This is a genomic window from Streptomyces sp. NPDC001492 (genome assembly GCF_053597275.1).
The window spans coordinates 57672-115342 of record NZ_JBSFHW010000003.1 but is presented as its reverse complement, the minus strand read 5'-3'; the positions used below and the strand labels follow the sequence as shown (position 1 = coordinate 115342).

Annotated in this window: 44 protein-coding genes and 1 pseudogene (2 of these 45 cut by a window edge); 23 read left to right on the top strand and 22 right to left on the bottom strand. The window is 70.8% G+C overall.

What is annotated here, in order from left to right:
* Window positions 1-9637 carry the 3' portion of a hypothetical protein gene (locus ACWC1K_RS04685; RefSeq protein ID WP_450828800.1) on the top strand. The gene continues 3518 nt to the left of window position 1, outside the view, so the window shows 9637 of its 13155 coding nt (coding positions 3519-13155); the start codon falls outside the window, past its left edge; it ends in the stop codon at window positions 9635-9637.
* A 19-nt stretch (window positions 9638-9656) separates the two neighbouring features.
* The gene (locus tag ACWC1K_RS04680) at window positions 9657-10793 is read left to right on the top strand and encodes a hypothetical protein (protein WP_450828799.1); all 1137 of its coding nucleotides are present in this window, start codon (window positions 9657-9659) and stop codon (window positions 10791-10793) included.
* On the opposite strand, the gene ACWC1K_RS04675 is transcribed toward ACWC1K_RS04680, so the two are convergent.
* On the bottom strand, window positions 10787-12190 hold the full coding sequence (locus ACWC1K_RS04675) for an amidohydrolase family protein (RefSeq protein WP_450828798.1): 1404 nt from the start codon (window positions 12188-12190) through the stop codon (window positions 10787-10789). The genes ACWC1K_RS04680 and ACWC1K_RS04675 overlap by 7 nt on opposite strands.
* 168 nt (window positions 12191-12358) lie before the next feature.
* Between ACWC1K_RS04675 and ACWC1K_RS04670 the strand changes: the two genes are divergently transcribed.
* Complete coding sequence (locus ACWC1K_RS04670) at window positions 12359-12658, top strand: Atu4866 domain-containing protein (protein ID WP_450828797.1); 300 nt, start codon at window positions 12359-12361, stop codon at window positions 12656-12658.
* 4 nt (window positions 12659-12662) lie between these two features.
* Here ACWC1K_RS04670 and ACWC1K_RS04665 read toward each other — a convergent pair whose 3' ends face one another.
* Both ACWC1K_RS04665 and ACWC1K_RS04660 read right to left on the bottom strand, forming a co-directional pair.
* Window positions 12663-13538, bottom strand: a complete 876-nt coding sequence (locus ACWC1K_RS04665; RefSeq protein WP_450828796.1) for a helix-turn-helix transcriptional regulator — start codon at window positions 13536-13538, stop codon at window positions 12663-12665.
* A gap of 328 nt (window positions 13539-13866) precedes the next feature.
* Complete coding sequence (locus tag ACWC1K_RS04660; protein ID WP_450828795.1) at window positions 13867-14145, bottom strand: hypothetical protein; 279 nt, start codon at window positions 14143-14145, stop codon at window positions 13867-13869.
* Between ACWC1K_RS04660 and ACWC1K_RS04655 the strand changes: the two genes are divergently transcribed.
* Window positions 14132-14383: a substrate-binding domain-containing protein gene (locus ACWC1K_RS04655; RefSeq protein WP_450828794.1), complete on the top strand. Its 252-nt coding sequence runs from the start codon at window positions 14132-14134 to the stop codon at window positions 14381-14383. The genes ACWC1K_RS04660 and ACWC1K_RS04655 overlap by 14 nt on opposite strands.
* Before the next feature lie 121 nt (window positions 14384-14504).
* Window positions 14505-14861, top strand: coding sequence for an amphi-Trp domain-containing protein (locus tag ACWC1K_RS04650; protein ID WP_450693361.1), 357 nt, complete (start codon window positions 14505-14507; stop codon window positions 14859-14861).
* A 44-nt stretch (window positions 14862-14905) separates the two neighbouring features.
* Here the strand turns inward: ACWC1K_RS04650 and ACWC1K_RS04645 are convergent, their stop codons facing one another.
* Window positions 14906-15742, bottom strand: coding sequence for a class II glutamine amidotransferase (locus ACWC1K_RS04645; RefSeq protein ID WP_450828793.1), 837 nt, complete (start codon window positions 15740-15742; stop codon window positions 14906-14908).
* 442 nt (window positions 15743-16184) lie between these two features.
* Window positions 16185-19844 carry a LamG-like jellyroll fold domain-containing protein gene (locus ACWC1K_RS04640; protein WP_450828792.1) on the bottom strand — a complete coding sequence of 1220 codons (3660 nt, stop codon included), beginning with the start codon at window positions 19842-19844 and terminating at the stop codon, window positions 16185-16187.
* Window positions 19845-20206: 362 nt separating this feature from the next.
* On the opposite strand from ACWC1K_RS04640, the gene ACWC1K_RS04635 reads away from it, so the two are divergent.
* The 7 genes from ACWC1K_RS04635 to ACWC1K_RS04605 all read left to right on the top strand — a co-directional run bounded on the left by ACWC1K_RS04635 (window position 20207) and on the right by ACWC1K_RS04605 (window position 29753).
* Window positions 20207-21229, top strand: coding sequence for a LacI family DNA-binding transcriptional regulator (locus ACWC1K_RS04635; protein ID WP_351469064.1), 1023 nt, complete (start codon window positions 20207-20209; stop codon window positions 21227-21229).
* Between the two features lie 179 nt (window positions 21230-21408).
* Window positions 21409-22656 carry a sugar ABC transporter substrate-binding protein gene (locus ACWC1K_RS04630; protein ID WP_450828791.1) on the top strand — a complete coding sequence of 416 codons (1248 nt, stop codon included), beginning with the start codon at window positions 21409-21411 and terminating at the stop codon, window positions 22654-22656.
* A gap of 10 nt (window positions 22657-22666) precedes the next feature.
* Entirely contained in the window at window positions 22667-23659 is a 993-nt protein-coding gene (locus tag ACWC1K_RS04625) for a carbohydrate ABC transporter permease (RefSeq protein WP_450828790.1), read from the top strand.
* Window positions 23656-24480 carry a carbohydrate ABC transporter permease gene (locus ACWC1K_RS04620; protein ID WP_450828789.1) on the top strand — a complete coding sequence of 275 codons (825 nt, stop codon included), beginning with the start codon at window positions 23656-23658 and terminating at the stop codon, window positions 24478-24480. Before ACWC1K_RS04625 ends, ACWC1K_RS04620 begins: the two co-directional genes overlap by 4 nt.
* Window positions 24481-24556: 76 nt before the next feature.
* On the top strand, window positions 24557-26293 hold the full coding sequence (locus ACWC1K_RS04615) for an amylo-alpha-1,6-glucosidase (protein WP_450828788.1): 1737 nt from the start codon (window positions 24557-24559) through the stop codon (window positions 26291-26293).
* Window positions 26294-26367: 74 nt separating this feature from the next.
* On the top strand, window positions 26368-28221 hold the full coding sequence (locus ACWC1K_RS04610) for an RICIN domain-containing protein (protein WP_450828787.1): 1854 nt from the start codon (window positions 26368-26370) through the stop codon (window positions 28219-28221).
* A 233-nt stretch (window positions 28222-28454) separates the two neighbouring features.
* Entirely contained in the window at window positions 28455-29753 is a 1299-nt protein-coding gene (locus ACWC1K_RS04605; protein WP_450828786.1) for a phospholipase D-like domain-containing protein, read from the top strand.
* Window positions 29754-29782: 29 nt separating this feature from the next.
* On the opposite strand, the pseudogene ACWC1K_RS04600 reads toward ACWC1K_RS04605, so the two are convergent.
* A pseudogene (locus ACWC1K_RS04600) lies at window positions 29783-30216 on the bottom strand (hypothetical protein); the annotation flags it as partial.
* A 9-nt stretch (window positions 30217-30225) separates the two neighbouring features.
* Window positions 30226-30945, bottom strand: coding sequence for a TetR/AcrR family transcriptional regulator (locus tag ACWC1K_RS04595; protein WP_450828785.1), 720 nt, complete (start codon window positions 30943-30945; stop codon window positions 30226-30228).
* A 277-nt stretch (window positions 30946-31222) separates the two neighbouring features.
* Between ACWC1K_RS04595 and ACWC1K_RS04590 the strand changes: the two genes are divergently transcribed.
* Complete coding sequence (locus tag ACWC1K_RS04590) at window positions 31223-33046, top strand: glycoside hydrolase family 15 protein (RefSeq protein ID WP_450828784.1); 1824 nt, start codon at window positions 31223-31225, stop codon at window positions 33044-33046.
* Here the strand turns inward: ACWC1K_RS04590 and galE are convergent.
* From galE to iolC, 7 genes are all read right to left on the bottom strand, one after another.
* Window positions 32994-34094: a UDP-glucose 4-epimerase GalE gene (gene galE / locus ACWC1K_RS04585; protein ID WP_450828783.1), complete on the bottom strand. Its 1101-nt coding sequence runs from the start codon at window positions 34092-34094 to the stop codon at window positions 32994-32996. The two genes, ACWC1K_RS04590 and galE, sit on opposite strands and share 53 nt — an antisense overlap.
* Window positions 34095-34216: 122 nt before the next feature.
* Window positions 34217-34999, bottom strand: a complete 783-nt coding sequence (locus ACWC1K_RS04580; protein WP_450828782.1) for a GntR family transcriptional regulator — start codon at window positions 34997-34999, stop codon at window positions 34217-34219.
* Window positions 35000-35030: 31 nt separating this feature from the next.
* Entirely contained in the window at window positions 35031-36533 is a 1503-nt protein-coding gene (locus ACWC1K_RS04575) for a CoA-acylating methylmalonate-semialdehyde dehydrogenase (protein ID WP_450828781.1), read from the bottom strand.
* Window positions 36534-36573: 40 nt separating this feature from the next.
* Entirely contained in the window at window positions 36574-38451 is a 1878-nt protein-coding gene (iolD, locus tag ACWC1K_RS04570) for a 3D-(3,5/4)-trihydroxycyclohexane-1,2-dione acylhydrolase (decyclizing) (protein WP_450828780.1), read from the bottom strand.
* Window positions 38451-39365: a 5-deoxy-glucuronate isomerase gene (gene iolB / locus ACWC1K_RS04565; RefSeq protein ID WP_450828779.1), complete on the bottom strand. Its 915-nt coding sequence runs from the start codon at window positions 39363-39365 to the stop codon at window positions 38451-38453. The genes iolD and iolB overlap by 1 nt, the downstream gene beginning before the upstream one ends.
* 28 nt (window positions 39366-39393) lie before the next feature.
* The gene (locus ACWC1K_RS04560; protein ID WP_450828778.1) at window positions 39394-40272 is read right to left on the bottom strand and encodes a Cgl0159 family (beta/alpha)8-fold protein; all 879 of its coding nucleotides are present in this window, start codon (window positions 40270-40272) and stop codon (window positions 39394-39396) included.
* Window positions 40273-40286: 14 nt separating this feature from the next.
* The gene (gene iolC, locus ACWC1K_RS04555) at window positions 40287-41249 is read right to left on the bottom strand and encodes a 5-dehydro-2-deoxygluconokinase (RefSeq protein ID WP_450828777.1); all 963 of its coding nucleotides are present in this window, start codon (window positions 41247-41249) and stop codon (window positions 40287-40289) included.
* Between the two features lie 292 nt (window positions 41250-41541).
* On the opposite strand from iolC, the gene ACWC1K_RS04550 reads away from it, so the two are divergent.
* From ACWC1K_RS04550 to ACWC1K_RS04530, 5 genes are read left to right on the top strand one after another with little or no spacing between them, the layout of a single operon-like run.
* On the top strand, window positions 41542-42561 hold the full coding sequence (locus tag ACWC1K_RS04550; protein ID WP_450828776.1) for a sugar ABC transporter substrate-binding protein: 1020 nt from the start codon (window positions 41542-41544) through the stop codon (window positions 42559-42561).
* Window positions 42561-43637: an ABC transporter permease gene (locus tag ACWC1K_RS04545; protein ID WP_450828775.1), complete on the top strand. Its 1077-nt coding sequence runs from the start codon at window positions 42561-42563 to the stop codon at window positions 43635-43637. Before ACWC1K_RS04550 ends, ACWC1K_RS04545 begins: the two co-directional genes overlap by 1 nt.
* Before the next feature lie 7 nt (window positions 43638-43644).
* Complete coding sequence (locus ACWC1K_RS04540) at window positions 43645-44559, top strand: ATP-binding cassette domain-containing protein (RefSeq protein WP_450828774.1); 915 nt, start codon at window positions 43645-43647, stop codon at window positions 44557-44559.
* 1 nt (window position 44560) lies between these two features.
* Window positions 44561-45463 carry a sugar phosphate isomerase/epimerase family protein gene (locus ACWC1K_RS04535; RefSeq protein ID WP_450828773.1) on the top strand — a complete coding sequence of 301 codons (903 nt, stop codon included), beginning with the start codon at window positions 44561-44563 and terminating at the stop codon, window positions 45461-45463.
* Window positions 45464-45487: 24 nt separating this feature from the next.
* Entirely contained in the window at window positions 45488-46525 is a 1038-nt protein-coding gene (locus tag ACWC1K_RS04530) for a Gfo/Idh/MocA family protein (protein WP_450828772.1), read from the top strand.
* On the opposite strand, the gene ACWC1K_RS04525 is transcribed toward ACWC1K_RS04530, so the two are convergent.
* From ACWC1K_RS04525 to ACWC1K_RS04500, 6 genes are all read right to left on the bottom strand, one after another.
* Window positions 46506-46949 (bottom strand): N-acetyltransferase family protein, encoded by a 444-nt coding sequence (locus ACWC1K_RS04525; RefSeq protein WP_450828771.1) that lies wholly within the window; start codon window positions 46947-46949, stop codon window positions 46506-46508. The genes ACWC1K_RS04530 and ACWC1K_RS04525 overlap by 20 nt on opposite strands.
* Before the next feature lie 43 nt (window positions 46950-46992).
* Window positions 46993-48009 (bottom strand): Gfo/Idh/MocA family protein, encoded by a 1017-nt coding sequence (locus ACWC1K_RS04520; protein WP_450828770.1) that lies wholly within the window; start codon window positions 48007-48009, stop codon window positions 46993-46995.
* A complete protein-coding gene (locus ACWC1K_RS04515) occupies window positions 48006-49367 on the bottom strand; it encodes a protoporphyrinogen/coproporphyrinogen oxidase (protein WP_450828769.1) in 1362 nt (453 codons plus the stop codon). The genes ACWC1K_RS04520 and ACWC1K_RS04515 overlap by 4 nt, the downstream gene beginning before the upstream one ends.
* A gap of 160 nt (window positions 49368-49527) precedes the next feature.
* Window positions 49528-50532 carry a Gfo/Idh/MocA family protein gene (locus tag ACWC1K_RS04510; RefSeq protein WP_450828768.1) on the bottom strand — a complete coding sequence of 335 codons (1005 nt, stop codon included), beginning with the start codon at window positions 50530-50532 and terminating at the stop codon, window positions 49528-49530.
* Window positions 50533-50646: 114 nt separating this feature from the next.
* Window positions 50647-51423: an SDR family oxidoreductase gene (locus ACWC1K_RS04505; protein WP_450828767.1), complete on the bottom strand. Its 777-nt coding sequence runs from the start codon at window positions 51421-51423 to the stop codon at window positions 50647-50649.
* Window positions 51424-51440: 17 nt separating this feature from the next.
* On the bottom strand, window positions 51441-52607 hold the full coding sequence (locus ACWC1K_RS04500; protein ID WP_450828766.1) for a phytanoyl-CoA dioxygenase family protein: 1167 nt from the start codon (window positions 52605-52607) through the stop codon (window positions 51441-51443).
* Window positions 52608-52723: 116 nt separating this feature from the next.
* On the opposite strand from ACWC1K_RS04500, the gene ACWC1K_RS04495 reads away from it, so the two are divergent.
* Together ACWC1K_RS04495 and ACWC1K_RS04490 are read left to right on the top strand one after the other, a co-directional pair.
* On the top strand, window positions 52724-53767 hold the full coding sequence (locus ACWC1K_RS04495; RefSeq protein ID WP_450828765.1) for a LacI family DNA-binding transcriptional regulator: 1044 nt from the start codon (window positions 52724-52726) through the stop codon (window positions 53765-53767).
* Window positions 53764-54378, top strand: coding sequence for a poly-gamma-glutamate hydrolase family protein (locus ACWC1K_RS04490; protein ID WP_450828764.1), 615 nt, complete (start codon window positions 53764-53766; stop codon window positions 54376-54378). The genes ACWC1K_RS04495 and ACWC1K_RS04490 overlap by 4 nt, the downstream gene beginning before the upstream one ends.
* Here ACWC1K_RS04490 and ACWC1K_RS04485 read toward each other — a convergent pair.
* A complete protein-coding gene (locus ACWC1K_RS04485; protein ID WP_450828763.1) occupies window positions 54362-55519 on the bottom strand; it encodes a Gfo/Idh/MocA family protein in 1158 nt (385 codons plus the stop codon). The two genes, ACWC1K_RS04490 and ACWC1K_RS04485, sit on opposite strands and share 17 nt — an antisense overlap.
* 122 nt (window positions 55520-55641) lie before the next feature.
* Between ACWC1K_RS04485 and ACWC1K_RS04480 the strand changes: the two genes are divergently transcribed.
* A complete protein-coding gene (locus ACWC1K_RS04480) occupies window positions 55642-56646 on the top strand; it encodes a LacI family DNA-binding transcriptional regulator (protein WP_450828762.1) in 1005 nt (334 codons plus the stop codon).
* On the opposite strand, the gene ACWC1K_RS04475 is transcribed toward ACWC1K_RS04480, so the two are convergent.
* On the bottom strand, window positions 56636-56980 hold the full coding sequence (locus tag ACWC1K_RS04475; protein WP_450828761.1) for a cupin domain-containing protein: 345 nt from the start codon (window positions 56978-56980) through the stop codon (window positions 56636-56638). The two genes, ACWC1K_RS04480 and ACWC1K_RS04475, sit on opposite strands and share 11 nt — an antisense overlap.
* Window positions 56981-57107: 127 nt before the next feature.
* Here ACWC1K_RS04475 and ACWC1K_RS04470 point away from each other — a divergent pair, with 127 nt between their 5' ends.
* On the top strand, window positions 57108-57620 hold the full coding sequence (locus ACWC1K_RS04470; RefSeq protein WP_450828760.1) for a hypothetical protein: 513 nt from the start codon (window positions 57108-57110) through the stop codon (window positions 57618-57620).
* A gap of 49 nt (window positions 57621-57669) precedes the next feature.
* Window positions 57670-57671, top strand: partial view of a hypothetical protein gene (locus ACWC1K_RS04465; protein WP_450828759.1) — a 2-nt sliver only. It continues 592 nt past the right edge of the window; just 2 of its 594 coding nucleotides fall inside the window; the start codon is cut by the window's right edge — 2 of its three bases fall inside, at window positions 57670-57671; the stop codon falls past the right edge of the window.

Below are 57671 nucleotides of genomic sequence, written 5' to 3'. Positions count from 1 at the left end.
CGGCGTCACGACCCCGCTCACCGACCTCCGCACCTCCGTCGGCGCCGAGCTCGGCGGCTCACTGACCTACGCCGAGACACAGGGCACGTCCACCGCACATGCCGCAGAGGCCATGTCCGCCGACGAGTGGGTCGAACGCGGTTACCTGGTCACCTTCGATGTGACGTACGAGGTGCGCACGCGCAAGGACACGGCCTGGCAGGACCTTGCGACCATGGTCCACCGGACCCCGGCCGACGAGCGGTCGACCTGGGCACTGGTACCGGACGCGGCCACCCTGTGGGTACCCGCCCGGGAGATCCACCGCATCGGCGAGCTGACCGAGCAGGACATCGCCAGGCTGTTCGCCGACGATGCCGAGCGGTACCGCGCGGCAGCGGCCGAGACCGACGCGGACACCGAACCGCAGCCCGCCGACAGCACACCCGCGGCCCAACCGGCCGCGGACACGACGCCGGAGGAACCGTCCACGGCGGCCGTGGACGGGCCGGCGGACATACCGGCGGTCCGGGCGCCCGCGAACACGGGCCGGGGCAGCGGACGCGTCGAGCTGTACCGGCTGGAGGCCGGCGGAGAACTGGTCCAGCAGATCGCACGCCGGCTCGACCAGTGGTCGGTGGAGAACAGCCGGACGGCGTCGGCACGGGTGGCGAAGTTCGACCGCATCAACGACAGGCTGATCCACGACGTGCTGGGCCCGTCGCTGACCGCGTCCGGCTTCGGCACGGTGATCGAGGAGATGCTGAACGGCGGGCGGCCGGTGTTCCTGGCGGGTGACACGCCCTTCGGCAAAGTGGAGCAGCTGGTGGTGCTGCGGGCCCGGCTCGGCGAGGGGCACTACCACGCCACCCTCTCCCGCCACACCTCGAAGGACGGCCTGGAGACGACCGAGCGCACGACCGCCACGACCCAGCGGGGCCTGTCCGCTTCGTGGGGCGTGTACGCCATCGCCAATCCGGGCGTGGCGCACCGTCCGGCCTCCCTGCTCATGGCCGGATTCGGCCACTCCCACTCATGGACCGCGAAGAATGAGGTGACGGAGGAGCACATGGCGTCGGCCGTCAGCTCCGAGTCCGGGGCCGCGTCCGTGGAAGGCTCCGCGTCCCAGTCGGGCTCCAGGTCCGGGTCCGGGTCCGGGTCCGGGGAGAGTGTGCAGTTCCTCCACGACCTGCTGGTGACGATGGACGTGTACCCGTACGCGGGTCCGGGGTACTACAGCAGGCATCTGCCGGACTGGATGCCCAAGTTGGGCGGCCGTTCGTTCGGCGGCTCGTGGACCGCGCAGTTCACACTCCCCGGTGCGGCGCGCTCCACCGTGCCCACCGATGAGGTCCTGCCGCCGAGGGAGGAGGCGGGCCCGTCGGCGCCGGTCCACGGCTCGCCGGCCGAGCGGCAGCACGGTGCCGGGCCCGAACTGGGCCTGCCCGAGAGGGCGCTGGTACGCCCGTTCGACGCGCCCGGACTGCGCACGGCGCTGGACGAGCTGGCCTTCGGGGGCCGGGACGGGCGGCCGGTGCTGCGCCCTCGCGCGGGCTTCGAGTTGCAGGCACGCACGGGTGCCGTGCCGCTGCGGTCGAAGCTGGCGGACGCGATGTCGCCGCGGGGTCACGTCATCGAGATCACGGGGGACGCACTGGCGCAGGTGACCGTCAGGGCCGACGTGGTGGCGCGGGAGGTGGTCCGGACGCTCCGCGAAGGCTCCCTGACCACCACCGCCTCCGACACCTCCAAGGCCGAGCCGAGCTGGACGAGCGCCGGAGAAGCGGGCCCCGCGTGGTACGCCGACCTCCGCGAACCGACGATCCACCTCGGGGACCACACCGCGGCGAACCGGCCCTTCGTGCTGGGTGACGACGCGTACAGCACCTGGCTGACGTACGGGGGACCGAAGTCGGTCACGGGCGAGACGACCCGCAAGGAGCCGGAGCCCGAGGGGGACGGCGATGCCGGGCCCCGCTACCTGGTACGGCTGACCCCCCGGTGGACGGTCACTCCCGCCTACCGCGCCAAGAAGCTCCCCGCGCGGTGGCGGGAACCGATCACCACCGGGCCGGACGAGCCCATCCTGGTCGTGGTGGACCGGGAGGGACTGCACCGACTGGGGCTGGCGGAGCCGGGTGACGACGTCGCCCCGGGCGCCGGGGAGGTACGGGAGCCTCAGCGCAGCCGGCGGACTTGGCAGCCGGGGCTGCCGACCGTGCCCGAGGAGTTCGAGGAACGTGACGAGCAGCCGCACACGCTCACCGTCGACGCCGCCCCCGAAGCGGCGGTGCGGGTGGCGGACGAGCCGCTGCACGGTGTCGCGCCGCTGACCGGGTACCGGCTGCGGCGGACGGACACCGCGGCGACCGGCACCGTTGGCGCGTCCTCGCGGCTGGAGTTGGTGGATGCCGCGGGTGAGGTGGTGCCGGACCGGACGGTGCTGCCGCGCGAGGGCGGCGGATTCGTCGTCCGGGGAGACGCGGGCAACCTGTTCCTCGATTCCCGGGTCCGGTTCGAGCACCGCGAACTGGAACTGCCGGGCGTCGACCATGTGGTGCGGTTGCAGGAGCCGGCCGGTATCCAGGGCCCGCTGGAGCTGCTGGACCGTGACGGTGTTCCGGTCGAGAACGGGCGGCTGGCCCGGTTCCCGGACGGCCTGACCGTCACGCTGCCCCTGGCGGGCCGGTACGAGGGCGCGGTGGCGGAGTGGCGCTTCGACACCCAGGGTGTGCTGGTCCGGCAGAGGCTGCCGCAGGCCGGTGAGTCGTCCGGCAGCGGGATCTCGGGCCGCGGGAAGGCCCCGATGGGCGAGGCCGAGGCACCGTCGGCAGAGGCATCGTCGTCCGGGGCACGGCAGGAGCAGCCCGCTGAGCCGCAGGCGTCCGACGACGCCACGGAAGAGGTGCGGGAGGAGTCCGGGCAGACGGAGTCCCGCGGCGGACAGCGGGCGCGGTGGCGGCCGGGACTGCCGCCCGTTCCCGAGGGACTGCCCGTGGTTCCCGGGTTCCGGCTGCTGGTGCCGTCCGCGGAGGCCGTCGCCCGGTACGAGCTGCTGGGTCTGCCGACGCTCCCGGAGGTGGTGGACGCGAGCGGCAGGCCGATGCCCGGCTGGACGGTGGCGTCGCGCGCGGACGGCGGGTACACCGCGTCCGACGCGGCGGAAGAAGTGCGCTGGCAGTTCGGCGCGGACCGGCTGCCGCAGGCGCTGGACGTGCGGCTGGCGGGGACGGAGGACTTCCTGCGGTTCGGCGTCGGCGAGGACGGTCCCGAACTGTCGGTGACGGGGGCGGACCACTACGAACTGGGAGAGGTGCGCGACGCGTCGGGGGAGCTGACCGAGGTCTGGGTCAGCGCTCCCGGGGACGCCCTGGGGTGGCGTTTCGACGGGAACGGCGTCCCCCGGGATGTCGAGGTGCCGCTTCGCGGCGAGGGCCTGCCCGAGCACCTGACGGGGGCGCTGATCCGCAGGCTCAGGGTGCCCGTCTCACCGAGCGCGCCCCACGGCTGGATCGCGGAGCTGACCGCCGACGACCCGTTGGTCGTGGCGTCCCACGGGGTGCGCACGACCTCCGACGGCTACCTCCTCACCGACCGGGTGACGGACGAGGTCTTCCGCTTCGGCACGGACGGAACCCTGGTGCCGGCACGCCCTGACCGTGAGGCACCGTGGCGGACCTGGCTGCGCCGACTGGACGAGGGGCTGCTCGCGAGGCGTGCGCCCCGGGTGCGGCCGCAGAACCACGTGGGCACGGTCGGCGTGGAGTACGACGAGAACCTGGCCCGGATCTTCGACGAGACGCTCCCCAAGGCACGGTGGTCCGGCCCGCGGAGTGAGCCGGCTCAGGTGATGGTGCCGGTGATCTCGCACGACGCCACGGCCTTCCTGCGGCGCTCGGGACTGGATCCGTCGGCGGACCCGGACGGGCTCGCCGAGCTGCGGGCCGCGGCGCACGAGGCGCTGTGGTCGGCCGCGCGCCAGGCGCTGGAGGAGGCCGGAAGGGACGAGGACGCGGCCGGGTTCCTTGCGCAGGGGTTCACGGTGCTGCCCCCTCGCCCGGACGGGCTGCGGCCGGTCAGGCACGGGGCCACGGGCCTGGAGACCCTGTTCGGGCCCGGGGGCGAACTGGTCTCCCACCAGATCTACCTGCACGAGGCCCCCCGGGAGCTGTCGGGACAGCCGGTCCAGGTCACCCACACCCCGGACGGGGAGTACGGATTCGCCTGGGCGGACAGCGCCCGGGTCGGCGGCCATCTCACCATCGACTGGGCGGGCGACGAGAACGGGGCGAGCACGGATCCCCGCCGTCAGTTCGTCGTCGCGAACCAGCACACCGGAGACACGTTCCTCTTCGGCGCCGAAGGCACGCCGACCGAGCCCATCCCCGCAGCGCAGGACGCGTCGTCCACGGCACCGGAGCCCGAGCAGCCGGAAGGGGCCGTCGGCGACGCCGTACAGCTGCATGAGCGGTCCGAGGTGCCCGCCGCCCACGCCGTACAGGAGCCCGAGCAGCCGGCCGCCCCGCCGTCGCACGCCGAAGTCCCTTGGTACATGGGCCAGTTCGGTATGGACGCGCACGGTGAGCTGAACGTGAGTGCCGTCGACCGCTGGGACGAGGCGCTGGTGCGGCAGTGGGCCAACAACATCGCTTACGCGGTGCGCCGCGACGGCGACAGCGCCGAGTTGGAGACCGGCATCCGCGAGGCCCTGCGCACGATCCTGCGCAGCGGGGCCGTGCCCGAGACGCTGGCGGCCGGCGAGCACTCCGCCGCCTCGGAAGGAGAGCGGGCGCTGGACTTCTGGGAGGCGGCCCTCCAGCGCGGCCGACTGGCCACCGCGGGCGGTCATGTGGTGTGGGTACGGCCGGTCCTGCGCAACGTCGAGCCGCTGCCGCAGGAGGCGTCCCCGATCGACGGGTACGCCCTCAACTGGGGCTCCCTGGCCACCACCCACAAGTCCGCCCGGGAGGGCGGCTGGTCCGGCGCGAGCTCCCTGCTGACGGCGATCTCCACCGGTTCGAGGGTCGCCTCGTCGGTGACACCGGCGCCGGTGCTGAGCGTCGAGGCGCACCGCACCGGCCAGACGCAGACGAACCGCACGGTGGTCTTCGACCGGAAGATCTGGATGCAGCAGAGCACCCCGTTCCGCGCGGGCCTGCAGCTGCGGCTCTTCGTCGACGGCGAGGAACGCCGGCACGACCTGATCGTCCCCGACCGTCTCACCGTGCGGCTGCCCAAGTCCCTGACGGTCCCGGGCGCCCTGCAGCACGTGCCCCACACCGCTCCCGCGCTCGACGCCGTACAGCAGGACGCCGGGCGCCACCGGGCCCGTACGATCCTCAACGCCATCGATCTGACACCGACGGCCGCCGAGTTCGAGCGCCGGCTGCACGCGGCGGGGCTGCCCACCGACGCCGTACGAGCACTGATGGAACGCACCCTCGTCCAGCTCAACGAACGCTCCGCCATCAACCGCAGCCGGTTCCTGCTGGGCAACGAGCTGGTGACGGACCTGGTGTCCCACTCCACCGGCCTCGGCCGCTCGTTCCAGGGCCATGTGGCGATCCGGGCGAGGATCGAGGGCCTGGAGTACCTGGGCGACACCGTCAAGGTCCCCGTGCGCGAGGACTCCGCCGGCACGCTGGTCGTGCACCGCAAGGAGGGCGCGAAGAGCAGCGCCGCGCTGGGCGGCCGGGTCGTCGCGGGGCCGGCGGAGTTCTTCTCGTTCACCGGTGAGGTCCAGCGTGGCACCAGTCAGGGCCTGGCCGTGTCGACGGCCCTCCACACCATCGTCCAGACCTCGGACGACCACGCGCGCTACCGCGCCTGGCTGAGCGTCTCCCTCGACGTGCGTTCCCCCACGCACCGGATCGAGCCGCTCACCCGCATCGTGCCGGCCGAACTCGGCGTCCCCAGCCATGAGGCCGCCGACTTCGAGCGCCGTGTGCTCGGTGCGGACGCCCCGCTGCTGCGGCAGCCCCAGCCCGGGCCTGCCGGTCCGGTGCAGACACGGCCGTATGTGCGGGCGCTGCTCGCCGAGGCGGCCGAACTGGGTGTCGGCCTGCCGGAGTCGGCGTACCGGCGCCCGGAACGCCTGGACGCGCCCCTGCCGCAGCCGCACCCACGCGAACCCCTGGCCCTGGCGACACGACGCGGCCTGGGCTTCGGAACCCTCCTCGGCCTGCCCGGCGCCGAACTGGTCCACGACCAGATCCGCACCGTCATCGGCCAGACACACCAGCAACTGACCCGCCGCCGACCGAAGTTGACCGGCCACCCGCCCTTCCTCGAGCTGGGCCGCCCCCGGGTGGACTGGGCGGGCGCGGACCGGGAACTGCTCACCGCGTTCGGACGCCCGTCCCTGGAGACCGACCTGGCGCAGCTGACGGCGGGCGTCGAGCACTCCGTGCGGCTGGGCGGCCGGACGTATCACGTGTCGGTGACCGCCCGGCTGCGGGAGCGCGTCGGCGGCGCCACCGGCGACGAGACCCGGCCGATGTCGCTCAACATCCGCTCCGGGCAGGGCGCCACGGTCAGCGGAGAGCGCAAGAACGGCTGGAAGCTGCGGGCCTTCCTGGGCGCCCGCGGCGATACCGAACTGACCAGGCTCCTGCGGCTGCGACTCGGACAGGCGGGGCTGACCGGCAGCATCGGGCGCGGCACCGAGCACCAGTTCTCCGGCGCGGCGAAGTCCACGCAGCGCGCCGACATGGGCGGCAAGGCCGACGAGCACGTCTACGACGCCGTGTACGAGCTGTCCGTACGCACCGACGGGCACCCCGAGCAGAAGTGGTGGATCGACAGGCCGGGTGAGGTGGTGGCCCGGGTGGCCGTGCCGCATCTGCACGTGCCGTCGGAGAGGATCCCGGCGCACCTGCTGGACGAGGCGGGCCGGGTGCGCCCCCTCGCATCCCTCCCGCCCGCCGAGCAGTTGGTGGACTTCACCAGCCACGGCTCCGCCGTCGTGTACCGGTCGCTCCTCGCCGCGCCCGAAGTGGCGCATACGGCGGCGACGCTGTACCAGCAGGCCAACGGACTCCCGGACGAGTGGCAGGCGAACCCGGCGAACTGGCCGGCGGAGCTCAAGAAGCCGTTCGCGCCGAACGAGCTGGTGGCCCACTTCCCGTCCCTGACGACCGGCCAGGGGCGGCTGATGGAGCTGCCCGACGGGCTCGACGGCTGGCACCAGGCCCTGCGAGTGCAGCTCGTCGGCGCCGAACCGCGTCATGTGCAGGCACACACCGGGGCCGCCTTCCAGCTGTGGCAGAACACCAGCGGAACCGCCCACTACGAACGCACCGTCGAGCGCACCCACACCCTCGGCCTCGCGGGCCGACTGGGCCCGTCCCTCCACTTCGGCCAGGGCGAGGAGGACGGCGAGGCGTCGGCCGCGCCCGGCGTGGAGCGGCTCACGACCGGCGAGGAGCGGCCCTCGGCCCAGCACCACCCGCTGACCGGCGAGCTGCGCGCCACGTTCGGCGGCGGGTTCCAGTGGGGCTGGGAGAGCGGCCACGGCACGGCCGTCGGCCCGGTCGGCATCACCCGCGGCACCTACGGCGGCCCCAAGCACACCTACCGCGCTCACGCGGTGTTCCGCATCACCCTCCACCGCTGGCGCGGCTCCCACCTGACGGGCGCGCTGACCCGCAGCGCATCCGGCACGACCAGCGTCGAGCGGGTGCTGGAGGTCGGACACGGCCTGGAGTTCGTGGTCCCCGAGCGGCGGATCTTCGACCTGGGCCTGCCGGTCCCGGACGGCGTGACGCCCGTCGAACCCCAGCCGCCGACCGGTCACTTCGACCTGGCGCTGCTGCCCGGAGGCACCCATCCGGAGGTGCTGCAGGCGGACGGCGTGCTGGAGACGATGAAGCAGTGGCTGACGGAGCAGGGCCTGCTGCGGCCCGACGCCGACGGCTTCGGCCACCGGCCGAGTCTGTTGCTGAGCTCCGTCGAGGCCTCCTACTCACCCGCCGCCCTGCTCGACCAGTTCACTCTGCTCAACACCACGGGAGTGACACGGTGGCTGCCGATCCCGTCGGCCTTCGGCGCCACCCGCTATCTGTGGACCAAGGTCACCGCCGAGACCCTGGAGCCGGTGTCGCAGCACGACCGCCCCGAGCTGACCATGATGCTGCGGGGCAAGGCGATCACCGAGGAGACGACCAGCACCTCCCGCTCGACCGAGGTCGAGGTACACGGCGAGCTGCACGGCGGGATCGGCCGGGGGACGGAGGGTGGCCTCCAGGTCGCGGGCGGCTGGTCCGGTGAGGCGAGCACGGCCCACGAGCGGCACGAAGAGAACGTGGAGGTCTACTGGGGCCAGACCCGCAACCCGTCGGTCGAGTTCCGGCTGCGGCAGCGGTTCAGGATCGAGATGGCCCTCACCCGGCAGCTGCCCGAGGTGCTCTCCGCCCCCGTCCGGCTCCTCCACGGGATCTCCCTCGCCGTCTCCAGCCTGATGGGACGCAGGCGGTGGGCGGCGGCCGCCGCCCGGCCCCAGTCGTACCTCGCCCGGTTCCCGCAACGGCCCGAGGACGGCACCGTCGACGGCTGGGTACGCGTCGTCATCCCCGAGCACCTCGTCCGGCCGGGCCAGGCACCACAACCGGCGCCCGACCACCCCCGGCACACCACCCCGCCGGTGTGGCAGACCGAGGAACAGCCCCTGAACGACGCCCTGGTGGACCTGATGTCCGAGCACGGGCACCCCTGGGCCCTGCCCGCCGCGACCGAGATCAACCGCTGGGCCGTGCTGCCCGCGGCACCCACCACCACACGCCCGCGACCGGAGGCACCGCAGACCGGGCGGCCGGACCGCACCACGCTCCCCGGCATGCTGTACGACCACCTCACCAACGAGGTGCAGATGCGGCTCAGCCTGGAACGGCTGCTGCGGCACCGGTACCAGGTGAAGGTGGGCGCCGAGCAGGTGACCGCAGGCATGCGCCTCACCCGTGTCACCGTCCTGCCGCAGTCCGACGTGGAGATCCTCTCGCGCCACTTCCACCAGGGCCGCGAGACGCAGGAGCACCTCCATGGCCGTACCGGCGCCTGGTTCGCCGGGGCCGGCCCCGACCTCGGCGGAGACGTCGACGGCCACTCGCTACGGGACTCTGCGCCCCTGCGCTACGAGGGGGAGACGTCCGGGGAGCGGGCGGCGGAGGCCGAGGAGATCCTGGAGCGGAACGTCGCCAGTGTGCGGCCCTTCCGCTACTACAAGGCCGACGTGGAGCTGGTCCTCTCCGGCCGGCACGGAAAACTGCTCGTCGACGTCCCCGGCGGCCTGTACTTCATGCTCCCCACCGACCTCGCGGACTCACCCGCCCTGACGGAAGTCCTCGTCACCGAGCCGGAGTCGAACACCGCACACGTGGACGACGACGCCGGGCAGACGTCCGGCGCGGAGCGCACGACCGACCGCCTCGTCGAGACGTTCCTGACCCGGGTGAACGGCGACGCCGCGCCGGACGCCTCTCCACCGGAAGCCCCCACTCCTGCGGAGCCGCCCCTGGAACCGGCCTCCGCGAGCGGATCCGGCACGCCGACGCACCAGTCGGACGGAGCGGAGACCCCCGAGGCCAGCGCGGAAAGGTTCCTGGCACGCATCGACCGTGATCAACCCGCTGCCGACACCGGCCGCCGCACCGACATGCAATGAGGAAGGGAACAGAGCTGAGATGACACACGGAGACCAGACCGCCAAGGAACCCGGCGGGACGGACGGTCCTGCCACGCAGCCCCAGGCACAGGTCGCGCTCGCCCCGGCGCCCACCGCACCGGACGGCGAGAGCGGCGGGCGGGCCGCTGCGCCGACGGGCGCCGTGTGGGATCAGCCCCTGCCGTGGGCCGGTACGCAGGACGAGGGTCAGGACCAGAGCACCGCTCAGCCCACGCCGGCGCAGGCCGATCCGCCTGCGGCCTCGGCAACCCCGCCCGCACAGGCGGCCGTTGATGACACCAAGGTCGCTGCGGAGGCTGCCGGCGAGGGATCGTCGGTAGCCCTGTGGCAGGCGTCCGTCGCCGAGCAGCAGCGCGGTGCGCACACGGCACCGGTTCCCACGGGGGCTGTCGCCGTCGCCGGCCACGCCGTTTCGAAGTGGCTTCTGGGTGTCGCCGTCGCGGCCGGGGCCCTGCTCGCGGCCGTAGGGGTGTCCGAAGGACTGTCGCATTCGACCACCGCGACGGCGAAGGAGAAGCCGGAGCCTCTGGTGGGCCCCGGCAAGGGCCTCGACCAGCCGGGCTCCCCGACCCGCACTCCGTCGACGCCTGCGAAGGGCCGCGTGGCGGCAGGGGCCGGGAAGGCGGCCGCGGCCGCGCCCCCCGCCGTGGGCGTGGCGGCAGCCGGCGCCCAGAACGCTCACGCTCCCGCGCCGCCGCACGCCGCGGCGGTCTCACCCCAGCGGTCAACGACCAAGTCCTCGACGGCCGGGCAGAGCGGCTATCTCTCCGTACGGACCTCCGTGACGTCCCCGAACAACTACTGGAGCGAGAGCAACGTCAACGTCACGACCACCAAGAAGCTCAGCGCCCTGAAGGTCGTCCTGCATGTGGCCCAGACCGGTGGCGTGGCGAACACCGGCGTCTGGACGTCGCTCGGAGACAAGGTCACGGTGCACACGGGAAGGGCCTCGGACGGCGGAGCGGACTACGTCGTGACGCTCAACCAGGGCATCACCCTCGACCCCGGAACCTACGTCTTCCAGTTCCAGTACAACCACAACCAGGGCACCCGCGACACGGGACATGACATATGGGCCGTGGTGACCACGGCTGTCGGCGACAGCCAAGAGGTGTCCCGGAACGGCCGTTACTGATGCCGGTGCGTTCCCCGGGTGTTCAGCACGTGCTCGCGTGAGGTGTGGACCTCGCTGCGCAGGGCGGACAGGTCGACGTCGAGGACGTGGCCGTCCCATTTGCGGGGCTCGCCGTTGATGAGGACGGCGCTGATGTTGCGGGCGTCGGAGCCCAGTACGACGGTGCCGATCGGGTCGTTGAGCGGCATGTTGTTGAGGTCCTCCGCCTGGATGACCAGCAGGTCGGCCTTCTTGCCCGGGGCGAGTGAGCCGGTGACGGCGGCCAGGCCGTTGGTGCGGGCGCCCTGGAGGGTGGCGAAGTCCAGTACGTCGTGGGTGGTGATGCGGTGGGGCTGCCGGTCGGTGCCGTGGGCGGCGTTGACGGCACGCATCCGCTGGATGGCGTGCAGGGCCCGCATCTGCGTGAACATGTCGCTGGCCAGGGCGACTTCGACGTCGATGCTCAGTCCCGGGCGGATGCCGACGGACAGGGCCTCGTCGACGGCGGGGATCGCGGTCTCCAGGCCGATCTGGGCGTCGGAGGTGGGGGCGAGCGCCACGGTCGTGCCGGTCTCTCCCATCGCCTTCCAGGCCTCGGGGGTCAGTCCGGTGGCGTGGATGAGGGTGACGTCGGGAGTGAGGACGCCGTCCTTGGCCCAGCGCAGCACCGCTTCGGAGGAGGACGTGCCGAAGACGGCGTCCACGCTCACTCCGATGCACAAGTCCGCAGCTACGCGGGCGAGTTCGGGACCGTAGGTGAGCGCCGGTCCGGCGATCTCGTCGGTGGCGAGCGTCGCCAGGCGCAGGGTCAGCAGCTGGTCGTCGCTGCTGAAGTACTGGTCCTTGATGCGGGTCAGGTCGCCGGGCCACTGCCGGTCCCAATCGCCGAAGTGCGGGCCCATGGAGGCGTGCACGCCGCGGATGCCGGTGTCGCGGAGGGCTTCGATGGCGGCGTCGGAGTGCTCGCGGGTGCGGGAGTTGTGGGAGAAGTCGAGCATGGTCGTGATGCCGCTGTCGATCGCGGTGAGGGCGGCCAGTCTCGTACCGATGTACATGTCCTCGGGCCGGTAGACCGTGGCGTACCCGGCCAGTGTGGCCATGACATAGCCGCCGAGGTCGTCGACGTCCGGCATGATCCGGCGCAGCTGGGCCTCCCAGGCGTGCCGGTGGGTGTCGACGAAGCCGGGACTGAGGACGGTGCCGGTGGCCTCGACGACCACGGCGTCGCCCGCGGCGAGGTCACGGCCGACGGCTGTGATGGTGTCGCCCTCGATGAGGAGGTCGCCGTGCTCGATGACACCGAGGCCGAGGTCCATGGTGACGATGGTCGCCCCGGCGAACAGGATGCGCCGTTCAGCTGCGGGGCGGCGCCGGAGCTGTTCGAGGACGGCGGCGCTGGTGGTGTCGTGGACGTTCACGAGAGGTCTTCTTTCCGTACGGCGGCCGGGACTTTTCAGAAACCAGCCTCGATCCCGCCCGCTACGGCAACCAGGCCGCCGTATCCCCAGGTGCGCCGCCCCCAGGAAGCCCGTACCTGGGGATACCGCGGCCTGGCTGCCATCGGCTTTCGGGCCAACCATGGGGCCATGACCAGCACTGACATGCCTCGCGCCCCTCACCCGTACGTCGGGATGTGGGTGACCGCGGACGGGTTCATCCGCCAGGAACTGCTGCCGAACGGCCGCTACGACGAGGCCCGCGGAAACCGTCGGAGCGCCTATACCGGCCGCTACACCGTCACCGGCGACCACATCGACTACGTCGACGACACCGGCTTCACCGCCACCGGCGACATCCGCGACGGGGTTCTCTTCCACGAGCACCTGGTGCTCTACCGCGAGGGCGAACAGCGCGCCGGGGAGGGAGGCACCCGGTCGCGCGACTGACAGGTCACGTGTCGCTGAGAGCCCGGCCGGTTTGCTCCCGCACCACCTGTACGCGTTCCCCTCGAACGGCGCGGGACCGGAGTTCGGCGAAGGCAGCCGCGGTGGCACCGGCCGGATCGGCCTGGTAGACGACCAGTTGCTGGTACGGGGCACCGTTGACGGTGAAGGCCGAGAACTCGATCTCCAGAGCGCCGACCTCGGGGTGCGCGAGGTTCTTCGCCTGCTGCGTCTTGCCCCTCACCTCGTGCCGTGCCCACAGTTCGGCGAAATCGGGGTTCTTCGCGCAGAGTGTGTCGACGACCTCGATGATCCGCGGGGACTCGGGGTCGTATCCGTAGGCCGCGCGCAGTTCGGCCACGCACGAGTTCGCGGCCTTGTCCCAGTCCCGGTAGAAGGTACGCCCGGCCGGGTCCAGGAAGATCATGCGGGCCAGGTTGTCGAACCGCTGGAATCCGCTGTGCAGGGCCGCGGCGAGCGTGTTGTGCGCCAGGATGTCCAGGGCCGGTCCCGTGATGAAGGCGGGGGTGTCGGGCCAGCTGTCGATCAGCCGCAGAAGCTGGGGGCCGGCTCTGTCGTGACCGGCGAGGGCGCTGCGGCGCTCCTGGGGCGCCCGGGTGAGTCTGCGCAGGTGGTCGTGTGCCTCGTCGTCGAGGTGGAGGGCGGCGGCGATCGCGTCGATCACCTGGGGCGACGGGCTGGTCTCCCGGCCCTGTTCCAGGCGCATGTAGTAGTCGGAGCTCACGCCCGCGAGAAAGGCGACCTCCTCGCGGCGCAGCCCCGGCACCCGCCTGCGCCCGTGCTCCGGCAGGCCCACGTCCTGCGGCTTGAGGGCTTCGCGCCGTGCTCTGAGGAAGTCTCCCAAAGGAGTGCTGTCGCTCATGACCCCAACTTAGTGGAGGGGGAGCGCCCGCCGTCGGTCGAGGGGACGTCCAGGCGTCCGGCCGTGCCGCACCTGCGGGGTCGGCCGGTTACAGGTACAGGATTCAGGCCGCGGGGGCCGGGCCGAGGTGTCTGACGTGATGCTTTTGGGGCCACCCCCGCCGCCGCCCTGCTCCGCGCCAAGGCAGGCCACGCGCTGCCCGCGCAGCACGGCACTGCGCGAGCCATGATGGTGGCCGGCGCGCGGCGTCCGTTTCGGCGCTCGCCTCGCCGAGGAGCCGTAAGCCGTAAGCCGTTCCCGGCCGTTCGGCGCGCGGCCCTGGGGCGCGTCACTTCACTCCGGCGGACACGTCCTCGCCGACCAGTTCCCCGACCCCTCCAGCACCGGCATCGACGCCTTCGCCCGGGGCGGCACCGCCCGGGAGGGAGGTGAGCAGGCCGCGCGGCACCTGCTGGAGATCGGGCGCCGTCGTCCGCCGGTGCTGACCGGCCCCGAGACGTTCGGGTGTACTCGGGAACGGCTGGGCGGCTTCGTCGATGTCTGCGCGGAAGCCGGGATCGAGATCGGTCGACGGAGCGTCATCCGCGGTCTCGGTGTTTGCGCACAAGGACCCCTCGGCGGTCGGCGTGCTCGCCGCCCTGCACGAGGCCGGTCTCTGGGTTCCACAGGGTGTGGCCGTGGTGGGCTTCGACGGCATCGAGATGGCCTCGTACACCTGTCCGGCACCGACCACGATCCGCCGGCCCATGCGGGAAATGGGCGAGGCGGCGGCGCGACCGCTGCTGGACCACGTGCGCGGATCGCCGAAGGCCGCCCCTCGCACATCATCCCCACCAGCCTCGTGATCCGTGGCTCTACGTTGCAGCCGTACGAGTGTCGGCTCTTCGTCAGGCTGTGAGGATGTCCGATCCCGCGTAAGGCCGCAGAATTGGCGTTATGCCCTGTTTGTCCTGACTGGAGGCATCCATGAAGGATCTCAAGTTCGAGCAGAAGAGCTCGCTGTCCCGTATCGAGGCGGCTGACCAGCTGACTGCACTTGCGGCTGCGCTGAGAGAAGGCGGGGATGCCGAACTGGAACTCGGCCCCGCGACGCTGAGCCTGCGGATTCCTGAGGACCTTCGCAGCGAGGTGGAAGTCGAGGTCGGCAACGGGGAGGTCGAGCTGGAGATCGAGTTCAAGTGGCCGACCGCATCGACCCGGACAGCGCCGTCGCAGACGGCCGCAGACACAGAGACGGCCACGAGGAGGAGGACCGCGCCCGCCAAGCCCGGTCGGAGCGGCACCAGCAGGAGCGCGAAGCGGTCCGCCACAAGAACGGCATGAGTGGTGCCCCGGGGCCCTGGGGCTGATGAGAAGCGGTCGACGCATCACGCAGGTTCCGGCACGAAGGGATACAACTCGTCGGCCCCGGCCTCCACGACGCCGTAGCTGCTCTCCGGCACCTCGTTCCAGGCGCCAGGCAGGTCGCCGAGAGGTTCGGAAACGATGAGGCGGGTCTCGTCGGACACTTCGTCCAGGAAAGCCGCATCGGGGTGCAGCTTGCGCAGTGCGTCCACGCGAGTGCTGTAGAACAAGGACCGGGACGCGCCCTGGCTCGAGTAGCGGAAGGCCCAGACGCGTTCGCCGTCGGTCACGCCGATCGTCATCTGCACTGGGAACTCCACACCGTGGTCGCGGCCGCTGCGCTCCACCACTCCCACCATCCGCGACACAGCGCCCGGGGGGTCCTGGTCCAGGCCGAAGGTGAGCGCCAGGTAGAACATCACCTCCGAGTCGGTCGTTCCTTCGATGTCGGGGTACAGCTCGGGGTCGACGAGCAACGTCAACTCGCGGCGCATGAGGTGGAAACCCGTGATGACGCCGTTGTGCATCCACATCCAGCGGCCGTGCCGGAACGGGTGGCAGTTCGTCTGCTGGACCGCCGTGCCGGTCGTCGCCCGTATGTGGGCGAAGAACAGCGGGGAGCGCACATGATCCGCGATCTCCCTCAGATTGCGGTTGTTCCAGGCCGGGCCGACGTCCCTGAACAGGGCAGGGGTGTCGATACTCTCCTGCGAATACCATCCGATGCCGAAACCGTCGCCGTTCGTCGTCTCCACACCCAGTTTGGAGTGGAGGCTCTGATCGATCAGCGAATGGGCCGGTCTGTAGAGGATGGTGTCGAGAAGCAGGGGTGTTCCCGTGTAAGCGAGCCATCGGCACATGAGCGATCACCTGTGTTCCTGGCTGCACCTGCGGGAATGCCCTGATGTCCCGCTCACGGCGCCCGGAGTTTTCAACGAGTCCGCCGGTCACCTGGCGGCAGCGCCCCACTGCTCTCTCGGCGCGAGCGCACTGGGGAAGGTCGGCGACCCCCGCACTGGCGGCGACGCCGTCTCCGATGATCGGGTGGCTCTTGTCCCGATCTCATTTTCGCCTCCCTCAGCGCGCGTCGCCATGCGGGCGTGGACCGGTCGGCCACCGCTCTGAGCACGGGGTGATGGACCCAGTCCCTGGCTGTCCACCCGCGGCGACGCCTCCCGCACCCGCTTCGGGCGCCCACAACGTCACCCGCCACGGCACCGGAAGCAGCAGGGGCCTGGTTCCGCCCCCCGTGGCGGAACCAAACCCCTGCCTGCCTGCCTGCCTGCGGCGTCGGCGGCTAACTCATCGCACCTCCCGCGCATACGGCGCCACGACGATCCGGTCGATCAGCGGTGCGTAGCGGGAGCGGAGCAGCACCCCCGGGAAGGTGTCCGAGGCGTACGTCGTGCCGTCGAAGTTCGGCAGTTCCTCGGAGCGGAAGGTGATCGTGTTCTGTCCCTTCTTGAGGCGGACGGGGACGGTCAGTTCCCAGAAGTTGTCCTGGTGGAAGGTGTGCGGGAAGCCGACGCGCTGCATCGTGCCGCCGTTGACGGTGAGGTCGGCATGGCGGGCCAGCGGGTCCGGGTTGTAGTGCGTGGCCTCGGACTGTTCGGGGTTCGCGTAGCGGATGCGCAGGGCGTACAGGCCGGGCTCGTCCGCGGCGACGGTGAACGTCGCCGTGTTGCCGTTGCCCGGGTCGCCGCCGATGCCCGTGATCGCCGTACCGTCCGTCGCCAGGGGCAGCGAGGTCAGCGCGGCCGAGCCCGCCAGCTTGGCGTCCTGCGCCTCGTACGTACGGGCCTTGAGTGTGCCGTCGGTGGGAGTGACGGTCAGCCGGTCGACCAGGGTGGCGGTCGAACCGCCGGTCACCGTCACCTTGTTGATGCCGCCCGAGAGGGAGACGGCGACCTTGTGACTGGGCTTGGTCACGTGCAGGACGTCGTGCCCGTTGACCGACAGGCGTGCGTCCGCGGGGCCGAGGGTGTCGATGCCGAGGGTGGCCTCGCGGTCGGCGGGGGAGTAGACCCAGAACGTGGCCGTCTGGCCCTTCGCGAGCCGGGCCGCGCCCGAGCCCGTGGCGGGGGTTGTGGCCTGCTTCGGCAGGTCGTAGACGGGCCGTGCCCCGCCGCCCAGCCAGGCCAGCTCGCCCTCGTGGACCCCGGTGGCCGCCGACGGGCCCGGCAGGGACAGGGTGAGGCGGTCGACGATGGCGTCGCCCTTGGTGGCACGCCTGCCGTCGAGGCTCTTCGCGGCCAGGGTCAGGGTGTGCCTGCCCTTGGTGAGGTGCACCGTGGTGTCGGTGTGGTCCCACACCACCCACTTGTAGCCGAGCGGCAGGTACAACTCCTGCTCGCTGTCCGCCTGTCCGTCCACCCGCAGGAAGACGTTGGTGGGGCCCTGCTCCTTCACCTTGTCGAAGGTGTTGAGGGAGTTGGCGAAGACGCTCAGGTCGTAGGTGCCGTCCTCGGGGACGTCCACGGCGAAGCCGAGCGTCACGTCCGAACCGGTGCGCAGGCCGCCGACGTCGTAGCCGCCGGAGGTGTAGAACTTCGACACGTCACTCGTCGAACCCTCCGGGCCGTTCCTGGAGTAGCCGGACCCGGTGTGGGCCGCGTCCTCCGCCTCGTACGAACCCTGCCAGCGCACGGATGCCGACTGTGTGCCCTTCGCCTTGCCGGCCGGGCTGAGGACGATCTCGTACGCCGAGGACTCCTTCAGCTTCGGCAGCGTGCCGTCGCCGAAGTCCACGACGGCCGTACCGTCGTCACCGACCTTCAGGTTCGTCTCGGTCAGCAGCTTCGGGCCGGAGTTGTCGCCGACCTGCCCGCTCCAGTCGATCTCCCGCACCCAGGCGTGGACCTGGTCCCCGAAGACCTTCTCGGGGATGCCCGCGAAGGTGATGTGGCCCTTGCCGGTCGAGCCGCCGAAGATCAGCCGGGCCTGCTTCTTCTTCTCGTCGAGCGTGGCCACGCCCTGCATGGTGTAGTTCTGGCCCGGGAACGGCGGGGTCACCTTCACGGTGTGCCCGCTCATCGAGGCGTACGAGTGCAGCAGCCACCACTGGCCGTTGCCGCGGCCCGACTGCACCGCGGAGTCGGAGAGGTTGCCGTCGATGTTCCAGTACGCGATGTCGGCGTCCACCTTGGACTCCTCGATCGCGGACACCCACTGGATCATCTGGCCGGGGACGGAGGTGTGGTAGTTGAAGGCGTACTCGTTGATGTTGACGGGGAGTTGGGTTCCTTCGCGGGAGGTCCCCTTGAACAGGTCCTTCTCCCAGGCCCGGTACTTGGCCACGCTCTCGCGCACCGCCTCCGGGTGGCTCAGCTCGTGCCAGGTGATGACGTCCGGGAGGGTGCCGGCGGCCAGGGTGTGCGTGAGGAAGCCCTTCACCTGGTCGTACAGGATGCTGGTGTTGGGGCCCGCGATCCGGGCGTCCGGCATCTTGCCCTTGATGAGCTTGTAGGCGGAGTCCCAGGCGGCGAAGTAGTCCTTGGGGTCGCTCAGCCAGCTGACCTTGTCGTAGCTCCACTCGCCGGTGCCGAACATGTTGCCCTCGGGCTCGTTGAACGGCACGAAGACGATGTTGTCCTGGTACTGCCTGGGCAGCCGCAGGACCTGGTCGACCTGCTTTGCCATCTTCTGCTCGTAGAGCTTGAGCTTCTCCGCGGGGGTGTCGCCGGGCCACTCGTAAGGGAAACCGCGGTGGATGTCCGTCATGTAGATGTACACGTCGCCGTCGGTGGAGTCGGCCAGCGGCTTGACCACGTCCAGTGCGTCGGCGCCTGGGTGCTGGGGGCCGTCCTGCGCCTTGGTGGAGACCGTGCGCAGGCCCATGCCCTCGAGGAGGTTGTTGGTGGGGACGCCCGGCCCGTACACGCCGTAGAGGGTGCCGGAGGCACCGCCGTGGAACGCGCCGGTGTGCGAGCCGAGGTCGACGGTCAGGGCTCCCTCGCGGACCACGGTGACGGTCGCCTGCACCGCGCGTCCGGCGGCGGTGCCGGCCACCGTGAAGGTGCCCGGCCGCGCGTACTTCTCCGCCGGTACGGCGTCCCAGGTGACCGGGGTGTCGCGGTCGTAGCCGTCGGAGAAGGAGGAGCGGACGGCTGCGGGCAGGGAGGGGGCCGTCCCGGTCGTCGTACGGACCTCGAAGGAGGTCCGCGAGAGCTGATCGAGGGTGGGAAGCGTCCCGACCGTACCGGCCACCTGCTCCGCGGTGAGCGCCGAGTGCCAGACGGTGAAGTCGTCGACCGCGCCCTTGAGCAGGGGGTCCGGGTAGAAGGACTTGCCGATGTAGCCGGCCGCGGTGGCCGAAGCGTCCAGCAGATCCTTGGCCTTGACGTTCGTCGCGGCGGAGGAGACCGCCACCCCGTCGAGGTAGGTGGTGACCCGGTGGGCGGCGGTGTCGAGGGTGACGGTGACGGTCCGCCAGCCGTCGGCGGGCAGCGGCGCGTACCCGGAGACCTGTGCCTCCGCGCCCCCTCCGCCGGTGGTCACGGCGGTACGCAGCACACTGCCGTTGTACGGCGTCGTGAACAGGTACGTGCTGGTGTCGGTGCCCAGATCGAAGATCCGCTGCCAGGCCGACTTGTCGCCGCTCCACTTCACCCGGGCCGAGACCGTCAGGTCGCTTGCGTCACCGAGCACTTCGCGGGGGAGGCGGACGTACGCGCCGTCCGAGGTGGGTGCCCCGCCCGGCAGGGACAGCGCCCTGCCGCCGTCCGAGCCCGCGACGGACTGCGCGGTGGAGCCGTTCACCAGGGTCGCCGTCAGCCCGTTGCCGGAGCTGTCGGTGATCCGGCCGGAGGAGAGGTCGTCCTGGTCGAAGGTGTAGTGGGCGGCGGGCTGGGGCGTATCGGCTGCCTGCGCGGGGACGGCCGGTGCGGCCAGCAGGCCCGCACCGAGAGCCAGCACCGTGGCGGCGGGGGCCCGGCGCCGGGCGGATCTGTCAGCGGATGGCATGGATCGCGTCCTCAATCCTTGTGTAGCGGCGTATCGGCATACGTCGAACCGGTTCGATTGCCAGGCCGCACACGCAGGGGAGCGCGTAACAGCTGGCGGAACGGGCGGCTCCGATCGGGTCATCGAACCGGTTCGGGGAAGCTAGCACCGGAGATCCCGGCCAGCAATCCCTCCCGCCCCAACAAATCCGGACCTTCTGGCGAGTGCGGCAGTGTTGTCAGGGGTGTTGACAGACGTTCGGTCGGGTTCCTACCTTCACTTCACGCGAACCGGTTCGACACCCGGCTTGCGAGTACGCTCTCCACCGAGGAGTCGAACCGGTTCGAGCAGGTTCGAGCAGGATTTCGAGCAAGGAGCCGCCCGTGAACATCGGAGAGATCGCCCGCCGGGCCGGTGTCTCGCGGAGCACCGTCTCCTACGCACTCAGCGGCAAACGCCCGGTCTCGGACGACACCCGCCGGAAGATCCAGCAGGTCATCGACGAGCTCGGCTACCGCCCGAACGCCAGCGCCCGCGCCCTCGCCAACGGCCGCACCAGCACCCTCGGCCTCGTCTTCCCGCCCGCCGGCAACCACTACACCGGCATGCAGCTCGACTTCATCGGCAGCGTGGTGGAGGCAGCCGCGGCCTACGACTACGACGTACTGCTCTCACCCAGCGGCGTCGACAGCGACCGCTCCTTCCAGCGGCTGCTGGGGGAGCGGCGGGTCGACGGCGCGATCCTGATGGAGATCAGGCTCGCGGACGACCGGGTCGACCACTTGGCCGAGCTGGGCTTTCCCTCCGTCGCCATCGGCCGTACCGCCCACCCGGAAGGCGGCTGGTGGGTCGGCCTGGACCACACCGCGCTGGCGGCGGCGTGTGTCCACCACCTGGCGGACCTCGGCCACCGCCGGATCGCCTTCGTCAACCGTCCCGAGCAACTGCTGCGGGCCGGATACGAGTCCGCGCACCGCGGCCTGGACGGCTTCACCAAGGCCGCGGCCGAACGCGGGCTGACCGTGCGGACGTACTGCTGCGGGGACGACGCGGCAGCCGGGCAGGCCTGCCTGGAACAGATCCTGCACGACGACCCGGCCACCACCGGCCTGGTCACCCTGAACGAGGCCGCTCTCGGCGGCCTCTACCGGGGACTCGCCCAGGCCGGCCGCCATGTGCCGCGCGACTTCTCCGTCACCGGGGTCGTCGCCAGCCGCTGGGCGGAGACGGTGACCCCGCAGCTCACCGCGGCCGACGTACCGGCGGAGGAGATGGGCCGGCGCGCCGTCGACCTGCTGGTGGAACGGCTCGACCACCCCGACGCCCCGCCGCGCCACCACCTCCTCGCACCGCCGATCTCCCTGCGGGCCAGCACCGGGCCCGCAGGGACCGTCACCGCGCCCTGACCACGCCCGCGTAGTACTCCTCAACTCCCCTCGTCTCACCGGCCGTTCGCACCGCCCGACAGTGCGGCCGTTCGTCGTGCCCGCTTGTCCTCGCCCTGCCCGGACGGGCCTGCACCACCCATGCCTTCACCCACCCGTGCCCTCGGCACCCGCATGCCCAGAACAAAGGAACCCTTGCCATGAACACCTCCTTCAGACAGCGCCGTCTGACCGCCGCGGCCGTGACCGCGCTCGCCGTGGCCGTCTCCGCCACCGCCTGCTCCTCGGGCTCGGGCAGCACCGACACCAAGGGGGCCGGCGGCGGCACGTACACGATCTGGGACCCGTACCCGCAGTTCGACAAGGGCTCGGACTGGGCGAAGCTGCTGGACCAGTGCGGAACCAAGGCCGGAGTGAAGGTCAAGCGGACCGCCTTCGACACCAGCGACCTGGGCAACAAGACGCTGCTGGCGGCGCAGCAGGGCAACTCCCCGGACGTCCTCATCGTCGACAACCCGGTGGTGTCGACGCTGGCCGAGGCGGGCGTGCTCACCACGACCGACGACAACAAGCTGGACACCTCGAAGGTCGACCCCAACCTGCTCGCGGCCGGCCAGTCCGGCGGCAAGACCTACGGCACGCCGATCGGCGCCAACACCCTGGCCCTCTACTACAACAAGGCGGTGCTCAAGAAGGCCGGCGTGGACGTCGCCACCATCAAGGACTGGAAGTCCCTGACGGCGGCGCTGGAGAAGGTCAAGAAGGCCGGCAAGAAGGGCATCACGTTCTCGGCGATCGGCACGGAGGAGGGCAGCTTCCAGTTCCTGCCCTGGTTCTGGGGCTCGGGCGCCAAGCTGACCGAACTCGACTCCTCCCAGGCCGTGTCCGCCCTCTCCCTCTGGAAGGACTGGCTGAAGCAGGGCTACGCCCCGAACTCCGTGCTCAACAACACCCAGACCACCAGCTGGCAGGAGTTCGCGAGCGGCGACTACGCGTTCAGCGAGAACGGCACCTGGCAGCTCGCCAATGCCAAGAAGGCCGGTTTCGACTACGGCGTCCTGCCCGTCCCCGCGGCCACGGGCGGTAGCGCGGCGGCCCCGACCGGCGGCGAGTTCGTCACCGTCCCGGTCCAGAAGGACAGCGGCCGCTACGCCACCTCCCAGAAGCTGGTGACCTGTCTGACCAGCGGCGACAACCTCTACAACACCGACACCACCCTGTCCTACGTGGCCCCCACCAGCGAGGTCCAGGCCAAGCAGGTCGCCGCGAACGCCGACCTGAAGCCGTGGGTCGACGCCGTCAAGGCCGCCAAGGGCCGCACCAGTGACGACCTGGGCACCAAGTACCCCAAGATCTCCGAGCAGATGTGGAAGGCCGTCCAGTCCGCCCTCAGCGGCTCCAAGTCGCCCAAGGACGCGCTGAGTTCGGCGCAGGCCGCAGCCAAGTGACATGAGCCCGATGAAGCAGCTGAAGCAGACGACCCGTGCGCCGGACCACCGGCCCGCGGACGACCGGAACGGGGCGGCGACCGCCGCCTCGGCCCCGGCCCGCGCCTCGGCCCGGCGCCGCCCGAACTCCCAGCAGTGGGCCGCCTGGGGATTCCTCGCCCCGGTGACCGTCTACCTGGCCCTCTTCTACGCCTATCCGCTCTACCGCAACCTCGACCTGAGCCTGCGCGACTACACCGTCCGCTCCTTCGTCCAGGGCGACGCACCCTTCACCGGCCTCGCCAACTACCGCACGGTCTTCGACAACCCGACCTTCGCCCCGGCCCTGCTGCACACCGCGCTCTTCACCGCGGTCTGCCTCATCTTCCAGTACGCCATCGGGCTCGCCCTCGCGGTCTTCTTCCACCAGCACTTCCGGCTGTCGGCGACCCTGCGCGCCCTGTTCCTCGTACCGTGGCTGCTGCCGCTGATCGTGTCGGCGTCCACCTGGTCATGGATGCTCAACACCGACTCCGGCATCGTCAACGCCGCCCTGCACGCCGTCGGCATCGGGCCGGTCAACTGGCTGACCTCGCCGTCCTGGTCGCTGACCTCGGTGATCATCGCGAACATCTGGATCGGCGTCCCGTTCAACCTGGTCGTGCTCTACAGCGGTCTGCAGTCCATCCCGGCCGGCCTCTACGAGGCCGCCGCGCTGGACGGGGCGGGTGCCTGGCGCCGGTTCTGGAGCATCACCTTCCCACTGCTGCGCCCGGTGTCCGCGATCACCCTGCTGCTCGGACTGGTCTACACGCTCAAGGTCTTCGACATCATCTGGATCATGACCAGGGGCGGCCCGGCGGACTCCTCCACCACCTTCGCCACCTGGTCCTACCAGCTCGGCTTCGGCAACCTCCTGCCGGCCTTCGGCCCCGGTGCGGCCGTCGGCAACCTGCTCGTGGTCGCCGCGCTCGTCTTCGGGCTGGTCTACGTCCGGGTGCAGAGAAAGCAGGCCCTGTCATGAGCCGCATCCGCAGGCGTACGTGGGGGAAGACCACGATCGGCGTCGTGCTGACCGCGATCATGCTCTTCCCGGTGTACTGGATGCTGAATGTGTCCCTGACCCGCGACCAGGACATGCGCAAGAGCCCACCGGACCTGCTGCCGCTGCACGGCACCCTGGCCGGCTACCGCACCGTCCTTGACGAGCAGTTGCCCTACCTCGGCACCAGCCTCGCGATCGGCCTGGGCACCGTCCTGCTGACCGTGCTCCTGTCCGCCCCCGCCGGCTACGCGCTGGCCAAGCTGCGCCCGCGCGGCGGCGGCATCCTCAGCTTCGTCCTGCTGGCCGCGCAGATGATCCCCGGCATCATCATGGCGATGGGCTTCTACGCCATCTACCTCCAGCTCGGGCTGCTCCAGTCCGTTCCCGGCCTGATCGTCGCCGACTCCACCCTGGCCGTCCCGTTCGCGGTGCTGATCTTCACGGCGTTCATGTCCGGCATCCCCGGCGAACTCCTCCAGGCCGCCCAGATGGACGGAGCCAGGGCCCTGCGCACCTTCTGGTCCGTCGTGCTGCCGATGAGCCGCAACGCCGTCGTCACGGTGTCCCTGTTCGCCTTCCTGTGGTCCTGGTCCGACTTCGTCTTCGCCAGCACCCTCGCCAACGGCGGCGCCCACGAGCCGATCACCCTCGGCATCTACCACTACATCGGCAACAACAACCAGCAGTGGAACGCCATCATGGCCACCGCCGTCGTGGCCTCCCTGCCCGCCACGGTGATCCTCGTCCTCGCCCAGCGGTACGTCGCGGCCGGCGTGACCGCAGGCGCCGTCAAGGACTGAGCCCCCAACCAGCCACAGAAACCGGCCAGTTGTCGGTCGACTGCTGCCCCTGCCCCCAGAAACGAGTCACGCCACCATGACCGCCGCCCCGTCCGGCCCGGCCTTCTCCGTCCATGACATTCCGTTCAGTACCTACGGATCCTGGTTCGACATCTCGCCCGTGATCGCCGAGAAGACCTACGCCGAGGATCTCCACCTCGTCTCGCACCAGAACGGTATGCACGGCGTCCTGCGTCTGGTCCCCCTGCACCCGCGGACGGGCGGACGCGCCGAGACCCGCGTCGAGGCGACTCCGGGCCTGCTCAGCTGGACCGGCGAGAGCGGGCGCGTCGACCTCGCCTATGAGACGCCGGACACCGTACGGCTGCGGGGGAGCGGCCTGGGCTTCGGGTTGTTTGCCGCCGCGCAGGCCCTGACTCCGTTCAGCGGGACGTACTTCTTCCACGACCCGGCGGCGGACGCGCACGTCTTCACGTCGTACGAGACCGGACGCCGCTACCGCGTCACCGTGCTGTCCGGCTCCCTTGCCAAGGCGGCCGGAACCCAGGCCCTGGGCAGCGCCGACCGCGGTCTGGCCATCACCGCGGAGGCGGGCGGCGGCTGGGAGATCGCGGTCGAGGAACTCGACACCGCCCGCCCGCCGTACGCGTCCTCGGCGACCTTCGACGAGATCCTGGCGAGGGCGCAGGGTGCGTTCGCGGGCTTCGTGGACGCGGTGGCCCCCTGGCGTTCGTCCGCCACACCCGCCGCCGAACTCGCCGCCTACGTCGTCTGGTCGGCGACCGTACGGCCGACGGGCCTGGTCACCCGGCCCGCCGTGCTGATGTCCAAGCACTGGATGGACAAGGTGTGGAGCTGGGACCACTGCTTCAACGCCCTTGCCCTGGCGCCCGGTCGCCCCGAACTGGCCCTGGACCAGTTCGCCCTGCCCTTCGACCACCAGGACGACAGCGGAGCCCTGCCCGACTCGGTCACCCACTCCGAGGTCCTGTACAACTTCGTCAAGCCCCCCATCCACGGCTGGGCCTTCGGCCATCTGCGCCGCCGCCTGCCGACACCTCCCGACCGGTCCCAACTGGCTGAGGTCTATGCCCGGTTGGAACGCTGGACGGACTTCTGGCTCACCGCGCGGAGAGCCCCCGACGCCGAACTGCCCTACTACCAGCACGGCAACGACAGCGGCTGGGACAACGCCACCACTTTCGACCCCGAGCGGGTGGTCGTCACCGCCGACCTGGCCGCCTTCCTCGTGCTCCAGCTGCGTGAACTCGCCGGTCTGGCCGAGGAGTTGGGCAATGCGGAGGCGGCGCGCCGCTGGGTGGCCGCGGCCGGGGAGACGCAGGCGGCGCTGCTCGACCAGCTCTGGACCGGCGAGCGGTTCGTCGCCAGGGGAGCCGCCAGTGGGGACACCTGGAGCAGCGCCGGCCTCCTCGACCTGATGCCCATCGTGCTGGGCGAGCATCTGCCCGCCGAGGTCAGCAGTGCGCTGGCCGACCACATCAAGGCCCACCTCACCCCGTACGGCCTGGCCACCGAACTGACCACCTCCCCGCACTACCTCGCCGACGGCTACTGGCGCGGCCCGATCTGGGCCCCCGCCACCGTCCTGGTCGAGGACGGCCTGCGCCGGGCCGGCCACCAGCGGCTGGCCGACGACGTCAGCGCCCGCTTCCGCGCCCTGTGCGAAGCCCACGGGTTCGCCGAGAACTTCGACGCCCTCACCGGAACGGGCCTGCGTGACCGCGCCTACACCTGGACCGCCAGCAGCTACCTCCTGCTCGCCGAAGCACACGCACACCGGGGCAGCCGCTGACCGGCCGCCTTCCGCGAGCTCCGGGGGCCGTTCAGTCCCCGGTCCTTCCCCCGCACCCTGTTAGGAGCCGCACAATGAAGTCGCTCTCCGCACGGCCCGGACGCGCACCGCGCACCAGACGTCGAGCCATCTCGTCCGCGGCCGTCCTCCTGGCCACCCTGGCCGCGACCCTGATGCCCGCCGCCTCGTCACAGGCCGCGGACACCACCGTCGCCGTCGACTTCTCGGTCGCCGGGGGCGCCCCCACCTACCGCGCCTCGGGCATGATCTACGGGCTGACTCCCGACGGGTCGCTGCCGCAGGACCACTTCTTCAAGGACATCAAGTGGCACTTCGAGCGGGCCGGCGGCGCCCAGCTCAACGGTGGCGGCTACGCCACCAGCCTCGCCGACTACCAGACCCGCTGGAACGCCACCCTCGCCCAGTACAAGCGGACCAAGGCGCTCGGTGGCACGTTCGTCATCCTGCCGCACGACCTGTGGGGCGCCGACGGCACCACCAGCCAGGGCTTTCCCGGCGACAACGGCAACTGGACGCTGTTCGACAACTTCGTCAACCAGCTCATCTCCGACGTCAAGGCCAACAACATGACGGTGGAGTGGGACCTCTGGAACGAGCCGGAGCTCAGCGGCTTCTGGGGCCGGTCCCAGAGCCAGTATCTTCAGATGTGGTCGCGGTTCCATGCCGCCGTGCGGGCCAACCTCCCCGGTCAGCTCATCGTCGGCCCCAGCACGGCCAACCCGCCGGGTTCCTCCAACACCTGGTGGACCACCTACCTGAACTACGTCAAGGCAAACAACGTCGCCCCCGACATCTACAGCTGGCACGCCATTCCACACGACCCCGTCACGGCCGTCGGCAACGCCAACTCGACCATCGCCGCCGCGGGCCTGACCAACACCCGCCCGTACCAGATCAACGAGTACGCCGGGCGCGAGCAGCAGAACCCCGGTGGCGGCGGCTGGTTCATCAGCCGTCTGGAGCGGGCCGGCGCCGACGGCCTGCGCTCCAACTGGGGAGGGGGTCCCAGCCTGCACGACTACGCGGCCAACCTGCTCACCAAGAACAGCTCCGGCCAGTACCTGCCGCTCGGAGAGTGGTTCCTGTACCGGTACTACGGCTCCCAGACCGGAAACATCGTGAACCTCACGCCCGGTACGAACACCGACGGGCTGGCGACCAAGGACAACTCCGCGCGGAACGCGAAGATCCTGCTCGGGAGCAACGGCAACACGGGCAATGTCACCGTCAGCCTCAACCGTCTCGACACCACCTCGGTCGTGGAGAACAGCCGGGTGCGCGCGATAGTCCAGCGCATACCGAACAACGGCGGCGGCGCGGTGACGGGTCCGGTGACGGTCTCCGACCAGACCCTGACCATGAACGGGAACTCGGCTTCGGTGAGCGTGCCGTGGACGGACGCCGCGGACGGCTACACGGTCACGCTGCTGCCGCCGTCGAACACGACCGTCTCCACTGTCGCGGTGGCCCAGCACAGTGGTCAGTGCCTGGACGACACCAACCTCAGCACCGCCGACGGCACGCAGTACCAGCAGTACTCCTGCGAGGGCGGCTACCAGCAGATGCTGGACTTCAAGCCGGTCGCCGGCCGGGCGAACACCTACACCATCGTGAATGAGCACAGCGGTAAGTGCCTGGATGTGTCGGGCGCTTCCACGGCCGACGGCGCCGCCGTCATCCAGTGGACCTGCAGCGGCAGCACGAACCAGATGTTCACCCTCAACCCGGTCACCGCGCTCGGCAACAGCAAGGACTACCAGCTGGTCGCCGCCCACAGCGGCAAGTGCGTCGACGTCAGCAACGTCTCGACCACACCCGGCGCGCTGATCCACCAGTGGACCTGTGACCCGGCGAGCGCGCTGAACAACAAGAGGAACCAGATCTGGCGGCTCCTCGGCAAGAGCTGACGGCTCCTCTCAGACGTGTGGCCGTCCGGTGTCGCCGCCGGACGGCCACGCGTGCTGTGCGCACGGCGCCGAGGCGGTCGCGCACCACTCGTGGTGCACACCGACTGCTCCGAACGGCTGATCTCCCGCCGCCGGCCGGGCTCATACGACGCAAGGTGATTGTCCTGCCGCCGTGATCCGACTGAGCTGGTCACGCCTGAAACGCTCGTGCACTCACCTCGAGGAAGGCGAAGATGACCCGTTCGACTGCGGTCCCGTCCCCGATCCGTCCGCTCCGTGCGCTGCGGCTCGTCGCCGTCGTGCTGTATCTGGTGGCTGCTCTCCTCGTCGGCAGTGCGACGCCGGCCGCCGCACTGACCAAGCCGGTCATCAACGGGCCCGTGTTCAACGACCCGCTGGGCACACCGGACCAGCAGAAGGCGATCTTCACCCAGCTCGTCCGGCTGATCGACGCGACGCCCGCCGGTGCGACGATCCGCGGTTCGATGTACGAGTTCCAGGACCAGGAGGTCGCCGACGCGTTGCTCGCTGCCGACCAGCGCGGCGTCAACGTCAAGCTCATCGTCGACGAGTCGACCTATGAGGGCGCCGCAGGCGTCGCGTACGACAACCCGGTGTACCGGGCCCTCAAGGCCGGCCTCGGAAACAATGACGCGGCGCGCTCCTGGATCGTCGTCTGCGACGACAAATTCGAGGACGACGACGGCGTGGACGACGTCGTGCGCGGCTGCCTGAGCGTCGCTCCGCCCGCACCGGCCTACAACCACAACAAGTACTTCATCTTCTCCAGGATCGGGCCCTTCGACGACGGCACCAGCTACTCGAAGGTCGTCTTCCAGACCTCCTCGAACCTCTCCGACTGGTACAAGGTCGAGTCCTTCAACGACGCCGTGACCTTCGTGAACCCCACCGTGTACGACGGTTATGCGTCGTATCACGAGAAGCAGCGCGCCGGGCGTTACCTCGCAGGCGGCAACAACCACGTGTACTTCTCCACCCCGACCGGCTCAACCTACCGGGCCTTCTTCTTCCCGCGCGGCGACGCTTCGTACAACAACCCGGCCACCGACACCATCGTCAACGCGCTGAACGAGGTCAGCTGCGCCTACACCGGTACGGACGGGAAGCGGCACCAGACCGACATCCGCATCGTGATGCACGCCTTCTACGGTTCGCGCGTCCAGGTCGCCGACAAGCTGGCCCAACTGCGCGGCAGGGGCTGCTGGATCGACATCATCTACGCCGAGACCGACTCCAGGATCACCAACAAGCTGACCGCCGCCGGCATCCAGCACCGCAGGTGCCGCATCCCCAACGGCCCGGGAATCGACGTCCGTCCGCACAACAAGGAGATCCTGATCGACGGCGACTACGGCGGCGACATCACCCCGCGTGTCTACACGGGGAGTGCCAATCTCGCAGGGTCGTCGCTGCGTTCGGCCGACGAGGCGATCGTTCGGATCGTCAGTGCGTCGTACCACGCGAAGTATCTGAGCACGTTCTACAAGATCCGCTCAGCCTGCGGCGGTTGACGGGCCCCGTCGCTGCCCCTGCTCGGCCGTCATCCGCCGCCGTCGAGGTCCGTCCGCTGCCGGAGCACCCGTAGCTCGTGGCCGACGAGCTGCCTCTCGTACAGCTTCCCGCGTGCGTTCTCGAACGGGCGGCGAAGGACCGTCATCAGCCGGTCGTCGAAGGTGCGGAACAGCATGCCGTGACCGCTGTCGTCCCGGACCAGCGGCCGGAGCTGCCACCAGGGCCCGGTGAGCTCGCCGGACGTGGAGACGGCGTGGGTCTGCACGGTGTGCCCCATTGGTCGGCCGGGGGCACCGGGAGCGGCCGGGCCTCGTTGTGGAGGGTGGTGAACAGGTGGTACCTGCCGTCCAGTTCGTGGGCTGCCTCCGGAGCCCAACCGCCGTCCGTCGCCCAGATTCCGCTCTGCTCTCCGGCCCGGAGGACGACCACGGGACGCGTCCGGTCCCGCAGGTCCTGGCCGCGGACGGCTGCCTACTTTCCGGTGATCTCCCCGAACCGGTCGAGCAGGGCGTCCAGTCCCGCGGCCAGGCCCTCCGGCCCGCCCGGCTCGGTGAGGGCGGGGGCCGCCTCGCGGAGCCGGGGCAGTTCCTGGGGCGGCATGCGGTGCAGGCCGAGGCGGAACGCCGGGTCCTGCTCGTCGGGGTTGTCCACCATGGGCCGCAGCTCCACGGACACATAGCCCAGCAGCCAGGCCGTGAAGGCCCGGAAGACGGCTGCCGTACCGGCGTCGTCGAGCCCCGCCTCCCTGAGCAGCGCGAGCACCCTCTCGTGATCCTTGAGCACGGCGAGCGGACGACGCGCGAGCGGGACGGCGAGCATGCGGGTGGTGAGCAGCGGGACGGCTTGGGGGTGGGCGAGGCAGACCTCGTAGGTGGCGCGGGCGATGCGGTGGAGCCCACTACGCCACGACGAAGTCTCGGCCGCGGCGTCCGTCTCGGCGGTCAGGCGTTCCTCGAGCTCCAGGTACAGGGCTTCGACGAGGCCGTCGAGAAGGGCGTCCTTGCTGGACGCGTACCGGTAGAGCGCCATGGCCTCCACGCCCAGCTCGGCGCCCAGACGGCGCATGCTCAGCGCCGAAAGTCCTTCCCGGTCCACCAGCTCCAAGGCGCTGGCCAGCACCCGCTCCCGGTTCAGCCGCCCGTAGCGGCCGCGGTCGCTGGCGCGGCGCGTCTGGGCCTGCTCCTTGGCCATGTCCGCCTCCGGAGTGATTGGTCTGCGCGGTGTCGCGCTCGCGTTGACTGTACGCACGCCAGGCGTGCGGTGTGAGGGCGCCGCGTCGGCTTGGGGCGTCGAGCTGATCGACCTCGGCAAGGGGCCGCGCGGTACCAGCAGGAACGAGGACGAGTGATCTTGTGGTGGGCGAAGGATCGGTAACGCGGGACACCTTCGAGAGCTTGGGAAGGTGATCCGAGAGCGGTATGCTGAGTGTACGCCGTAAATTTATGGCGTAATGCGAGGGGCTTCGATCATGAATGCGCCTATCGAGGACTACGCCCTCCTCAGCGACCTGGAGACCGCCGCAATGGTCGGCCGGGACGGCTCGGTCGACTGGCTGTGTCTGCCACGCTTCGACTCGCCGGCCTGTCTGGCGGCGCTGGTGGGCACGCAGGACAACGGATTCTGGCGGGTCGCGCCCGTCGGACGCGGCCCCTGCACGCACCGGGCGTACTCCCCGGACAGCATGGTTCTGCAGTCCCGGTGGGAGACCGCGACAGGGACCGTTCGGGTCACGGACTTCATGCCGCCTCGCGTCGGGGTGCCCTGCCTGGTCCGCGTGGTCGAAGGGCTGTCAGGTGCCGTATCCATGCGCAGCGAGTTGCGGCTGCGCTTCCACCAGGGCCGGGTCGTGCCCTGGATCCGGGCCGTCGACCGGTTCGCGGTGGCGGTTGCCGGCCCTGACGCCGTCTGGCTCGGGGTCGATGGGGTCGTGCCCGTGGCCGGGGACGGGCAAGCCACGGTGTACGACTTCACCGTCCCGGCCGGACGGCGGCTGGCGTTGACCCTCGTGTGGTCACCCTCGCACCTGCCCGAACTGCCTGCGCCGCTGTGCGTGCCCGCAGAGACGCTGCTCAAGGAGACCGGCGACTTCTGGCGCCGCTGGACCGCCCGGTGCCGCTACGACGGGCCGTGGCGGGACGCCGTGATGCGGTCCCTGATCACCCTCAAGGCCCTCACGTACGCCCCCACCGGCGGCATAGTCTCCGCCCCCACCACCTCCCTGCCCGGCTGCATCGGCGGTGAGCGCAACTGGGACTACCGCTACTGCTGGCTGCGCGACTCCACCCTCTCGCTGTCCTGTCTGCTGCGCGGCGGCTACCACGAGGAGGCCACGGCGTGGCTGGAGTGGCTGGTGCGGGCCATTGCCGGGAATCCCGCCGACCTGCAGACCGTGTACGGCGTGGGCGGGCAGCGCCTGTTGCCCGAAAGCGAGGCGCCATGGCTTCCGGGGTACGAGGGATCGCGGCCCGTGCGGTTCGGCAACTCGGCGGCCAACCAGTTCCAGTTGGATGTTTACGGCGAAGTGCTCGACGCGTTCTGTCTGTCGCTGCGCGCCGGGATTCCGATGCCGGCCCATGTGTGGGATCTGGTCGAGGCGATGATGGCGTATCTACAGCGGCACTGGCGGGAGCCGGACCAGGGTCTGTGGCAGGTGCGTGGTCCGCTGCGGCAGTTCGTCCACTCCAAGGTCATGACATGGGTTGCCGCCGACCGTGCCCTGTGGATGGGCAGACTGCTCGGGCGGAACGGGTCCTCCGGTGAATGGCGGGCCATGCGGGACGAGGTGCACCGGCAGGTGTGCCGGGAAGGGTGGGACGCCGTGCAGGGGTCGTTCGTACAGGCGTATGGTTCGCCGACCCTGGACGCCTCGGCTCTGCTGATGCCGCGGCTCGGCTTCCTGCCCGCCTCGGACGAGCGGGTGCGCGGCACCGTCCGGGCGATGCGGCGGCTGCACCACGGCGGTTTCGTGCGACGGTACGCCCCGGAGGGCGACGGCGTGCATCCCGTGGACGGCGTGCACGGCTCCGAGGGCACGTTCGTGTCGTGCTCCCTCTGGTATGCCGACGCTCTCGCCGCGACCGGTCGGCTCACCCAGGCCCGGGAGGCCTTCGAGCGCGTGCTCGGCGTGCGCAACGACGTGGGACTGCTGTCGGAGCAGTGGGATCCGGACACGGGCCGCCAACTGGGCAACGCCCCCAAGGCGTTCAGCCACATCGCGCTGGTGGAGACGGCGTTCGCCCTCAGCGCTTCTGGTTCCGGTCCCGCGTCGCGCCGCCGTACCCGTGCGGGTTGAGCCGCTGGAACCGCAGCGTGTCCCGGCACATGTCGCTCAGGTCGCGCGTGGGCCGCCATCCCCAATCCAGGGTGACGGCGCTCGGGTCGGCGACGAGTGCGGCAACGTCACCAGGACGGCGCGGCCCGACCACGTACGGCACCCGTTGACCGTGAACATCGGAGAAAACGGCGATCACATCGAGGACCGAACTGCCCTGACCCATTCCGACGTTGTACACACGCATGCCCGGTTCGTCGGCGAGATGGTCCAGCGCCATACGGTGGGCCTCGACGGTGTCCATCACATGGATGTAGTCGCGGATCGCGGTGCCGTCAGGGGTCGGATGGTCCCCGCCGAAGACGGACAGTCTCTCCCGGCGGCCGACGGCGACCTGCGCCATGTACGGCACGAGGCTGAGGGGGCCGGCGCGCGGGGCCTCGCCCAGCAGCCCGCTGGGGTGTGCGCCGGTCGTGTTGGTGTAGCGCAGGCACAGCATCGTGTACTCGGGGTGCCGGCGGCAGACGTCGGCCAGGATCTGCTCGCAGAGCCACTTGGAGGCCGCCTCGGGCGCGGTGGGGGCGGGCGGGGTGGACTCGTCCAGCGGGCCGGGCCCCGCGTCGCCGTAGACCGAGCACGAGGAGGAGAACACCAGGTGGTGCACCCCGTGTTCGTGCATGGCTCGCAGCAGTGCGGTGGTGCCGCCCACATTGGTGTCGTAGTACTCGACCGCCGATTCGAGCGACTCGCGCACGGACTTGAGTGCGGCGAAGTGCAGGACCGCGTCCACCGCGTGCCGGTCGAAGACCGCCGACAGGGCGCGCCGGTCCCGGATGTCGAGCTCGTAGACGGCCCCCACGAACCGCCCCGCGATCCGCTCCACCCGAGCGAACACCTGGGGTGCGCCATTCGCGTAGTCGTCGACCACGATCACCTCGTAGCCGTGGTCGAGGAGCTCTACGCACGCATGGCTGCCGATGAAGCCCGCGCCGCCGGTGACGAGGACAGTGGATGGGGCCCACGGGGCCTCGGCCCCGGGGCGCGCAGGCGCCGACCGCCCCTTGTCCACGATGCCTCACCGGCCCCTGAGCAGGGTGACGTCGTATGTTTACGGCGTATACCTAAAACTGTGCGCCCCATGCCGCCCGGAGTCAAGCGAACGGGGCAACTGGACGGGACCGGCGGGCAGAGTCACGGCCTGACCAGCAACTGGAAGTCGAACGCATACCGCGATGCCCGGTAGATGTGCGTCCCGTACTCCACCGGTCGCCCGGTGTCGTCGTACGCCGTGCGCTGCATGGTCAGCACGGCCGCGCCCTCCTCCTCGTCGAGGCGGGTGGCCTCCTCGGTGGTGGCGGAGCGGGCGCCGATGGTCTGGTGGGCGCTGTGCAGGGTGATGCCGGCGGTGCGCATCATCCGGTACAGGCCGGTCGACTCCAGGCGGGCGGAGTCGAGCTCCAGCAGGGTCGCGGGGAGGTAGTTGCAGAGCAGCGCGACCGGCTGGCCGTGGGTGAGGCGCAGCCGCTCCAGGACGATCACCTCGCTGCCCTCCGCGATGCCGAGCGCGGCAGCGACGTCCGGGGACGCCGGCTCGCGCTCGTTGCGCACCACCTGCGTGGTGGGGCCCTGCCCGGCGGACTCCAGGTCGTCGTAGAGGCTGGAGAGCTCCAGGGGGCGCTTGACCTGGCTGTGGACGACCTGGGTGCCGACCCCTCGGCGGCGCACCAGGAGACCCTTGTCGACCAGGGACTGGATGGCCTGGCGGACGGTGGGTCTGGACAGGCCCAGGCGCGTCGAGAGGTCGATCTCGTTGCCCAGGAGGTTGCCCGGGGCGAGGGCTCCGTGTTCGATCGCCGCCTCCAGCTGCTGGGCCAGCTGGTAGTACAGCGGCACCGGACTGCCCCGGTCCAGGGCGAAGTCCAGCGAGTCGACAGCGGCCGTCGCGGCACGTGTGGTGCCGCCGGTCTTCGCCATGGGCGTACTCCCTCTGAGGGCTGACGAAACGTCAGGAGTGGCTGGGGAAACCGAGGTTGATGCCCGCGTCCGCCGGGTCCGGCCAGCGCGTGGTGATCACCTTCCCCTGCGTGTAGAAGGCGATGCCGTCGTTGCCGTAGACGTGCAGATCGCCGAAGAGGGAGTCCTTCCAGCCGCCGAAGGAGTGGTAGCCGACGGGTACCGGGATCGGCACGTTCACGCCGACCATGCCCGCCTTGACCTCCAGCTGGAAGCGGCGGGCGGCGCCGCCGTCCCGGGTGAAGATCGCGGTGCCGTTGCCCCAGCGGGAGTCGTTGATCAGCTTGATGGCCTCGTCGTACGACTCCGCACGGACCACGGCGAGCACCGGGCCGAAGATCTCGTCCCGGTACGCGTCCGCCGTCAGCGGCACCTTGTCCAGCAGCGATACGCCGAGGAAGAAGCCGTCCGCGCACTCGGGGTGTCCCTCGACCGTGCAGCCGGTGCCGTCCACCACGACCTCCGCGCCCTGCCCGGCGGCCGACGTCACGTACGACGCCACCTTGTCGCGGTGCTCGCGGGTGATCAGCGGGCCCATCTCGGACGTCGGGTCGTTGCCGGGGCCGATCTTGAGGCTCTTCGCGCGCTCGGCGATCTTGGCGACCAGTTCGTCGCCCGTGTCGCCGACCGCGACCACGACGGACACGGCCATGCAGCGCTCGCCGGCCGAGCCGTACGCCGCGTTGATCGCCTGGTCGGCCGCGAAGTCCAGGTCGGCGTCCGGCAGCACCAGCATGTGGTTCTTCGCACCGCCCAGCGCCTGGACGCGCTTGCCGTGCTCGACCGCCTTGAGCTGGATGTACTTCGCGATCGGCGTCGAGCCGACGAAGGAGACCGCCTCGACGTCCGGGTGCTCCAACAGGCGGTCCACGGCCACCTTGTCGCCCTGCACGATGTTCAGGACGCCGTCCGGCAGCCCGGCTTCGGCGGCCAGTTCCGCGAGCCGGTACGACGCCGACGGGTCCTTCTCGCTCGGCTTCAGCACGAAGGTGTTGCCGCACGCGATGGCCAGCGGGAACATCCACATCGGCACCATGGCCGGGAAGTTGAACGGCGTGATGCCCGCGACCACACCCAGCGGCTGCCGGATCGAGGCGACGTCCACGCGGGTGGAGACCTGCGTCGACAGCTCGCCCTTCAGCTGCACGCTGATCCCGCAGGCCAGCTCGACGATCTCCATGCCGCGCGCGACCTCGCCGAGCGCGTCGGAGTGCACCTTGCCGTGCTCGGCGGTGATCAGCTCGGCGATCTCGTCGCGGTGGGCGTCGAGGAGCTCGCGGTACTTGAACAGGATCGCGGTGCGCCTGGCCAGCGAGGAGACGCCCCAGGTCTCGAAGGCGGCCTTCGCGGAGGCGACGGCGGCGTCCACCTCGTCGACGGTCGCGAATCCGACCTGCTTCTCCTGCGCGCCGGTCGCCGGGTTGTATACGGCGCCATGGCGGCCGGAGGCGGACTCGACGGGCTTGCCGTCGATCCAGTGGGTGATGGTCTTCATGGTGCGGGGGCCTTTCACAAAGGGGTCGTGCGGGGGGAGGTCAGAGGTGGCGGCGCTGCCCGGCGACCTGCCGGTCGTACTCCTCGCGGGCCTGTACGGCGGCCTCGCGGGAGGCGGTCTCGGCGACCGGCACGTCCCACCAGGCCTCGGCCGGGGGAGCGGCCGGGCCGGCCGTGTCGGTCTCGACGTAGACACAGGTCGGGCGGTCGGAGGCGCGGGCCGCGGTGAGCGCCTCGCGCAGTTCGCGCACGGTCTTGGCGCGCAGGACGTCCATGCCGAGGCTGCCCGCGTTGGCGGCCAGGTCGACGGGGAGCGGGGCGCCGGAGAAGGTGCCGTCGGCGGCCCGGTAGCGGTAGGCGGTGCCGAAGCGCTCGCCGCCGACCGACTCGGACAGGCCGCCGATGGAGGCGTAGCCGTGGTTCTGGATGAGGACCAGGTTGACGGGCAGGCCCTCCTGGACGGCGGTGACGATCTCGGTCGGCATCATCAGATAGGTGCCGTCGCCGACCAGGGACCAGACCGGGGTGCCGGGGGCTGCCTGCTGGACCCCGATGCCGGCCGGGATCTCGTAGCCCATGCAGGAGTAGCCGTACTCCAGGTGGTACTGGCGGGGGCTGCGCGCCCGCCAGAGCTTGTGCAGGTCGCCGGGGAGCGAACCGGCCGCGTTGATCACCACGTCGTTGTCGCCGACCACCGCGTCCAGGGCGCCGAGGACCTGGGTCTGGGTGGGTACGGCGTTCTCGTCGGCGGCGGTGAAAGCGGCGTCAACCACCTGCTCCCAGCGTTCCTTGCCAGCTCGGTACTCGGCCTCGTAGACCGAGTTCACACGGTGACCGGCGAGGGCCTCCGCCAACACTGTGAGCCCCGCACGCGCATCGCACACCACCGTCCGCGCGGCCAGCTTGTGAGCGTCGAACGCGGCGATGTTGAGGTTGACGAACCGGACCTCCGGCCGCTGGAAGAGCGTGTGGGAGGCGGTGGTGAAGTCCGTGTAGCGGGTCCCGACGCCGATGATCAGGTCGGCCGTACGGGCGATGTCGTCGCAGACCGCGGTGCCGGTGTGGCCGATGCCGCCGAGGTCGGCGGGGTGGTCGTACCGCAGCGAACCCTTGCCCGCCTGGGTGGAGGCGACCGGGATACCGGTGGCGTCCACCAGCGCCTTCAGCGCCTCCTCGGCCTGGCTGTGGTGGATGCCGCCGCCCGCGACGATCAACGGACGCTCGGCCGCGCGGATCGCCGCGACCGCCTCCGCGAGCTCGTACGGGTCGGGCGCGGGCCGCCGTACGTGCCACACGCGCTCGGCGAAGAACTCCTCCGGCCAGTCGTACGCCTCGGCCTGCACGTCCTGCGGGAGGGCCAGGGTGACAGCCCCGGTCTCGGCGGGGTCGGCGAGGACCCGCATCGCGCCCAGGGCGGAGGGGATCAGGGCCTCGGGGCGGGTGACGCGGTCGAAGTAGCGCGACACCGGGCGCAGGGTGTCGTTGACCGACACATCGGCCTCGGTCGGGTGCTCCAGCTGCTGCAGCAGCGGGTCGGCGACCCGGGTGGCGAAGTAGTCGCCCGGCAGCAGCAGGACCGGCAGACGGTTGATGGTGGCGAGCGCGGCGCCGGTGACCAGGTTGGTGGCGCCCGGGCCGATGGACGTCGTCACGGCCTGCGCGGAGAGGCGGTCGAGCTGGCGGGCGTAACCGACGGCCGCGTGCACCATGGCCTGCTCGTTGCGGCCCTGGTGGTACGGCATCGTCTCCTCGCCCGCCTCCAGGAGGGCCTGGCCGATCCCGGCAACATTGCCATGGCCGAAGATCCCCCAGGTGCCCGCGATCAGCCGCCGGCGCACACCGTCGCGCTCGGTGTACTGGACGGACAGGAACCGCACCAGGGCCTGGGCGACGGTCAGGCGGCGGGTGGTGGTGCTCATCAGGACTTCTCCGGGGCCGTGTAGAGGGGGAGGCGGGGGTCGACGGGCTGCTCGGGCCAGGTGGAGCGGACCCAGGCGTGATCGGGGTGGTCGCAGATCAGCCAGGCACGCTCGGGCTCGGGGCCCGCCATGACGTTGAGGTAGTACATGTGGTGGCCGGGCACCGCCATGGAGGGCCCGTGCCAGCCGTCGGGGATCAGCACGACGTCACCGCCGCGCACCTCGGCCAGCACATCCGTGTTGCGCCCCTGCCCGGAGGGGGAGACCCGCTGGTAGCCGAGGCCGGGGATGCCTTCGTGGGCGGCGAACTCGAAGTAGTAGATCTCTTCAAGGACCGATTCCTCGCCCGGCCGGTGCTCGTCGTGCTTGTGCGGCGGGAACGACGACCAGTTGCCGCCCGGCGTGATCACCTCGACCGCGATCAGCTTGTCGCACTCGAAACCCTGTCCATCAGCGTCTCCGGCGCGGGCCGCGGCACCGAAGTTGTTGACCTGGCGGGAGGAGCTCCCGGTGCCGCGCAGCTCCACCGGTACCGACGAGGCCGGGCCGTAGCGGGCGGGCAGCCGGCGGGTGCAGCGCGCGCCGGTGAGCGCGAACCGTCCTCCGCCGGCGGAGGTGACCGTCGTACGGGCGTCCCTGGGCACATACGCGAAGTCGCTGACGGCGCTGAACACGCTGTCGCGGCCGGTGAGTTCGAAGGTGTCGTGGCCGAAGTCGTCGGCCGCCGCGACCGTGCAGCCGCCGCTGAGCGGCAGCACGATCCACTCGCTGTCGCCGGTGTCGAAGGTGTGTGTGCCGCCCGGCGGCAGCTCCAGCACGCGCAGGCTGGAGTAGCCCCAGCCGGCCTTCTCCGGGGTGACGTCCACGACGTACGGGCCGCCGAGGGCCTTTCCGGCGGGCAGGTGGTAGGTCATCGGGCACTCCTCCGTATCACGAGCCACGTCACAGCAGACCCACGGCCGTGTCGACCGCCGTCTCCACACTGCCCTCCGCCGGGTAGAGCAGCGACCGTCCGACGACCATGCCCTGCACGGTCGGCAGCCTGAGGGCCTTGCGCCACTTCTCGTACGCGCCGTCCTGGTCGTCGCCGACCTCGCCGCCGAGCAGCACGGTCGGCAGGGTGGAGGTCTCCAGCACCTCGCCCATGTCGTCCGGGTCGTCGGTGACGGGCAGCTTCAGCCAGGTGTAGGCGGAGGTGCCGCCGAGGCCCGCGGCGATCGCGATCGACTTCGTGACGGCCTCGGCGGACAGGTCGTTGCCGACCCGGCCGTCGATCCGGCGGGAGAGGAACGGCTCGACGAACAGCGGCAGCCGGTGAGCCGCCATGTCGTCGATCGCGCGGGCCGTGGACTCCAGCGTGGTCAGCGAGCCCGGGTCGTCGTAGTCGATGCGCAGCAGCAGCTTGCCCGCGTCGAAGCGGAGCCGGGCGATGTCCTCGGCGCGGTGGCCGGTGAAGCGGTCGTCCATCTCGAAGACGGCGCCCGCCAGGCCCCCGCGGTTCATCGACCCCATGACGACCTTGTTCTCCAGCACCCCGAGCAGGAGGAGGTCCTCCAGGATGTCGGCGGTGGCCAGCACCCCGTCCACGCCCGGCCGTGACAGCGCGACGCACAGGCGCTCCAGCAGATCGGCGCGGCCGGCCATGGCGAGCCGCCGGTCGCCGACGCCGAGGGCGCCGCGGGCCGGGTGGTCGGCGGCCACGATCATCAGACGGCCGCTGTCGCCGATGAGCGGGCGGCGCGCGCGCCGGGCGGCCGCCTCGGCGATCGCCTCGGGATGGCGGGCCCTGACCGAGACGAGGTCGGGGATGCTGAGGGACAAGGGGAAGCTCCGTTTCAGAGGGTGGCTCGCGCGAGGAGGTCCTCGACCTCGGCCTCGGTGGGCATCGCGGAGGAACAGGCGAGACGGGAGGCGACGAGGGCGCCGGCCGCGTTGGCGAACCGCATGATTTCGGCCAACTCCCAACCGGCCAGCAGACCGTGCACGAGGGAGCCGCCGAAGGCGTCGCCCGCGCCGAGACCGTTGGCCACCTCGACCGGCACCGGCGGGACCTCGGCGCTGCTGCCGTCGCGGTGCACCGCGAGGACGCCCTTGGGGCCCTGCTTGACGACCGCCAGTTCCACGCCCGCCTCCAGCAGCGCCTCCGCGCAGGCCCGCGGCTCACGGACGCCGGTGGCGACCTCGCACTCGTCGAGGTTTCCGACCGCGACCGTGACGTGCCGCAGTGCCTCCGCGTAGTACGGGCGGGCCTCCTCCGGGTCCTGCCAGAACATGGGCCGCCAGTCGAGGTCGAAGACCGTCGTACCCGCCTTGTCGCGTGCCTTGAGGGCGGCGAGGGTGGCGGAGCGGCTGGGCTCCTCGCTCAGACCGGTCCCGGTGATCCAGAAGACCCGGCTCGCCCGGATGGCGAAGTAGTCCAGCTCCTCGGAATGTATCTCCAGGTCAGGAGCCTTAGGCTGCCGGTAGAAGTACAGAGGGAAGTCATCCGGAGGGAAGATCTCGCAGAAGGTCACCGGTGTCGGGTACGCGGCGACGGGTGCGACCCAGCGGTCGTCGACGCCGAACTCCTTCAGCGCCTCGTGGAGATAGGTGCCGAAGGGGTCGTCCCCGGTGCGGGTGATCACCGCGGTGTTGCGGCCGAGCCGGGCGGCGGCGACCGCCACGTTGGCGGCCGAACCGCCGAGGAACTTGCCGAAGGTCTCGACCCGGGCCAGGGGAACCCCCGACTGGAGCGGGTAGAGATCGACTCCGATACGGCCCATAGTGATCAAGTCGAAGGACTGGTCTGACTCGGCCATGCGCGACGCTCCTCGAGCTGGTCTGGGGATGCGGGTCCCAGAGGGCCTGCCGCCTCCCAGGTGTAGGCCTCGGAGGGCGACGCTGTCAATAGTTTGTACTTACATTCGGACTAGCTCGTGAAATGATGTCTTAACAAAGTATTGACAGCGGGCGCGGCCAGGGGTTTGATCCCGTCCCAGGCCGACCGCCGCGTTTGCGGCAGACGACCCGGGCATGCCAAGATCCCGGGCCCTGGATCTTCGTGATCCCTTCTCCCTTTCCCCCGCAACGCACAGTGAGGTGCCAGGAAAGATGGACCGCTCTTCTCACCCCCGCTCCCGCAGAATCGCCCCCGTTGTCGCGGTGGCCGCGGCGGCTGCCCTGACCCTCGCCGGCTGCTCCAGCAGCTCCGGGGGCAAGAAGTCCGAGGAGGGTGGCGCCAACGCATCGGCCGGCAAGGCCACCACGCCTCGCATGACGGTCGCGCTGGTCACGCACCAGTCGCCCGGTGACACCTTCTGGGACATCGTCCGCAAGGGTGCCGAGGCCGCCGCGGCCAAGGACAACGTCAAGCTCATCTACTCGCACGACCCGAACGCGGGCAACCAGGCCACGTTGGTGCAGAACGCGATCGACCAGAAGGTCGACGGCATCGCCATCACCCTGGCCAAGCCGGACGCCCTCAAGACCGTCGTCGGCAAGGCGAAGTCCGCCAACATACCCGTGGTGGGCCTCAACTCCGGTCTCAGCGACTGGCAGAAGCTCGGCCTGATGGAGTTCTTCGGCCAGGACGAGTCCGTGTCCGGCGAGGCGTTCGGCAAGAAGCTCAACGACCTCGGCGCCAAGCACACCGTCTGTGTCATCCAGGAGCAGGGCAATGTCGGCCTGACCCAGCGCTGCGACGGTGTGAAGAAGACCTTCTCCGGCAAGACCGACGTTCTTTACGTCAACGGCACCGACATGCCGTCCGTGAAGTCGACGATCACCGCGAAGCTGAAGCAGGACTCCTCCATCGACTACGTCACCGCCCTCGGCGCCCCGTACGCGCTGACCGCGGTGCAGTCGATCTCGGACGCCGGCAGCAAGGCGAAGGTCGCCACCTTCGACCTCAACAAGGACCTGACGACCGCCATCAGCAAGGGCACGATCCAGTTCGCGGTGGACCAGCAGCCCTGGCTCCAGGGCTACCTGGCGATCGACTCGCTGTGGCTGTACAAGAACAACGGCAACTACATGGGCGGCGGCGAGCAGCCGGTGCTGACCGGTCCGGCCTTCGTCGACAAGTCCAACGTCGACGCGGTCTCCAAGTTTGCCGCCAACGGAACGCGGTGATGAGCATGACCCAGCATGCCGAGCCGGCGGTGACCTCACCGCCGGCCCCCGGCCCCAAGGAGACCGACGGGCGTACCGCCGAACGGCCGCTGGTCGTCAGGTTGTTGGCCCGGCCCGAGGTGGGTGTCTTCCTCGGTGCGGTTGCGGTGTACGTGTTCTTCCTGGTCGCGGCGCCGCCGGTGCGGGATGCCAGTTCGATGGCGAACATCCTCTACCAGTCCTCGACGCTGGGCATCGTGACCATCCCGGTGGCGCTGCTGATGATCGGTGGGGAGTTCGACCTGTCGGCCGGTGTCGGGGTGATCACCTCGGCGCTGACCGCGGCCATGATCAGCTACCAGCTGACCATGAACGTGTGGGTGGGTGTGATCGCCGCGCTGGTCGTCTCTTTGGCGATCGGGTTCTTCAACGGCTGGATGGTCGTCAAGACCGGTCTGCCCAGCTTCCTGGTCACGCTGGGCACCTTCCTGATCCTGCAGGGCGTCAACCTCGCGGTGACCAAGCTGGTCACCGGCAACGTGGCCACCGACGACATCAGCAACATGGACGGCTTCGACCAGGCCAAGAAGGTCTTCGCCTCCAGCTTCGACATCGGCGGCGTGCAGGTGAAGATCACCGTGTTCTGGTGGCTGCTGTTCGCTGCGCTGGCGACCTGGGTGCTGCTGCGCACCCGCTATGGCAACTGGACGTTCGCGGTCGGCGGCAACAAGGACAGCGCGCGGGCGGTGGGTGTGCCGGTCGCCTTCACGAAGATCTCCCTGTTCATGCTGGTGGGCTTCGGGGCCTGGTTCGTGGGCATGCACCAGCTGTTCTCCTTCAACACGGTGCAGTCCGGTGAGGGCGTGGGCATCGAGCTGATCTACATCTCCGGCGCGGTGATCGGCGGCTGCCTGCTGACCGGCGGCTACGGCTCGGCGATCGGCCCGGTCTTCGGTGCGTTCATGTTCGGCATGGTCCAGCAGGGCATCGTCTACGCCGGCTGGAACCCCGACTGGTTCAAGGCCTTCCTCGGCGTCATGCTGCTGGGCGCCGTCCTGATCAATCTGTGGGTCCAGCGCACCATGACCCGAAGGTGAATTCGCGATGACAGACAACAACTCCGCAACCCACGGAGCCATCCTCCCCGACACCGCCCCGGCGGCGAAGGACGGCGCGATCGTCGAACTGCGCAATGCGGGCAAGGCCTACGGCAACATCCGGGCGCTGCACGGGGTGAGCCTGAAGGTCCATCCCGGCCAGGTCACCTGCGTGCTCGGCGACAACGGCGCCGGCAAGTCCACGCTGATCAAAATCATCTCGGGGCTGCATCAGCACACCGAGGGCGAGTTCCTCGTCGACGGCGCCCCGGTGCGCTTCACCACCCCGCGTGATGCCCTGGACCGCGGTATCGCCACCGTCTACCAGGACCTGGCGACGGTGCCGCTGATGCCGGTGTGGCGCAACTTCTTCCTCGGCTCCGAGATGACCAAGGGCCCCTGGCCCGTGCGCCGTCTCGACATCGAGAAGATGAAGAAGACCGCCGACCACGAGCTGCGCGAGATGGGCATCATCCTGGACAACCTGGAACAGCCCATCGGCACGCTGTCCGGTGGCCAGCGCCAGTGCGTGGCGATCGCCCGCGCGGTCTACTTCGGCGCCCGCGTGCTGATCCTGGACGAGCCCACCGCCGCGCTGGGCGTCAAGCAGTCCGGGGTGGTGCTGAAGTACATCGCCGCGGCCCGCGAGCGCGACCTGGGCGTCATCTTCATCACCCACAACCCGCACCACGCCTACATGGTCGGCGACCACTTCAGCGTGCTGCGCCTGGGCACCATGGAACTGTCCGCCGAACGCAGCCAGATCACCCTGGAAGAGCTGACCAACCACATGGCGGGCGGCGCCGAACTCGCCGCGCTCAAGCACGAGCTGTCCCAGGTCAGCGGCGTCGACGTCGAGGAACTCCCGGAGAAGGAAGACCTCACCGCACCCGTGGTGACAAGCCCGGAAGGAACCCCCTGACATGGCAGGTGCTCTGGACCGCATCCGGGTCGGATCGGCCCCCGACTCCTGGGGCGTCTGGTTCCCGGACGACCCCCGGCAGGTGCCCTGGGAACGCTTCCTCGACGAGGTCGCCGAGGCCGGCTACTCGTGGATCGAGCTGGGCCCGTACGGCTATCTGCCGACCGACCCGGCCCGCCTCACCGAGGAGATCGGCAAGCGTGATCTGAAGGTCTCGGCGGGCACGGTCTTCACCGGCCTGCACCGCGGCCCCGCCGTCTGGGAGTCCACCTGGGAGCACGTCAGCCAGGTCGCGGCGCTCACCCAGGCGATGGGCGCGAAGCACCTGGTCGTCATCCCGTCCTTCTGGCGGGACGACAAGACCGCCGAGATCCTGGAGCCGCCGGAGCTGACCGGCGAGCAGTGGGCGTACCTCACCAAGGGCATGGAGCGGCTCGGGCACGAGGTGAAGGAGGCGTACGGCCTCGACATCGTCGTACACCCGCACGCCGACACCCACATCGACACCGAGGACCACGTCGAGCGCTTCCTCGACTCGACCGACTCCGACCTGGTCAACCTGTGCCTGGACACCGGGCACTACGCCTACTGCGGCGGCGACAGCGTCAAGCTGATCGAGACCTACGGCGAACGCATCGGCTATCTGCACCTCAAGCAGGTCGACCCGCGGATCCTCGCCGACGTGCAGGCCAAGGGCACCCCGTTCGGGCCTGCCGTGGCGCAGGGCGTGATGTGTGAACCGCCCGCCGGAGTACCGGAGTTGGGGCCGGTGATGGAGGCCGCGCAGAAGCTCGGCGTGGAGCTGTTCGCCATCGTCGAGCAGGACATGTACCCCTGCGAGCCGGACAAGCCGCTGCCGATCGCGGTGCGCACCCGCCAGTTCCTGAGGTCCTGCGGCGCCTGACCCTTCGAAGGGGGACGAACGACCATGGCTCGGCAAGGAACACTGCAGGTCGCGGTCGTCGGCGCCGGCAAGATGGGCGCCGACCACGTCCGCCGTGTCCAGGAGGTCATCAGCGGGGCCAGGGTGACCGCCGTCGTGGACGTCGATGCGGAACGCGCCAAGAACGTCGCGGCCCGCATCGACGGCTGCACCGCCTACTCCGACCCGGCCGCCGCCATGGCGGCAGCCGATGTCGACGCCGTGCTGATCGCCTCCCCGGGGCCCGCCCACGAAGCTGCCCTGCTGACGGCGTTCGAGCACGATCTGCCCGTACTGTGCGAGAAACCGCTCACCCCGGACGCGGCCTCCGCGCTCCGGGTCCTGGAAGCGGAGCAGAAGCTGGGCCGCCGCCGGGTCCAGGTGGGCTTCATGCGGCGCTACGACGCCGAGTACATGAAGCTCAAGTCCCTCCTGAACACAGGCCAGTTGGGACGCCCGCTGATGCTGCACAACCGGCATCGCAACCTCGCCTCGCCGCCCGGCTGGCGCAGCGAGATGCTCATCAACGACTCCGTCGTGCACGAGATGGACGTGACGCGCTGGCTGCTCGGCCACGAGATCACCGCCGTCACGGTGCTGCGCCCCACCCCGTCCGCGAACGCACCGGACGGCATACAGGACCCGCAGTTCGTCGTCTTCGAGACCGACGGCGGCGCGATCGTCGACGTCGAGATCTTCGTCAACTGCGGCTTCGGCTACCAGGTCCAGGCCGAGGTGGTCTGCGAACGCGGCACCGCCCGCATCGGCGACGGCCACGCCCTGGTCACCAACATGGCAGGCCGCTGGGGCGGCACCATCGCCCAGGACTACATCGAACGCTTCGCGGACGCCTACGACCGCGAGGTCCAGGCCTGGGTCGACGCCACCCGTCGCGGCGAGGTCGTCGGCCCGAGCGTGTGGGACGGCTACGCCGTCGCCGCGGTGTGCGAGGCGGGCGTGAAGGCGCTGGAGGAAGGCACCCGGGTGCCGGTGGAACTGGTGGAGCGGCCGGCGCTGTACGAGGTCACCCGATGGCCCGGCTGAACACGACCCGGTCCTCGCCGGGCCCGTTGTAGTCCTCCTCCACCCGTACCTCGAACCCGAGACTGCGGTGGAAGGCGATGGACCCCTTGTTGCCGAGGCTCGTGATGGCCTTCAGCCGCACCGCCCCCTGCCGCCGCGCAGCCTCGGTGAAGGCGCCCCACAGTTCCCGCCCCAGACCGCTGCCGCGGGCGTCGTCCCGCGTCGCGATCAGGTGCACATATCCGGTGCCGCCGGGCGTGACGAAGCCGATCAGATAGCCGAGAACGCCGTCGTCGGAACGAGCGACCAGACAGGTCTCGCCGAACTCCTGCACCAGGGCCAGGAGATGCAGGTCCCGCAGATCCCGGTCGCCCCAGTAACGGGGGTGATCGGCCAGGACCTGCTGGATGTCGGCGACTTGGGCGGGTGCGATGCGTGCGGCCATGGCGGCGATCATCCCAGAGCCATGGCCGTACCGTGACTTCGCCCTACACCCGCGTCCGCGGCCGCGGTTCGAACCCCGCCGCGCGGTAGCTCTCGTCGATCAGGGTCATCGTCGCCAGCGCGTCGTCCGGGTCCAGGGGCAGCGGGGAGCCCTCCCGCACGCGCGCCGCGAACGCCTCCAGCTGGTAGGTGTACGAGGAACGGGTGCCGAGCCGCTCCGTCCGCTCGCCGTCCGCGGTGCGGACGATGATCCGGTCGTCCATCTGGGGGAGGACGAAGTTCGGGGCCAGTGCCTCGCCGCGGCTGCCGATGATCCGGCAGCTCATCTCCAGCTTGTCGTACGCCATGTGGCAGCGTGCCGAGGCGGTGGCGCCGTTCGGGAAGGCCAGGTCGGCGTCCAGCCATTCGTCGACGCCGGGCGCGCCCGCGCGCTCGCCGCCGCGCGCGGAGACCAGGCTCGGTGCGCCGCCCGCCCACGGTGCAAGCATCCGTACGGCGTGCAGGCTGTAGCAGCCCAGGTCCATCACGGCGCCGCCGGCCAGGGGCAGGGACCAGCGCGGGTCGGTGTCCTCCGGTGCCGGGATGGCGACCATGGTCTCCACCCGCTGGAACTCGCCCAGTTCACCGCTCTCCAGGAGTTCGTGCAGACGGCGGGTGACCGGGTGGAAGAGGTAGTGGAAGGCCTCCATGAAGACCGTGCCGGCCTTGGCCGCCGCCTCCCGCACCTCGGCGGCCTCCTCGGCGTTGCTCGCCGACGGCTTCTCGCTCAGGACGTGCTTGCCGGCCGCGAGGGCGGCCAGGTTCCACGGACCGTGCAGGCCGTTGGCGAGCGGGTTGTAGATGACCTCGACGTCGGGGTCGGCGAGCAGGGCGGCATAGGAGTCGGCGACCCGCTCCACACCGTGCTCGGCGGCGAAGGCCTCGGCGCGGGAGCGGTCGCGGGCGGCCACCGCGACCAGGCGGTGGCCCGTGGTGCGGGCCGGGTCGATCAGGGCGCGTCCGGTGATCCGGGCGGCGCCCAGGACGCCGATGCGCAGGGGTTCGCGGACCGGTTCGCTCATGAGGTCGTTTCCTTCTCTGTGCGTTCGTGCAGGGGCAGTGTGCCGTCGGCGGGCGGGAAATGGCGGCGGGCCAGGTCCTGGGCGTGGGCGACGGTGCATTCGATCAGTTCGAAGGCGGGCAGGCCGCCGACGTAGTACGTGCGGTCGCGGCCCTGCAGCGCGTCGAGCCGGTCCAGGGCGCCGGCTGCGAGGTCGTCGCTGCCGAAGTGCGGCATGAACGCCCACTGGCGGTGGAGATGCGTCTCCTCCAGTCGCCCGCCGAGTTCTGTCACGTCGGCCTCCAGCAGTGCGCCGACGTCCTCGGGGCGGCCGTAGGAGTAGAAGGTCCGCACGTCGCTGCCCGGGTAGCGGTGGTGGTACGAGACGCAGTGGCCGGTCGCCTCGCGGGTCGCCGTGTGGCGGTCGAGGAAGTAGAAGGCGTTCTCGGGCAGGCCGGAGGCGGTGGCGAGGGTGGTGTGGTAGGCGTTGCTGCGGATCCGCCCGGCGAGGTCGCGCTCCTCGGCGGTGGCGTCCAGGAACGGCAGGACGCGGTCCAGAGGGACGGCGAGCACCAGGTCGTCGGCCTCCACCGGGCCCGAGTCCGTGTGCACCCGCACCCCGCCCTCGTGCCGCTCGACCGACACCACATGCACCGCGCACCGCACGTCCTTCAGCTCCTCGGCGACCCGCTGCCACAGCGTGCCGAAGCCTCCCGTGACGGTGAACGCGCCCCCGTGGCCCAGCAGCTCGGGCGTGGGGGACAGCAGGCCGGTCATCTCGGCGTACTTGACGAAGTACAGGGCGGGCACCTGGTCGTCGAGATAGCCGTACCCGGCGGCGGTGTATCCGGTGCCGAACGACTCCGCCATGGACTCGAGGCCGTGCTCGGCGAGCCAGTGGGTGACCGGGGCGGCCAGGGCGCGCGCGGAGTGGGCGAGCCCGGGTTCGGCGATGCGCGGGAACTCGCGCTCGCGCAGCGCCCGGTAGCGCCGGAGGGCGCCGTCGCGCAGGAACGACATGGTCTGCCGGCTCGCGGTGCGCCCCTCGACGTCGAGGACGCGGTAGCGGGTGGTGCGCTCCGTCTCCATGTCCAGGTCCGTCAGCAACTGTGCCGTCCGCTCGTACCGGTTGGTGCAGATGTGGCCGCCCAGGTCGTGGGCCCGGCCGCCCACGTGCACGCTCTGGCATTTCCCGGCGACCGTCTCCTGCTCCTCCAGGACGGTCACCCGGTGTCCGGCCCGCTCCAGTTCACGGGCGGCCGCAAGGCCGCTCGGTCCGGCGCCGACGACGACCACACGCCGCTCGCCGCGTAACTGCCCGCCGGGCGAAGCGGGTTGAGGGGTGTCGGGGTGGGGCCGGGATATCTCGCCGGTGCTCATGGTCGCTGCTCCTCGTTGGTCCTGCGTGCGTGGATCTCATGGTCGTACGGAGAGATCCCGCGGTCGTGACCGTCAGGGGCAACGTGGCGATTCGCACACTCGTGCTCCGGGCGCAGGAGGCCGGGCCGGCGCCCGGAGCACGAGGGACTGGGGCCGCCGCTCAGGCGGTGCGGACCTCGGCGATGGTCACCGGGCGGTGCTCGTGCAGGGACAGCGTGCACGCGTCGGCGATCCAGCCGGCCTCCAGGGCGTCCGCGATCGTGCAGGGCGAGGGGCGGCTGCCGGCCACGACCTCGGTGAACGCGGTGAGTTCGGCACGGTAGGCCGCGGTGAAGCGGTCCATGAAGAAGTCGTGCGGGGTGCCGGCCGGGAAGGTCGTGCCGGGCTCGACGGAGCGCAGCGGCAGCTTGTCCTCCAGGCCCACCGCGATGGAGTCCGTAAAGCCGTGGATCTCCATGCGGACGTCGTAACCCCGGGCGTTGTGGCGGGAGTTGGAGACCACCGCGATGGTGCCGTCGTCGAGGGTGAGGATCGCGCCGGTGGTGTCGGCGTCGCCCGCGTCCTTGATGTACTCGGCACCCCGGTTGCCGCCGACGGCGTACACCTCGACGACCTCGCGGCCCGTCACCCAGCGGATGATGTCGAAGTCGTGGACCGAACAGTCGCGGAAGATGCCGCCCGAAGCGGCGATGTACGCGGCCGGCGGGGGCGCCGGGTCCAGCGTGGTCGACCGTACGGTGTGCAGCTTGCCCAGCTCACCGCTCCGCACGGCCGCGCGGGCGTTCACGAAACCGGCGTCGAAGCGGCGGTTGTAACCGATCTGGATCGGCACGTCCTTGCCCTCGACGGCCTTGAGGACCTCGACGCCCTCGGCCATGGTCCTGGCCACGGGCTTCTCGCAGAAGACCGGGATGCCGGCCTCGACGCCGGCCAGGATCAGGCCGGGGTGGGCGTCCGTCGCTGCCGCGACCACGATGCCGTCGACGCCGGCGGCCAGCAGGGCCTCAGGCGAGTCCACGACCTCGCCGCCGAACCGCTCCGCCGCGGATTTGGCGGCGTCCGCGAACGGGTCGGTCAGCACGAGCGACTCGACCACGTCGAGCCCGGAGAGGGTTTCGGCGTGGAAGGCGCCGATGCGGCCGAGGCCGAGGATTCCGATACGCATGAGCTCCGCTGCTTTCCTGTTTCTTGGTGTGTGGTTGCTGTCCGTTGCCGGGGCTGTGCCCCGGGCCCCCATCGCCCTTCGGGCTCGTCCTCAATGCCGGACGGGCTTGAAATTTCAGTCCAGGCCGCCCAGGACGTTCTGGTCCCAGTCGATCACCGATCCGGTCACCACGCCCGACCGCTCCGACAGCAGGAAGACCACGAAGTCCGCGATCTCGTCCGGCTGGCCCAGCTTGCCCATCGGCAGCCTGGCGGCGGCCTCCTCGCGCCAGCTGTCACCGGCGCCGTGGAACGCCTTCTGGGTGGCGTCCTCGCCCTCGGTGGCCGTCCAGCCGATGTTGAGGCCGTTGATCCGCACCCGGTCCCAGCGGTGGGCGTGCGCGGCGTTGCGGGTCAGGCCGATCAGTCCGGCCTTCGCGGCGACGTACGGGGCCAGGAACGGCTGCCCGCCGTGCGCCGAGGACGTGATGATGTTGACGATCGTGCCGGGCGCCTTGCGGGAGACCATGTCGGCGACGGCGGCCTGCATCGCGAAGAACGGCGCCTTGAGGTTGATCGCGATGTGCTGGTCGAACAGCTCGGGCGTGGTGTCGAGGAGCGTGCCCCGCGAGGTCAGGCCCGCGGAGTTGACCAGGCAGTCGATCCGCCCGTACGCGGCGACCACCTCGCCCACGGCAGCCTTCGCCTGTGCGGCGTCGGACAGGTCGGCGCGCACGAACATCGCCTTGCCGCCGGAGGCCGTCAGCTCGGCCACCAGCGCCTCGCCGGGCTCCGGGCGCCGGCCGGTGACGGCCACGACCGCCCCCTCACGCACGGCGGCGCGGGCGATGGCCGCTCCCACGCCCTGGCTGCCGCCGTTGACGAGGACGACCTTGTCGTCGAGGAGTCCCATGGATCTTCGTTGTCCTTTCAGCTCGCGCGGCGTTCGCCGGCCACCCGCAGGTGGTCCCGCAGGACCCGCGGAGGCCGGTCCTCGCGCAGCGCCTCGCGTACCAGGTCCGCCTGCGAGGGCGGGGCCAGGCCGTCGACCGGCGGGTCGCTGTCGAGGTTGGTGGGGAAGGGATAGCCCTCGGCGCTCGCGGCGATCACGTTCTCCAGCCAGGCCTCGTCCGCACCGTCCGCCTTGCGGCGCAGCAGCACGGGGTAGACCGCGTTCGCCACCGCCTCCCGGTCCACGGTCTCCATCGCCCGGCCGAAGGCGGAGGACACCTGGAGCAGATTGGCCATGCGCCGCACGTCCGTGGTGCGGTTGGTCCCGGCGGCATGGAACAGCGCCGGGTTGAAGAAGGCGGCGTCGCCCTTGGCGAGCGGCAGCTGGACGTGGTGCTCCTTGAAGTACGCCTGGAACTCGGGCCGCCGCCACGCCAGATAGCCCGGCTCGAAGCCTTGCGAGAACGGCAGGTACAGCGTCGGTCCCGACTCCACCGGCATGTCGCAGTGCGCGACCGCGCCCTGCAGGGTGAGCACGGGGGAGAGGCGGTGGACGTGCGCCGGATAGGCCGCGGCCAACTCGTCGGAGAGGAAACCGAGGTGGTAGTCGCGGTGCGCGGTCTGTGCGAGGCCGCCCGGGTTGACCACGTTGACCTGGGAGGTCACCTGGTAGCCGGGGCCCAGCCAGGCCTCGCAGACCAGGGCGAGGACGGGATTGGCGTAGTAGTCGGCGAACGCCGCCGGGTCGTAGAGGGCCGCCTTCTCCAGTGCGTTCCACACCCGCTCGTTGGCGCCGGGCTTGGCGAAGTGGTCGCCGGCCGTCGTGCCCGCCGCGTACTGCTCGCGGATCAGCGCGTCGAACACCTCGGTGGCCCGGTCGACCACCGCGTGATCGGGGAAGGCGCCCCGGAAGACCACCACTCCGGGTCCGTCGGTGAGGGCCCTGACGAGCTCCTCCTGAAGGCCCCGGCGGTCCTTCGCGGTACGGACGTGTTCGGCGTCGTACAGCAGGACGTTGCGCTCCACCGCGGAGGCGTGCGGGTAGTCGGCGGGGTCGGCCGTCCGCTCCACGAGGGCGCGGAACGAGTCGAGGTCGCAGTCCTGCTCGGAGAGCCAGGCACGGTGGTGTACGGCGGTGAAGGACATCGGTGTCCTCTCGGTGACAGGGGCGACTCAGCCCTGTCATTCTTGTCAGTACAAACCCGTCGAACAACCAGCAGGCGGCCATCAAAAACCCCTCAAGCCGGCGAGAGGAGCCCGCGGTGGGCCATCCCTTCCCGATCCGGGAGATCGCACGTCAGGCGGGCCTGAGCGAGGCCACCGTCGACCGGGTCCTCAACGGCAGGGGCGGCGTCCGGGAGAGCACCGCACGGGAGGTCCAGCAGGCCATCGCCGACCTGGACCGGCAGCGCACCCAGGTCCGGCTGGTCGGCCGCACCTTCATGATCGACATAGTGATGCAGACGCCGGAGCGTTTCTCCACCGCCGTACGCGCCGCCCTGGAGGCGGAGCTGCCCTCCCTGCACCCCGCCGTCGTGCGCTCGCGCTTCCACTTCCGCGAGACCGGCCCGGTGGCGGAGCTGACGCGGACCCTGGACCGGATCGCCCGCCGCGGCTCGCAGGGAGTGATCCTCAAGGCCCCGGACGTCCCCGAGGTGTCGGCCGCCGTCGGCCGCCTCGCCGAGGCGGGCATCCCCGTCGTCACCCTGGTCACCGACCTGCCCGCCACCGCCCGCCTCGCCTACGTCGGCATCGACAACCGGGCCGCCGGCGCGACCGCCGCGTACCTCATGGGCCAGTGGCTGGGCGAGCGCCCCGGCAATGTGCTCACCAGCCTCAGCAGCGGCTTCTTCCGCAACGAGGAGGAGCGCGAGATGGGCTTCCGCAGCGCGATGCGCAGCCGTCACCCGGACCGCACCCTGGTCGAGATCGCCGAGGGACACGGCCTGGACGCCACCCAGTACGACCTGGTCCGCGCCGCCCTCGAACGCGACCCGGACATCCGCGCCGTCTACTCCATCGGCGGCGGCAACAACGCCACCCTGCGCGCCTTCGAGGACCTGGGCCGCGAGTGCGCGGTGTTCGTCGCGCACGACCTCGACCACGACAACACCCGCCTGCTGCGCGAGCACCGCCTGTCCGCCGTCCTCCACCACGACCTGCGCCAGGACATGCGCGAGGCCTGCCACATCGTGATGCGCGCCCACGGCGCCCTGCCGCCCGCCGGGCCCACGCTGCCGTCGGCGATCCAGGTGGTGACGCCCTACAACATGCCCCCGCAGGCGACGAACCGAGGAGCCGGGTGACGACGAGCAGCGAATACGTGGAGATCGAGGGCGTGCGCCTGCTCGCCACGCTCACGACGGGCGGCGAGCTGGGACTGCTGGCACTGCACGGCAGCAACGAGGGCGGTACGGCCGAGATGGCGTGGGCGGTGGCCGAGCGGTGCGGGGCCACCAGCCTGGTCTTCACCCAGCCGGGCGTGCCCGATCCGGTGCACATCCCCTCCCCGCGCATGGCGGTCGGGCACTGCACGCTGCTGTGGGACTTCCTGTCCCGGGTGGCGCTCACGGTCTCCCTGCACGGCCACAACAGGACCGCGACTCCACGGGCCATCTTCCTCGGTGGCGGCAACCGGCGGGCCGCCCGCCTCGTCGCCCGCGAACTCGACGTCCTGCGGCCGGAGTTCGACCCGGTCACCGACCTCGACGAGATCCCCGTGAAGCTGCGCGGCCTGCACTCCAGGAACCCGGTGAACCTCACCCGCCGAGGCGGCGTCCAGGTGGAGCTCCCGCTCGCGGCCAGGACCGAGCGCAGGCGATGGGCACCGGGAGTGCCGGACACACCCCCGCGGTCGGTCGTCGACGCCCTGGCCAAGGGCGTGGAGTCGCTGGCCTCCGCTATGCCCGGAGACTGACCCAGGCGCCGCTGTCGACCGACCGCATCATCGCCTCCAGTACGGCGGCGCTGTGCACGGCGTCCGGGAGCGTGGCCCCCTGCGGCTTGCCCTCCGCGATGGAGCGCAGGAACCGGTGGGCCTCGATCACCTTCAGGTCGTCCATGCCCATGGCGTTCGCTGCGCCCGGCTGGAAGGCCGCGAACTCGCCGTCGCCGGGGCCGACGTAGACCGTGCTGACGGGCTGGTCCTGGTAGCTCGTGCCGCGGCTGACGCCCAGCTCGTTCATGCGCCGGAAGTCCCAGAAGACCGCCCCGCGGGTGCCGTGCACCTCGAAGCCGTAGTTGTTCTGCTCGCCGACCGAGACCCGGCAGGCCTCCAGCACACCGCGGGCGCCGGAGGCGAAGCGGAGCAGGCAGTTGACGTAGTCCTCGTTCTCGACGGGGCCGAGCTCGCCTCCGGTGGCGCGGGTGTGGCCGGCGGTGGCCCCGGTGGGACGGGCCCGCTGGGGGATGAACACGGCCGTGTCGGCGGTCAGCGCCTCGATGTCGCCGAGCAGGTGGCGGGCCAGGTCCGCGCCGTGCGAGGCGAGGTCGCCCAGGACGCCGCTGCCACCGCGCTCCTTCTCGTAGCGCCAGGTCAACGCGGACTCGGGGTGCGCGGCGTAGTCGCTGAACAGGCGGACGCGGACATGGGTGACCGTACCGATGGCGCCGGAGGCGATCAGCTCGCGGGCGGCCTCGACGGCGGGCGCGTTGCGGTAGTTGAAGCCGACGGCGCCCTGGACCCCGGCACCGGCCACCGCATCGGCGACCGCCCGCGCGTCCGCCGCGCTCAGGCCGACCGGCTTCTCGATCCAGATGTGCTTGCCGGCCTCCGCCATCGCGACACCGATCTCGCGGTGCAGGAAGTTCGGGGCGGTGATGCTGACCGCCTGGATCCGCGGGTCCTCGACGACATCACGCCAGTTGCGGGTCGTCGAGGCGAACCCGAACTGCGCGGCCGCCTCCTCGGCCCGCCCGGGCACCTCCTCGGCGACCGTGATCAGCTGCGGGCGCAGGCCCAGCCGCGGGTAGTGGTGCAGAACGCGGGCGTACGCCTGGGTGTGCACCCGGCCCATCCAGCCGAACCCGACGACGGCGACACCGAGCGAATCCACCATGACAGCCCCTCTTTGGACCGGTCCACAATCTGTCCAGGCCACCCTGAAGCCCACGCTCAGCAGCTGTCAACCCTCCCCGGCCCCTTTGACAAGGCGCATCAGCCCATGGAACGGTCCACATCATGAAACCGCCGACGATCCGCGACGTGGCCGAGCAGGCCGGGGTCTCCAAGTCGCTGGTCTCGCTCGTGCTGCGCGGCTCCGAGCAGGTGCGGCCCGAGAAGCGGGAGGCCGTGCTGCGGGCGGTACGGGAACTCGGCTACCGGCCCAACGCCGCCGCGCGCAGCCTCAGCGAGCAGCGCACCCGCACGGTCGGCGTGCTCCTCAACGACCTGCGCAACCCCTGGTTCGTCGACCTGCTCGACGGCCTCAACTCGCTGCTGCACGACAACGGCCTGCGCATGCTGCTCGCCGACGCCCGCCTCAACCGCCGCACCGGCCAGGACCCCGCCGACCCACTCCTCGACCTGCGGGTGGACGGCCTCGTCGTCGTCGGCACCCTGCCCGACCCGGCCGCGCTCGGCACGGCCGCCGAGCGAATCCCCGTCGTCGTCGCGGGCGCCCGTGAACCGGCCCCCGCGGGCGTGGACGTGGTGGCGGGCGACGACGAGCGGGGCGCCCGGCTGGTCACCGAGCACCTCATCGGTCTCGGCCACCGACGCATCGCGCACATCGCGGGCTACGGCGCCGTGGGCGAACTGCGCCGCCGCAGCTTCGAGGCGACGATGCGGGCGCACGGCCTCGCGGACCAGGCTCTGGTGGAGGCCGGCGACATGACCGAGGAGGGCGGCTACCGCAGCACCGTCCGGCTGCTCAGCCGCCCGGACCGGCCCACCGCCCTCTTCGCCGTCAACGACATCACCTCCGTCGGCGCCCTCTCGGCGGCCGAGGAGCTCGGCCTGCGCGTCCCGCAGGACGTGTCCGTCGTCGGCTACGACAACACGAGCATCGCCCGGCTGCGCCACGTCTGGCTGACCACGGTCGACAACGGCAGCCACGAGGTCGGCCGGCGCGCCGCCCGCCGCCTCCTGGACCGCTTCGAACACCCCGGGGGAGCGGGCCAACTGCATCTGACGGCACCGACGTTGGAGATCCGCGGCACCACGGCGCCCCCGGTCACAGATTGATCGCGTAGGCCTTCCGCAGCGTCTCGTGCACCGTCCACGTCGTGCGGTCGCCCGCACGCAGGACGGCCATGTCCCCGGGCCCCACGGCCAGCGTCGGCCCGCCCTCGACCTCGATGGTCGCCGACCCGCTGATCACCACGAACAGCTCGTCCGCCTCGGTGTCGGTGACGACGCCCGGCGTGATCTGCCAGATCCCGCGGACCTGACGACCGTCCGCCGACTCCCAGACCACCTTCCCGGTCACCTCCGGCGTCCCGGAGACGATCTGCTCCGGGTCGAGGGGCTCGGGCTCGAGCTCGGCGTCCGGGATGTGAAGAACGAAGCTGTGGGTCATGCGCCGACCCTAGCGAGACTGTCCCTGGCCCGCGCATGGACATTGTGTGCGGCATCGCCCCAGGTGGGAGGACACTTCGTCGCCCCGCGACTGGCGGCCCCGCAGGTACCGGGTGATCGTGGAGGGCATGGCGCAGACCACCACGGCCGCCCCCGGGCAACGGCAGCACGACATCCGCGAGGCCGTCCTGTTCGGCGGTGTCTACGGCGCCGTGCTGGCCTGCTCCATGGTCGCGGCGCTCAGCCAGTACGGCCACACCTCCCGCGTCAGCCGCCGCTACGACGCCCTCTGGCTGCTGGTGACCGCGCTCGCCTCCGCCCTCGCCCACGGCTACGCCCACTACATCGCCGAGCGCGCACCGCACCGCCGCTGGGACGCCCTGCGCGCCCTCGCCGACGAGTGGCCGCTGGTCACAGCGGTGCTGCCGACCGTGGTGATCCTCGCCGGGGCGGGCTGGGGCTGGTGGCCGGCGGACGGGGTGGAGGATCCCGCGTTCACACTGAACATCGGACTGTTGTTCGGCCTGGGGCTGGTGACGGCACGGCGATCGGGACGCTCCTGGGCCGTCGCCGTGGGCATCGGCCTGGTCGACGCACTGCTCGGTGTCGTGGTGGTCGTAGCGAATGCCATCATCAAGTGACGGCTTCCGCGGGCCAATTGATGCCCGGACTGTCGTATGGTCATCCCTCGT

Excerpts from the sequence above, each read along its gene's own strand:
- iolC (WP_450828777.1), bottom strand. The coding sequence starts at position 41,249 with ATGGCCGAGTCAGACCAGTCCTTCGACTTGATCACTATGGGCCGTATC.
- ACWC1K_RS04545 (WP_450828775.1), top strand. The coding sequence starts at position 42,561 with ATGAGCATGACCCAGCATGCCGAGCCGGCGGTGACCTCACCGCCGGCC.
- ACWC1K_RS04475 (WP_450828761.1), bottom strand. The coding sequence starts at position 56,980 with ATGACCCACAGCTTCGTTCTTCACATCCCGGACGCCGAGCTCGAGCCC.
- ACWC1K_RS04680 (WP_450828799.1), top strand. The coding sequence starts at position 9,657 with ATGACACACGGAGACCAGACCGCCAAGGAACCCGGCGGGACGGACGGT.
- ACWC1K_RS04575 (WP_450828781.1), bottom strand. The coding sequence starts at position 36,533 with ATGAAGACCATCACCCACTGGATCGACGGCAAGCCCGTCGAGTCCGCC.
- ACWC1K_RS04505 (WP_450828767.1), bottom strand. The coding sequence starts at position 51,423 with ATGGGACTCCTCGACGACAAGGTCGTCCTCGTCAACGGCGGCAGCCAG.
- ACWC1K_RS04500 (WP_450828766.1), bottom strand. The coding sequence starts at position 52,607 with ATGTCCTTCACCGCCGTACACCACCGTGCCTGGCTCTCCGAGCAGGAC.
- ACWC1K_RS04480 (WP_450828762.1), top strand. The coding sequence starts at position 55,642 with ATGAAACCGCCGACGATCCGCGACGTGGCCGAGCAGGCCGGGGTCTCC.
- iolD (WP_450828780.1), bottom strand. The coding sequence starts at position 38,451 with ATGAGCACCACCACCCGCCGCCTGACCGTCGCCCAGGCCCTGGTGCGG.
- ACWC1K_RS04525 (WP_450828771.1), bottom strand. The coding sequence starts at position 46,949 with ATGGCCGCACGCATCGCACCCGCCCAAGTCGCCGACATCCAGCAGGTC.
- ACWC1K_RS04605 (WP_450828786.1), top strand. The coding sequence starts at position 28,455 with ATGACCCGTTCGACTGCGGTCCCGTCCCCGATCCGTCCGCTCCGTGCG.
- ACWC1K_RS04470 (WP_450828760.1), top strand. The coding sequence starts at position 57,108 with ATGGCGCAGACCACCACGGCCGCCCCCGGGCAACGGCAGCACGACATC.
- ACWC1K_RS04510 (WP_450828768.1), bottom strand. The coding sequence starts at position 50,532 with ATGCGTATCGGAATCCTCGGCCTCGGCCGCATCGGCGCCTTCCACGCC.
- ACWC1K_RS04670 (WP_450828797.1), top strand. The coding sequence starts at position 12,359 with ATGACCAGCACTGACATGCCTCGCGCCCCTCACCCGTACGTCGGGATG.
- ACWC1K_RS04650 (WP_450693361.1), top strand. The coding sequence starts at position 14,505 with ATGAAGGATCTCAAGTTCGAGCAGAAGAGCTCGCTGTCCCGTATCGAG.
- ACWC1K_RS04610 (WP_450828787.1), top strand. The coding sequence starts at position 26,368 with ATGAAGTCGCTCTCCGCACGGCCCGGACGCGCACCGCGCACCAGACGT.
- ACWC1K_RS04615 (WP_450828788.1), top strand. The coding sequence starts at position 24,557 with ATGACCGCCGCCCCGTCCGGCCCGGCCTTCTCCGTCCATGACATTCCG.
- ACWC1K_RS04645 (WP_450828793.1), bottom strand. The coding sequence starts at position 15,742 with ATGTGCCGATGGCTCGCTTACACGGGAACACCCCTGCTTCTCGACACC.
- ACWC1K_RS04630 (WP_450828791.1), top strand. The coding sequence starts at position 21,409 with ATGAACACCTCCTTCAGACAGCGCCGTCTGACCGCCGCGGCCGTGACC.
- ACWC1K_RS04640 (WP_450828792.1), bottom strand. The coding sequence starts at position 19,844 with ATGCCATCCGCTGACAGATCCGCCCGGCGCCGGGCCCCCGCCGCCACG.
- ACWC1K_RS04515 (WP_450828769.1), bottom strand. The coding sequence starts at position 49,367 with ATGAGCACCGGCGAGATATCCCGGCCCCACCCCGACACCCCTCAACCC.
- ACWC1K_RS04620 (WP_450828789.1), top strand. The coding sequence starts at position 23,656 with ATGAGCCGCATCCGCAGGCGTACGTGGGGGAAGACCACGATCGGCGTC.
- ACWC1K_RS04530 (WP_450828772.1), top strand. The coding sequence starts at position 45,488 with ATGGCTCGGCAAGGAACACTGCAGGTCGCGGTCGTCGGCGCCGGCAAG.
- ACWC1K_RS04595 (WP_450828785.1), bottom strand. The coding sequence starts at position 30,945 with ATGGCCAAGGAGCAGGCCCAGACGCGCCGCGCCAGCGACCGCGGCCGC.
- iolB (WP_450828779.1), bottom strand. The coding sequence starts at position 39,365 with ATGACCTACCACCTGCCCGCCGGAAAGGCCCTCGGCGGCCCGTACGTC.
- ACWC1K_RS04665 (WP_450828796.1), bottom strand. The coding sequence starts at position 13,538 with ATGAGCGACAGCACTCCTTTGGGAGACTTCCTCAGAGCACGGCGCGAA.
- ACWC1K_RS04580 (WP_450828782.1), bottom strand. The coding sequence starts at position 34,999 with ATGGCGAAGACCGGCGGCACCACACGTGCCGCGACGGCCGCTGTCGAC.
- ACWC1K_RS04485 (WP_450828763.1), bottom strand. The coding sequence starts at position 55,519 with ATGGTGGATTCGCTCGGTGTCGCCGTCGTCGGGTTCGGCTGGATGGGC.
- ACWC1K_RS04520 (WP_450828770.1), bottom strand. The coding sequence starts at position 48,009 with ATGAGCGAACCGGTCCGCGAACCCCTGCGCATCGGCGTCCTGGGCGCC.
- ACWC1K_RS04625 (WP_450828790.1), top strand. The coding sequence starts at position 22,667 with ATGAAGCAGCTGAAGCAGACGACCCGTGCGCCGGACCACCGGCCCGCG.
- ACWC1K_RS04540 (WP_450828774.1), top strand. The coding sequence starts at position 43,645 with ATGACAGACAACAACTCCGCAACCCACGGAGCCATCCTCCCCGACACC.
- ACWC1K_RS04535 (WP_450828773.1), top strand. The coding sequence starts at position 44,561 with ATGGCAGGTGCTCTGGACCGCATCCGGGTCGGATCGGCCCCCGACTCC.
- ACWC1K_RS04590 (WP_450828784.1), top strand. The coding sequence starts at position 31,223 with ATGAATGCGCCTATCGAGGACTACGCCCTCCTCAGCGACCTGGAGACC.
- ACWC1K_RS04550 (WP_450828776.1), top strand. The coding sequence starts at position 41,542 with ATGGACCGCTCTTCTCACCCCCGCTCCCGCAGAATCGCCCCCGTTGTC.